Here is a 56079-nt window from a genome sequence, read left to right as displayed (position 1 = left end):
CGTGTAGACGATCATCATGCGCGCCCCGGCGCCGGACCGGCTGAGGCGGATCAGAAGCTGATCGCCCCCGCGCTCCATCTCGTCGGGGAAAACAGAGTCCGTCATAATGAACTCGCTGCCGTTGTAGCGCTTGTCGATGAACACGGCCGAGAGCAGATCAAAGCCGGAAAGAGCTTTTTCCTCGTCGGTTTTGGCGGAGCGGGGCTCATCGGAGGAAAAGGAGCGGATGGCAATGGTGATCTGATCCTCCGTCACCGTGATGTCACGCTCCGCGGATGGCGTGCGGTTGAAGGAAAATCCGATGGACTCGTCCACGGCGTTGACGGCGGTTTTGGAGCGGGGCTGGCGGAATTTCCGAAACTCCTTCTGGTGCAGCTCCCGGATGGTCTGGTAGGGGATTTTGAGGAAGTAGTACCGGACGCCGTCCACCTCCTCGTAGTCGGTGATGTAGTCCAGGTGGGTGGAGGGGGCGACAATGTAGACCCGGCTCCCGCCCATTCTGCCGCCTAAGTGGCTGCTGATGTTTTCCAAAAAGGCGTCGTCAATGTTGGAGTCGCTGTACTGGTTATAGTCAAAGATGACCACCGGGTCGCCGTCTTTTTTCCCGTCAAAGGCATATCCGCCGATCCGGTGCGGCTTTAAGTCGATGTTGAAAAGGCCCGATACAAACTCCTTGTACTTGCCGAACTCCATGTCCAGCGCCGCCTTCAGGTCATAGGCGCCTAAGGAGCAGGTGAGGAAGCTGCGGGCCGGATGCTTATAGGGCGGCGTAGTCTTGGCGTGACTGGTCAGGCTCCTGGACTTTCCAATCTCCAGAATCCGCCGCTGGCAGGTGAAGTGGGAGAGCTTGCCGATGTCGCACAGCACCCACCGGCGGTTCAGCTTTTCCGCCACGGCCGCCAAGGTGCCGGAGCCGGCAAAGCAGTCAAGCACAATGTCGCCCTCGTCAGAGGCGGCCAGCACGATGCGGCGCAGCAGCTCCTCCGGCTTCTGGGTGGGGTAGTCGATAAACTCCGAACTGCTCTGCTTGGTGGTGGAGCTCTGGCCGATGTCCCAAACGTCGTCGGCCTTCTTCTCCGAAAAGTCCTCGTAGATCAGCTTACCGGAATCGTCCCGGGCAGAGACCAGCTTTTTCTCTTCCGCGGACCAGATGCGCTTATCCCGCTTGGTAGTTTTGTCCAGGGGAATCATCACCTTGTTGGAGGTATAGCGGGAGGTTTTGGCGTACCAGAAGATCACGTTGTGGTTGTTGGCAAACCCCCGCACATTACCCTGGAAATTGTCGGGGTAATGCCAAACGATCTCGTTGACGAAGTTGGTCTCGCCGAACACCTCATCCAACACCACTTTGATGTAATGGGCCTTTTTCCAGTCCAGATGGACGAAGATACTGCCCTCATCCGAGAGAATCTCCCGCATCAAAATCAGCCGCTTACGGACGTATTCGATGAACTCAGACCCCTTTTTCTTGTCCGTATAGGCCTTGGCCCCATCCCGGCTCTGGAAGTCGTCGGAGGTGGCAAACGGCGGGTCGATGTAGATCAGCTTGACCTGGCCCTTGAGCCTGTCTTTGATGAGGGGGTCTTCATTTTTGTAGATGGTCTTCAGGAGCTGGAGATTATCGCCGAATACGATCAGATTGTTCCAGCCATCCCGGGGCGCGGGGTGGTCCGGGCCGTTGAAGACCTTCTCCACCTGCAAAGGCACAGGAAAGGAGCCGTCGTCATTTGCAAGCAGGTCCTCCTTGCGCATCTTGCCGGCATAGGCCAGCTCATACTCCTTTTGCTCCACCGGGAAAAGCTTGTAGCGGAAGTCCTCGGGAAGCTCCGCCCCGGATTCGATCAGGTCGATTACATAGTCTTTTTCCGCTTTGCTCAGCATGTACAATCCTCCATTGTTCTGTATCCGGACCCTCTGATAATTTTGCCTCAAAATAAAACCCGCCAAGTCTGCCCCGCCTGACCGGCGCTGTGACCGGCTTGTCCCGGCCGGGGAATGGCCGGTTGGAAAAACCGCGGGAATATTCTTCTTTACTATACTACAAAATCGGCCGGTCTTCAACTGAAACCTCGCCCGGATGGGATAGAGAAAAGACGCAAAGCGGCTCCGGGGGAGTGGCCCCGGAGCCGTTAATCACTGAAAAAAGCTCTGTTTCGGCTGACTTCTTTCCTGGGCGTGGGCATAGCGCTGCTCCGCCTTTTCCCAATCCAGACGGGAGAGATAAGCACGGACATACTGGGCGATGTCAAACTGGTGGACCGGAAGATAGGCGTGCTCCCAGAGATCCATCACAAAGATGGGGCTGATAAAATTGAGGTCCACGGTCTCGTTGTCCCGTGTGATGGCTATGTGCAGATTGCCGTTGGACTCGGTCACAAGCCACACCCACCCGGAGCCGGGGAGGCTCTGGGCCGCTTCGGTCAGCAGCCGTACGAAGTTCGGCACAGTGCCGTAGGAGGCGGAGAGCTGCTGGGTCAAAAACCCGGAGGGGGACGCAACGCTGGCACCGTTCAGACCATCAAAATAGAACTGGTGGTTATAAACAGAGCCGGCTGCGTCTCTCAGGCGGTTTGCGTGGGCGGTGGGCAGGTTGATATCCTGGGTGAGCAGCTCCTCCAAAGAGAGATGGGTCAGACGGTGCCGCTCCACCAGACGGTTGAGCCGGTAGACCTCATTGGCATAGAACTGGTCGTGGTGGAAGTAAAGGGTATTCGCGTCACAGCAAGGCATTATGGAGACATAACTGTAAGGAAGGGAGACTACTTCAAAGGGGTAGTACTGGTCCATTGTTCACCTCCTTTGGTACAAGGGCCATAGATACAGCATTCTATGCCAAAGGGGGTTGTTTGTGTGTGCTGGGGCTGGGGAGGCGGTACATGGCGCAAATGAGCCGCTTACCGCTTTTTCATCCGCAGAGCGATCAGAGCCTTGACATCCTCCAGAATCTCCGGCGTGGTGACGTCGATCATGAGCCAGCGCCCACCCTGAAAGAGCCTCGTTTTTTCATAGAGTGTCCGCACATAGTCCGTGCAGGCGCACAGCAGCGCCTCCGCCTCCACGGACTCCCTGCCCCCAATGGACACCAGGCAGGTGTAGCGGCCCTGGGCCGGATAAAGGGTGCAGAGGGCGCGGCCGCCTTTTTTATATTTGAGATTCCATCCCGGAGCGCCGGAGCAGACACTGTGCTCCAGCCTTGGGACGACTCCGTATGCGGTTTTCAGGTGGCCAAGCAGCTGCTCCCACAGAGGGCTGTCCACATAGGCGGAGAGCTCCGGGAGGGTGGGATGAGTATTTTTGGGGTAGAGCGTGTTCCAATCCATGCGCTTCTCCTGTTTGCCTGCCGGGGCCAGGCTACCTGCCCTGCCAGCGCTTCAGGGTCGGCAGAAACCGGCCCATCATCTGCCGGGCCTGCTGGCCGCTCATGCCGGGATTGCTTTCCACCATGGGCCGCACGCAGAGCTCGATCATCTCCTCCATACTGCCCTCAAAGGTAAAGCGGCCCCTCTCATAACAGTACTTGCAGTACTCTTTGCTCTTGGCGCCGTCAGCCTCCGTGCCATACAGCGCATTCTCCATGGGCATTCCGCAACTCTGACAAAATTTCTGATCCATAGCTGTCTCCTTTCGTTTGATGTTCCGATTCTATCACGCAAAAGCTGACAACTGTCTGTCATGTTCTGTGGTGTGCGGCAATTTTTTCCGCATAGTCGGCCAGCTGGTCCCTCAGCCATGCCGGCTCCAGGAGGTCCACGTCTGTTCCGAAAGAAAAGAGATAGCTCACGACCCAGCCGTCCAGGGGATAGCTGACGTCCACCAGCAAAGTGCCGTCGGGCTGAACTTCAATGCTTTCCCGGTCAAATTCGTCGTACACCCGAAAGGCGGCGCTCTGAGAAAAACGGAGCCTGAGGGGCACGGAAGAGACGGGCGGAGGCTCCAGTTCAACAGGCGGAAGCTCCGCTGTATAATCGTGGGAAAACACCTCGCCCACAGGCGCAAGATTGAGGATGCGCCCCACCTTGAACAGCCGGAAGCCGTCGGCACGGAGGCAGAAGGCCTGCAGATACCAGTGCTTGTCCTTGTAGATCAGCTTCAGGGGATGGACGCTGCGCCGGGTAATCTGACCGGAGGCGCCGCAGTAGGTCAAATCCAGCACCTGCCGGCCCAATATGGCATTTTTCAGCAGCTCAAACCGGGCGGTATCTTTCCGGCGCAGCCCCCAGCGCGAGAAGTCCACTTCAATCCAGTTCTGGCTGCTCTTTTGAAAGGCGGAGGCCAGCTTGTCCAGCAGCACATTCACAGTTTGGTCCGCCGCCTGCAGGCTCTGAACGGCAAACAGAAGCTGGTTCTGCTCCTCGTCGGAAAGAAGCCGCTTATCAAATGTATATCCGGGCAGCAGCGAGATGCCGCCGCCCTTGCCGGGGGAAGCGTACACCGGCACTCCCGCCATGGAGAGGGCCTCCACGTCCCGGTAAACCGTGCGCACGGAGACCTCCAGCGTGCGGGCAAGCTCCGGCGCGCTCAGCGTGCCCTGGTTCAGCAGCAGATATAAAATCTGGAAAAGCCGGTCGTTTTTCAGAAAAATCCCCCCAATGTCCTATATGAGTACAGTATACCACAGACCGCAGAAGAGGCGGGATTGAAAATAAAAAACGCTCCCTTCGGCAAGGGAGTGAAATAAAAAAATCCTGTCCCATGGACGGGATTTTTGAATGGGGACGGATTTTAACCCGATGCGGCGCTACTGGGTAAAATCGATATCCGCATCCCATGTCCCCATCGGGGCGGAGCCCAGCAGAGTGGGTCCGCCCCGAAAGCAAAGAAACACCCCGTTCGGCTAAGAAGCCTCGCCGGCAGGCGGGGATTCGTGCCAAAAGGGATGTTTCTGAGCTGGCGCAGCGGGTGGGATTCGAACCCACGTGGGATTGCTCCCAAACTGATTTCGAGTCAGCCCCGTTATGACCACTTCGATACCGCTGCATAATTTTTTCTCTTCACCCAGAATAGAGGCTGGTAAAAGGACAAAAGAGCTGTTACAATAAATCGTACATCTTTAAGCAGAGCCGACTCTGGTATTATGCCACATTTTTTCCCTTCTGGCAAGTTGAATTTGATACAGCAGAGGGCAAAATGGCCAGATTGGAGTTTGCAGAAAGGTGAAAGGGGGATGAGCGATATGGCGTCCATGCGCCAGACCAACCTGGAGATTGGTATGCCTTACGTGGACCAGGCCATGCGGAAGCTGACGCTGGAGATTCAGACAGCCAGGACCATCCATGCGCCGATTTTGAAGGTTATCCACGGCTACGGGTCCTCCGGAACCGGGGGAAAGATCCGGACGGCGGTCCGCCGGCGGCTGGAGGAGATGTACGGGAAAGGGGAAATCCGCGCCTACATCCCCGGTGAAACGTTCTCCATTTTTGATGCGGCCACGCGCGATGCCTTTCTCCGCTGCGCGGAGCTGCGGCAGGACCGGGACTTGGACCGTTACAACAATGGGGTGACCTTTATTGTATTATAGCGTCGTCGTGCGGCGCGTGTTTTCCCAATTTACCCCTGAAAAAATCGGATTTCTCCTTGACAGGAAAGCTGTTTCGTGGTATCCTTACAAAGCTGACGATTTCTTCGGAGGGCGCATGCAGGTGTAGCACAATGGTCAGGGCACCAGCCTTCCAAGCTGGGGATGCGAGTTCGATTCTCGTCACCTGCTCCAAATTCCATTTGCGCCAGTAGCTCAGTTGGATAGAGCAACTGCCTTCTAAGCAGTAGGCCAGGGGTTCGAATCCCTTCTGGCGTACCATTTCCTCTCTGGAATATAGATCAATCAGCCGCTTCCCGTGTGAAATTTCGTATATGTGGTGGGTGTAGCTCAGTTGGTTAGAGCACCGGATTGTGGTTCCGGGTGTCGAGGGTTCGAGTCCCTTTACCCACCCCAGACCGAGAATGGGGATCGGGAGAAATCCCGGTCCCCTGCTCACTCCTCATATTGGGGTGTAGCCAAGTGGTAAGGCAAGGGACTTTGACTCCCTCACTCGCTGGTTCGAATCCAGCCATCCCAGCCAATACCTTTTCAGGAAGCGTTTTCAGATGCGTCAAGAGATGACCCAGTAGCTCAGTTGGCAGAGCAATTGCCTTTTAAGCAATGGGTCCGGAGTTCGAGTCTCCGCTGGGTCACCATCGAAAAAGCCTCAGGTTGTCCAATGACAGCCTGAGGCTTTTTTTGTATGAATTGGAAGGTCCGATAAGTTGTTGCGCGAAAGCGTTCAACTCCTATCGGTTGCACGCCCCTTATGAGAACATTTTTAGGAGGGCGTGCGGATGAGCAGGGAGGCCACAGGCGAGAACGGAGCAATTTTGGGCAGCGGCGAATATTGGAGCCGCGTGAACCGAGACACATTCTTCGGCAGGCTGATGCGGCGGCCGTCGGAGACGACTTATTGGGAAACGCTGAAAGAAATTGGAGATCGGGCCGCCGGAGCGGCAGAAGAAATTTATGAGGACTTACGGAAAAATGAAAAGTGGATTCATAAAATCGAATCCAGCGCACGAAATGCACTTGCAAAGCAGGTGCGTGGCCTGTATGATGTCAGTAGAATGGCAGGCGTATCCTGCCCGCACAGCGGCGAGTGCGAATCCATACTGAACCTGTCCGGCTATCCTGTGTGGAGCAATCCCTTTGGCACAGAGCGCGCGGTGCGGGCGGCGGTCTGGAGAGTCAGGAACCACCCGGAGTTTTCTGCCGGCGAGTGCATAGACCTCATCAAACGGGCTGCGGAGTGGGGGAGCGGCTATGCCGCGGGCGGAAGCGGGAAAAACCGCGCGTTCTTAGAAGAGATATCCCAGGGAAAGGGAAAAGACTTCTTTGAAGAGGTTATCAAGGCGTATGAAAGCGGCTGGGAGCCAGAGGTGCGGGGCGGCTGCGGCCATGTCATAGGCGGGAACAAGTACCTGTCCCACATGGAGGGGGAGGTATTTCTAAGGGAGCTACCGGCGGACAACAGCGCCCGCTGGGGAGGAGCAGATTACGCCGGAGCGCTGAAGGAGTCTATAGAAGGGATCGCCCGCCAGATGGAGCGGGATTTGGAACGCGGCGAACGGGAGAACAGCTACATCACCGATGAGACCGAGCGGGCGCTGAAGCTTGCGGCGGTCGAGTTGGGGCGCTGCGGCGCGGGAATCGGCTCATTGGGCGGAAAAATTGAAAGGCTTGCGTGGTTCGTGGGCGGCGACCCGTCAAAAATCCGGCAGCTGCAAAGCAAGCTGAACCAGATAGGCGTGGGAGAGCACCTGACCGAGGACGGGGTCTACGGGAAGAAGACGCTGGCGATTCGATCTGCTTTTTTTGAGAATCTGATTCATGGCACAGTCCCTTCTTTAACGTGGATTGATCCACTGCAAAGTTCGTATACACAGATATATTCTGTGCCAATTCAGAAAAATAGCATTTCCATTTCATCTTTGCGCGACTTTTCTTCACGGAGTATCAATCTAAAAGGAACAACGGTTTTTCGAGCCGATACGCCGCATTCTGGATTTACTTATCATATCAATACAGTTGAAGGCCGCAGCATTAAAACAGGGCAATATGCAGCCTCAAAGCTGCAACTTCAAAATTTGAATAAACTAAATCATACGGAAATTTCTTATGACGCTTTCCAAGTGCTGAGGAACTTTGACGGTGTTGCAAAGAAAATACGTATAGCCGGGAAGGTACTGTTGGCAGCGGGAGTTGCGTTGGATGTATTGGAACTCTCTCGGACTATTGAGGATGATCTGCAAGATGCAGATCGAAAAATTGGGAAAGAGACGTATTCGGAAATTGCAAGCATTGGTGGCAGCTGGGCAATTGGTGCATTGGGAGCAGAAAGTGGCACTTTACTGGGAGCGAGCGTCGGAACAGCGATTTTTCCTGGAGTTGGAACGGTGATTGGCGGAGCGATTGGTGGGTTGGTTTTAGGACTTGCTGGTTCTTTTGCTGGAGATCGCCTTGGAAGCTTTGTGATAGATATTACAATGGTGGAGTGAGAATATGCTTTTTCGAAAAACGGACAAGAGGCTGCGTCAATCAATTAAAAACGATACACGAATACAGTTGGGGACAGGCGGGTTCTATGATCATGAGGTATCGGAAAATCCAATGTATTCGCTGTATTGCCTGAGGCCATTAGATGAGAGTGGAGATATGATGTTTCCAGCTCTCGCTTTGGAATGTGCTGCGCAACTGTTAAGCGGCTTCCCAAGGGTCGTAAACCGGCTGTCATGCGTGATAGATTCGTACCAGCTAAAAGAGGAACCATTTGTTCTAACTTATCAGAGTTTAGGCGGAAACCCAATATTTCTTGACAGCCGTACGTTGCAAACAACAACGGAAGGAATAGACCGCAAGTTGCTGAACTGTATTCCTGAAAAAGAATCTCAATGCTATGAGCTTACTTTTTATGGGTTTGAAACGATGCTAATGGATAATTTTTACAGTAAGGCATATCAGATGGAACTATTTTATCATGAGGATCATGATTATCTTCTTTTGGAGATGTTGGCCATGACGGATGAAGTGGTTGAAAAGATTCGGAAGATTTGCAAAAACCACGGAAGAGACTTAGAGATGTACGGATTTGGCAAAGGGGTATAAACAACGGAAATCCCAATCCCACATGATAATAAAAGAGACGACGAAAGGCAGCTCCCGATAAGAAAACATCGTGAGGAAAGAGAGAACGGTATAGCTTCGGCTGTACCGTTTTCTCATTTTTCCATTGATGCTGTGACTTTTGACATTTCCAAGGCTCCGATACCCTTGTAGTAAATGTCGATCTCCTGCGTCCGATTCTTGCCCTTCGGGTCGCTGGCCGCATGGACGATGATTTTCTCCACGAACTCATGGAGTATGCAGGGCGTGAGCTCCGGGATATCCGTGTACCTCTCCACAACGGAGAGAAAACGATCAACATCCGCCGATTTGCTTTCCTCCAGCTCCACTTCTTTCCGAAGGGAACTCGCCAGCACCTTGAGCTCCTGTTCTTCCTTCTCATAGTCCGCAGAGAGCTTCTGAAAGCGTTCATCGGAGAGCTTGCCCGAAATGTTGTCCTCATAGAGCCGCTTGAAGATAGCATCCAGCTCTGTGATCCGCTTCTCGGAATCGACAAGCTGCCGTTTCCGCTTTGCAAGATCCCGGTCACGCTGCCGCAGGTCACTGTCCATGACCAGCCTCACAAACTCGTCCTTACTGCGGGAGGCGAAGGAAACGATCTCCCGCAGGTTTTCCAGAATCAATTCCTCCAAGATCACCGTGCGGATGGAATGGGTCTGACCGCAGAAGTCACGGCTCTTTCGGTAGCCGGCGCACAGGTAGTATTCCTGCTCACGCCGGAAGTTGGTGGCTCTGCATTGATACATGACAGATCCGCAGTCCGCGCAGAACATCATGCCGGAGAACATCCCCATTTCTCCCATTTTTGTAGGACGACGGCGCGTCTGCCTTGCTGCTCTCGCAGCGTCCGCGATTGCCTCCGTCCAGATCGGGTCATGGGTGTTCTCAAAGATCATCCACTCACTTTCCGGATTATGGATGACCTTTTTGCTCTTGTAGGACTTCTTCCTCGTCTTGAAATTGACCGTGTGCCCCAGGTACTCCCGCCAGCGGTCCATGATATCCGCTACGGTGGAGGCATCCCATGCGTAAGGCAAGCCCCGCTTGATATTGCTTGCTTTCCGGCCCCTGCTGGCATAATAGGCGGCCGGGGTCAAGATCCTTCGCTCTGTCAGCTTCCTTGCAATCTGGGACGGTCCGAAACCGTCCATCACATATAGGCCGATCTCATAGACCACCGCTGCGGCTTCCTCGTCCCTGACCCACAGCTTTTTGTTGTCAGGAGACTTCATGTAGCCATAGGGCGGCAGGGTCGTCAGATGCTCGCCGGCGTTGCCTTTGACCTTCATCACGGCACGGATCTTCTTACTGGTGTCTTTCGCATACCACTCATTGATGATGTTCCGAAAAGGGGTGAACTCATTATCACCCTGGGTGCTGTCCACGCCATCGTTGACAGCAATAAAGTGAATGTCATGCTCCGGGAACATGATTTCGGTATACATGCCCACTTGCAGATAATCACGGCCCAGGCGTGACATATCCTTGATAATGACCCGATTGACAAGGCCGGCTTCGATATCCGCAATCATTTGCTGGAAGCCAGGTCGGTTAAATGTCGTACCAGAAATGCCGTCATCAATATAAAAGCGATAATTTTTGTAGCCGTGGTCAAGTGCATAGCGTTGAAGGATCTTTTTCTGGTTGATGATACTGTTGCTGTCGCCCTGCAATTCATCGTCACGCGACAAACGGCAGTACAAAGCGGTAACAGCTTCGACGCTCATAGCGCTGTAAGGGAATTGAAGCGCGGCAGCGGTGTTTGACTGATGATACATAGTAACCTCCCATCCGGCAGTCAAACACGGTTTTGAAGTCACCTTCATTATACCGCGTCTTTTTGTCCCTGTCTGCCTGTTTGGGAGAATTAAGTTGTAGCTTCTTTCTGAACGTCCGCTTTCATCAGACGTTCCAGCTTTACGGCAATACCCTCATCGCCCTTTTCCCGAAAGAAGGAATTGACGATAAAGGTTGTGTTGCCGATCTGTTTTTCGCTCCGCCTCGGCGGGGCGTATTTCTTTTCAGATGAAACGGTCGTTTGCATAGTTAGCCCCTTTCTAATCGTCTGAAAACAAATCATTTTTTGATAGCTTACGAAGAACAGCAGAAACGGACGGCTGAATGGCCTATCAGCTCCACGGGAATCCCACCCCCGCACGGTTCTCGCGCGGCCCTGCTCATTGCCTGCGACGCCTCACCGCCTGAATACGGCTGCACGCCCGGACTATGACTGCAAGGGAGTATCGCCCCGCCTGTGCATCGTGGCCCGCAGGCTGCCTTGCCCGCTTTGCGTCCCGGTGGATATCGCTCGCCCCGTTGGAGGGTCATGGCGCACCGGCCGTATGGCTCCGCACAGACGGGAATGTATCCGTCTGCTCTATGCTGCGCCGGGATTTGCCGGGCTTTCTTTGTCAAGGAGCAAAGGGCTCAGCCGCGCGGAAAGGGGGGCGCACGGTTAAGGCCTGCCTGGGTTCAGTTCAGGTCGAAACTCAGGATGGCGACGATCAGCTTCGTCTCAATTCGACGGCGGATCTCCTCGTCCACAGCAAAGCAGGGGTTTCCGTTCTGATTGCAGCCCCTACGCATGGACAGTGCCGCTATGTAGCCGGAATAGTGGTCCAGCACACGGTTTACGGCTTCCGGGTCGCCCCGCACGGCGGCGGCGATCACCGGGTAAGGGATCAGGCTGCTTCGCGCGGTTCTGCGCTTACTCATTCGCGTCACCTCCCATCAGCCTTTTCAGCAGCTCATAGGCCTGCTGCCTGCGGTTGTTGACCGTTCTCCGGGACAGGCTCAGCCTCTCGCCGATCTCCCGGTCTGCCAGCTCCAGGAACCAGTACATCAGAAGGATATCCCGGAATCTCTGAGGCAGGGCGGTCAGCGCGTCGGCCAGCCGGTCATCCTTAATGAGGATCACGTCGCCGCCCACGGGGAAGGATGTGTATTCCCAGGGATAGAGGTCATAGGTCGCAAGCGACTCGCTGCCCTCCTCCGGCAGATCGCTCAGGGACACGAAGCGGTCCTGCTGAACGCGGATCTGACGGAAAGCATTGGCAGACTCGTTTCGGATGGTCCTTTTGCAGAACGCATCGAAGGTGTGCTGCTTGTGCCGGTAATGGTGTTCAAGGTCCATTTTCTCACCTCCCTTCGCGCCGGAAGGCAGGTCGTTGTTTCCCCTTTCACCCCCTACTCGTCTTGCAAACACCCCTTTTGGCCATTTTTGCGGAAATTTCTCAAAAATATTTTTCTCGCGGCTCATGCTGCGCTCCTTTCGTTCTGTTCGGGTGGATGTTCCTTCCAGAACGAAGGGCGGCGGGGAGCGGCAGCCCACGGCGAAAAAGTGCCGGGAACGACAAAAAGCGCCCATACAGGCATAAAAGCCTGCATGGGCGCTTTGGTGCGGTTCAGTATGGAAATTGTCGGCGGCTGTCGGAGGGCATAGGTATCCTACGGTGTCCGGGTATCGCCCGGTTATGCTCCCGGTGCGGCTCGTCGCCGCAGCATTAGCGGCACCTCCTGTGCTCTCCTGTCATACGCATAGGTCCCTTTCATCTGAAAAATGTTGGGACAGCAAAAACGACGGCTGCCCCGTACAGAGCAGCCGCCGTTTTCCCTATACCATACGCTGCTTTTCAGTACCGCAAGGATGGGTGTCCTATTGTCGTCATATTCTGATTTCTTTCAGGGCATTTCCGGCTTCTTCACCAGCTTGACGGTGAACGCCTGTTCCGTGGCTCCCTCCGGCAGCAGCTTTGCCATGACCACAAGCCGCTGATTGCCGCTGTTGGTCTTGTCGTACTTCCGGCAGCAGGTGGAGAGGGTCAGGAAGGTATCCCCCTCGGAGAAGGTCACACCGTCAATATCCAGCCAGTTTTTCTTCTCCACGGTCTGGAAGAACTCGGTGAGCTTGCTCCCCATGGGATTGGGGTCAATATAGTCGAAGCCGACGTCCGTAATAAACAGGGCGGTGATCTGGAAGATCAGGTCGTCCCCGTCCACGGAAAGGTAGATGTAGGGGTTCTCCTTCACGAAGTCCGCGTCCATATAGCGGTGCAGCTTGGTAAACCGCACACCGTCCGGGTCGCAGTCGTTGGCAGAGTGGCCGTAGATGACGGTGTTGGTATCCAGCGCGTCCCGCCCGCTGAGATGGTTCCGGCAGTCGGCGTAGTAGCAGCCCCATGTGCTGTACTCCCGCAGCTCGTCCCGGTTGAGGTAAAAGCCGTTGTCCTCCGCCTGCATCACAGGGTCGTCCACCTCCGCGCCGGGGATATACAGCCACGCCACGGCGTCTGGGTTCCTGCTTTTGGCGTCGGCAAGCTCCGCCTGCCGGTTGACGGTGGGAATGGGGGTCGCCTCCACTTCGGAGGTGCCGGAGGGATCTTCAATGGGATCGGGGTCTTTCTGATAGCAGCCCATGACGCCCGTGGTCATGGCAAAGAGCAAAACCACCATGCAGAGCATGGGTCGGATGATCCGTCTGATTCTTTTCATAATGCGTTCTCCTGCCGCGCTGGAGCAGCGGCATGGCTCAAAGTGTTGTGTGTTCGGACAAAATGTTTCTTGTAGCGAAAAAGAAACAGCGCAGCTTCGGGGCGAGATGCCCGTCCGCTGCGCTGTCCAATGTTCGCTTATGGGTCTTTGCCAGCGGCCTTGCTATTCAGCCATTCGTATAGACTGGGAAACTCATCCGGCGGCTCTGGCGGCTTTTTGCGGCGCTCGCGCTCGATGCGCAGATCGCTCCGCACCAACAGAATACCGATGACCGTTACTATAAGGAATGGCACGAGCAGAATGCCTCCGATCAGCACCGTCACCAGCCACTCATCCAGAGAGGATAAAAGCCCGCTGTCGGTGAACTGATCAAACCAGCCCAAGTACGAAAGAGCAACTATCATGGCGGTGATCAGCAGCGTTCCAACGCCGCCAATGACCACAAATGAGATGTCAAGCCGCTTTATCTGCTGCCATTCCTTTTCCGTCATACGCGCTTACTCCGCAAGGGCGCGCCAGATGAAGGTGACGATCTGTGCGCGGGTGCAGTTGGCGTCAGGGCTGAACGTGGTGTTGGTGGTGCCCTTGGTGACATCCTCCTTGACAGCCCACAGCACCGCGTCAGCGTAGTAGGCGCTTGCCTTCACATCGGTGAAGGGATTGGCCGTGCCCGCTGCCGGGGACTTCTGAGAGCGCCACAGGAAGGTGACGATCTGCGCGCGGGAGCAGGTGGCGTCGGGGCTGAACATGGTGTCGCTGGTGCCCTTGGTGATGCCGTTCTCCACGGCCCACAGCACCGCGTCATAGTAGTAGCTGCCAACCTTCACATCGGCAAAGGGCATGACTGCGGACTTGGCTGCGGGGCTGCCTGCTGCGCGCCACAGGAAGGTGACGGCCTGCGCGCGGGTGCAGATGCCATCGGGGGAGAAGTGGGTCGCATCGGTGCCGGTGGTGATGCCCTTTTCCACGGCCCAGTTGACAGCTTCCTCATAGTAGCTGCCCTCCGGCACATCCACGAACACGCCGGTCTGGGGGTTGCCGCTGGCCTTCATAAAGACGACCTCGATGGTGTGGTTCTTCTTCACATTCTCGAAGGTGTAGGACTTCACCGCGCCCACGTTCTTGCTGTCGATCAGCACCTTGGCGACGGCGTAGCCCTTATTCGGGGTGATGGTGAAGGTCTGATCCCGGCCCTCGCGGACGCTGACATTGCCGGTGGGAGAGATGGAGCCGTTCACGCCTGCGGTGGCCTTGATGGTGTAGTAGGTGTAACCGCCGCCGCTGCTGCCGCTGCCGTTGTAGACCCAGTTGGCCTTGACGGTGACGTCCTTATCCGGCATGACGAAGCTGGCGTTCTTGCTGCTGGCGCTGAGGACGGTCACATCGTCGGAGGTCCAGCCGTTGAAGGTGTAGCCAGACTTGGTTCCGGCGTAGATATTGACCGTGGTTCCTGCGGCATGGCTGCCAGCGCCGGTAGCGCCGGTGCCCGCGCCGCTCAGGGTGACGTTGTGATACTTGGCAGCCTCCGCGTCGGCGACCTTGATGGTAAGCTCCTTCGTGTCAGAGCCGCCGCCATTGGTGGCCTTGACGGTGAACTTGAAATCGCCGGCCTTGGAGGGCGTACCCTTGATGGTGTCGCCCACCAGCGTCAGGCCGTCAGGCAGATTGCCAGTCTCGATGCTCCAAGCGATGGGGTTGGTGCCGGTGGCAGCCAAGGTCTGGCTGTACGCATCGCCCACCTTGCCGTCCGGCAGGGCAGCGGTAGTGATGGCGGGCTTGGTGGGAACATAGGTGCCCTCGGTGGCATCGAAGGTGTAGGTCAGGATGACAGAATCCGTATAGCCGGTAACGGCAGTCACGAGCTTGGCATCCTTGCCTTCGATCTTATTGTAGGTAGAATCTGCCGTGAACACGTTGCTGTTCTTGGCTTCCAGCGTGATCTTCACGGTGTAGGCCGTACCGGGCTTGAACGTTTCGCCGATGGCAAGAGTAGCGCCGTCCGCTGCCGTCCACTCGGTGTTCGCCACATAGTAGGTGTTGTCACCGGTGGTGGCCATTTCCGCGGCAGCGTCCTTGACGGGCTTGGCAACGGTCAACTTGGCAACATCGATCTTCACCAGCGCGGGGAACGTGCCGGTATTCATCGGCTTGCCGCAAACATCGCACTTGGTGTACCATGTGCCCTCTGTGCCGATACCAGCGGGGATATCGGTGATCTTGCTGCTCTCCACATGGTTGGCTTTGACCTTGTGATGGCAAACAGAGCACTCCTTAAAGTGCTTGGTGGCATCAGCCAGGTCGGGCGTCCAGTCGCCGAACTTGTGGGCTTCAAACTTCATTTCGCCGCATGTGCAGCTTTGGTAATGCTCGCTGTCGTTCCACCATGTCCATTCGCCGAAGGTATGCTCATGAGCTACATCCGTGCCGATGTTGTAGACTGCCTTGGGGTTGGAAAGGACGGTCTGTTCAACGGCAGTGCCGGTGCCGGTATAACGCAGCGCGCTCTTCGGCATTTCAACGCTGATGGCCGCGGCGGAGGTCGCCGTAGGCGTGCCGCTGATGGTGATGACCAAGGTCTTTGTATAGTTGGTTCGATCCTTGACCTTGGCGGTCAGACCTGCGGGCCGATTGGTAAACCAGCTGGAAACATCCGTGCCTGCCGTAAGATCTTCCGCGAATACGTCGCCACTCAGCGTAATGCTTACGTCGACAGGGGTGATTTCTTTATTTACCTTGCCGACTACGCTTGCATCGGCAATAGTGGCATAGGAAATGCGAGGGTATAAATATTCCTGCTTATCGCTATGCACCCAATATGTATAACCATCGGGATGCTCCATCTGGATACCGGTGACCGCGTCGAATCCGTGCATACCATAACTACCGCTAAGAGTGATGCTATCCTTCTCCGGTTCATATTCCTTCCACTGGTTGGTATCGCTGAGATCATTCACATCACCATTATTATAAGACACCATGATCTTTGCATTGACAATATCAGTGGACAGGGAGACGTTCAGGCTATCATAGAAGCTGGTGCCGGAAGGAGGGTCAGCAACAGGCGGCGTGAGTTCAACCTTAGTGAAGTCACAGGTTGCGATGTCGCCAAATTTCTCCATATTGCTGTAACCCTCAGAGTTATAAAGGCAAGCCTTGATGGTGGTGTCCTTGCTAATCTTTACTTGTGTACTATCGTTTGATACTGTGGCGGCTGGATTCTTTGTCCAGGTCGTTCCACTCTTGTCATACGGGTCAGAACCGTCCGTGGTATAGAGAATCTCCCAATAGGTATTCGGCGTTTCCAGGTTTACCTCAAGCGTCTCAGCGAACTTGCCGCCTGCGGGATATACCGTTACATCCGGTGCGCCCGGGACGTTATACCATTTCAAAGTAAACTCATTGCTTGTAAAGTTCTGACCATTGGCGGTAACGATAACCCGGCAGGTCATCTCTGTTTTATCAGGCTTTGGACCCAGAGTTGCCGCGACAAGAGCATTCGCACTTTCAGCGTCGCCGCTGGCAAGCGTTGTATCATCTTCATTCACCAGCTTCCAGCTTGTGATGGGCTGGCTGAATGCAAAGTAAACCTTGCTGTCATCAACCGAAGAAAGCCAGCTGCCGGTAGGCTGATTGGTGAACGAAACCCCATGGTAGCCGGGGCTCACTCTCACATCGCAGTCCGGCATGGTAAAGGTTGTTTCTCGCTGGGTCGCATTTGCGAAGGTCACGCCGGGGGTTTCCGTATACCACTGGGTAAACATCATGTTGTCGGCGGTGCGATCATTCGCCTTCACGGTAACGGTCTGCCCGGCCATTGCCGTGGAGGGGGTTGCCGTGCCGAAGCCGTTTATAATCTTGATGCTATGCGGCACTTCTTTTCTTGGGAAGTTTACGTAAACACGAAGCTTGTTTGTCGAGCCGCCAAAGTCATTAGCCTTCCAGAAATCGCCGCCGGAAACAGACACTTGAATCAACGCCTCATCAGTGAAGCTATAGTTGGATCTCGCTTCAAAAAAATACATTGCCGTATAATCCTGATGAGGGTCATACAAGTCATCTTTGTCTTTAATCACATTCGAATTCGAAGTCGTACTCAGGCCCTTATAAACCGTGCAGCCCTTAAACTCCATCTCACTGTCCGGGTTGTAACTAACAGGCTCCAAATCTGAGATCTTTGCACGCTCGCCTGTTGGCTTGATGGTCAGGCTGACCTCATCAATCTCACCTGCCGGGAAGTTTACGTAAACACGAAGCTTGTTTGTCGAGCCGCCAAAGTCATTAGCCTTCCAGAATTTGCCGCCGGAAACAGACACTTGGATCAACGCCTCATCAGCAAAGCTATAGTTGCCTCTCGTTTCAAAATAATACATTACTGTATAGTCCTGATGAGGGTCACGCAGGGTATCTTTGTTTTCAATCACATTCGAATTCGAAGTCGTACTCAGGCCCTTATAAACCGTGCAGCCCATTAACGTCATCTTGTTATACGGGGTATAACTAATGCGCTCAAAATCAGAGATGGTATTGAGCATACTGCCAGAGATGGTCAGGCTGACCGTATCGATCTCTTTACTGATATCATCAGTAATATTGACACTGTCTGTCAGCGAGGACGCGTCTGCGTTCAGCGGGGTATCATCTGACAGCTTATAGATTTTCTGGTTGGTGCCAAGATAATCTGAAATATGTTTTCTGCTACCTTTTTCCAGATAAATGCTATGTCCATCCGTTACGCCATCGGTCGTATGAATGATGCTATTTTCAATCGTCAAAGAGGCATCTTTTCCAACAAAGATTGTTCCGCTGTTGTTTCTCTTTATCGCATCTGCTCCCGGAGCAACGGAACTTTTCAGTGTAGCTTTTTTTATGTTCGTTGTACCACCGGTTGCATAAACTGCACCTCCATAAGAGGTGCCGGCGGTTTCTCCTGTCAGTGTAGCGTTGTCAATATTCACAGTGCCACCATAGTTATATACTGCCATGCCGTAAACAGCTGCATTGTAGGTGCCTGACAATGTAACACCACCGGACACATTCAACATTCCCTCGTCATTGACATCAACAACAGCGTTGCATGAAGCGTTGGTGTTTGCTTTGAATGTCAACGAACCGCTTCCTCTAATATCCAGGCGATTTCCAGGGCCATGGACGGAGAACATACTTCTTACGCCGGCCGCACCTACAGCGGCAATAACCGTAACGGTGCCATCTACAATGAGCGTCTTTTGTCTGCTAACGTTAAAGGCTGCATTGTAAAGGTCGAGCTTTAAAACCTTCTCAATATTGATTCCTTTGGGAACTTTGATGTACTGCATTCCCAATCCCACGGTATCCTTTTCCAGTTCGGCCTTTAACTCATCAAAGGTCGTAACTACAATAGGGTCGCTCGCTGTACCGCTGCCATCTGCTGCAAAGGCCATTGTGGGGAACAGACCCACCACCATGACGAGGCAGAGCAGGATGCTCAGTATCCGTTTTCTCATCGTTTTTCTTCCTCCTTTTGATCGGAAATTCGTTGCCCGCGTTTTGTGTCCCGGTGCGCGGTCACCGGGCAGAAGGTGTTATGCCGATTGATCCGCCCCACCTCCTATTAACCCCGGTGGGGATCGCTTTCCGTCGCCGTCGCTCTCCCGGTCCCGCGCCTGTGTGCGGGGGCGAAGGAAGGAAAATAGCTTCTTCATCCCGTGCCACCCCCTACCGTCAGAGCGCGAAAAGGCGCGCCCTGTCCGAAAACACTTCGGGCAGGCCGCGCCTGTTGATAATATATGAGGGCAGCAGAAAAGGACAGACTTACTCTGTCTGTCTGTCTGTCTGTCTGTCTGTCTGTCTGTCTGTCTGTCTGTCTGTCTAATTATGGGGGAAAATCTCATGCTGTCAACCCCTTTTTTGCAGATGTTTCAAGGGCTTTCCGGTTTTGCGCTTCCGTTCAGACGCCTCGAAAAAGCGGTCTTGCGCGGCGCTGTCCTCGCCCTTCCTTCCGGACGCTTCGCCGCCTCGCCACACCCCGAAGCCCGGACAATTCAGCGCCCCGGCAAACGGGTATAGTTAGATACAATAAGTTTACCATAGACCCCTCCGCAATTCAAGGCTTTTGTGTGAATCCCCTGTATCTTTTTCGGGAACGGGTTGAAAAAATCCGACTTTTTTCGCCGCGAACAAAACATTTCTCCGAAAATCTGGCCAAAACGCCCTGTTCGGATTGTAGTATGGGTAGAGGGGGAAATACGAGGGTACGAAGTAGTCAGCAAGCACAGCAAGCGAGTACCCGCTTGCGGATTTTGCGCTGTTCAGGTCCCTTGCCCGAACAGTCAAAATTGCTTGCTGGGATATCCCAGACCCTTATGAGAAACGGAGGCTGCCCATGGCGAACCGAAAGCGGAACATTCAGATGAAATTCTATGTGACGGAGGAGGAAAAACGGCTCATAGATGAAAAGATGGCGCAGCTCCCCACACGGCGGTACGGGGCGTATCTGCGGAAGATGGCGATAGACGGGTATATCATCCAGCTTGACACCACGGATATCAAGCGGATGAACGCCGCCCTGTCCGCTATCGGCCGGAACATCAATCAGATCGCCAAGCGTGTCAACGCCGGAGGCGGCGCGTACAAAGCGGATATGCGGGAGATACAGGAGAGGCTGGATGAGATATGGCAGTTACAAAGACGCATCATATCAAGTCAACGCTGAAAGCGGCCATTGACTATATCTGCAACCCGGAAAAGACGGACGGAAAGCTGCTTGTTTCTTCCTATGGCTGCGCCGCCGAGACCGCGGATATCGAATTTGCCTGGACCCGCCGCCATGCCATCGACAAGGGAACGAACCTGGGCCGTCACCTGATCCAAGCCTTTCAGCCTGGGGAGGTCACGCCGGAGCAGGCCCATGAGATCGGCATGGAGCTGGCAAGGGAGATCCTGGGCGGCAGGTATGAGTTTGTACTTACCACCCACATAGACCGGGATCACGTCCATAACCACCTGATCTTCAACGCCGTCAGCTTTGCGGATCATAAGCACTACCATTCCAACAAGCGCAGCTATCACTTCATCCGCCGCACCTCAGACCGGATCTGCAAGGAGCACGGCCTGTCCGTCATCGTCCCAGGCCAGGACAAAGGAAAAAGCTACATCGAGCATCAGGCGGAGCGCGCCGGCGTCAGCTATAAGGCGAAGCTGCGCACCGCCATCGACCGGCTGCTGCCCGGCTGCCATGATTTGGAGGAGCTGCTGGTGCGGTTGCAGCGGGAGGGCTACGAGCTCAAGCGGGGCAAGTACATTTCCGCCAGAGCGCCGGGACAGGAGCGGTTCACAAGGCTAAAGACCCTGGGCGCGGACTACGCCGAGGACGCCCTGACCGCACGGATGGCCGGACGCGCCAGACCCTCCCGCCAGCCGAAGCACCAGAGCGGAAAGATCAGCCTGCTCATTGATATTCAGAACAACATCAAGGCCCAGCAGAGCGCGGGCTACCGCCATTGGGCGACCATCGAGAATCTGAAACGCATCGCCGAGACCAGCAACTTCCTGACGGAACACGGCATCGGCAGCATGGAGGAGCTGACAGAGCGCTGCGAGGCGGCGTCCGCCTCCGCCGCCCGGCTGAAAGCGGAGCTGCGGGAGACCGGGGCGCGGATTGAGGAGCTGACGCTGAAAATGAAGCACGTCGCCGCCTACCGTCAGCTCAAGCCAATCTACGACCGCTATCAGGCGTCGAAGGACAAAGAGAAGTTCCTGCGGGGCTATGAGAGGGAGATCATTCTCTTTGAGGCCACCGCCAGAGAGTGCAAGCGCCTGGGCACCGTGCCCCTGCCGTCCGCGGAGCGGATGCAGGCGGAAATGGACGCGCTCACCGCCCGGAGGGCGGCGCTGACCGCCGAGCGTCAGAAGGCGCGGCGGGAGGAGCAGGACTACGCCGCCGTGCGCCGGAACGTGGAGGAGTTCCTGTCCCCGCCCCGGCAGGCGCCGGCACGGCAGAAGAATATGGAGCTGGAATGACCCATGAGACAAACTTTTTGCCGCGATCTGCGTTTTCCCCTGGGCTTTTGCCAAAACGTCAGATATAATGAAGATACAAACGATTTTGAAGGAGGCGAACCCCATGACAAGAGGCGAGGCCTTAAAAGACTTTTTCCGCAAGACCATCCTGCCGGTGGCGTCGGCCGCGCTGCTGTACTGCATCTTCCGCTCCGCCTGCGTAAAGAACGGGGAGCTGGACTATCTCTGGCTCTGGATCCTCTGCGGGCTGCCGTTTGGGATCTGGCGGCTGCGGCTCTGGATCATACCGGGCGGCGGCTCTCTGGGCGGCGGGATCGCCCTGTTCCTTCTGAACTTCGTCTTTGCCGGCCTTATCGGCGGCTGCGTCCTTGTCTGGCGGCTGCTGGTGGCTGCGTGGTATGTGCCGCTGACGCTGTACCGCCTGCTGACGGCGGGCTGTGCGTGTATCATCACCGAGGATTAGGCCCGCGCTATGGAACTATGGAAAACAGCCGCTTTGCCGATGGAAAAGCCATTCACCGCCTAATGGAAAAGGACAGGCCTTTCCCACAGGACGGCAAACCGCTTTCCCACAGCGCCGCCCGGCTTGGCCGTTTGCCCACAGTCCCACAGCGCCTACGACTGCTGCTGCCGCAAAAATCGCGTTTCCTGATAGAAAAAATCATCATTTCATGGTAGAATGGGGATAGCCCATCGAAGGAGGAAAAAGCCCATGGACGAAAACAATTCCATACAGCTTTTTGAAGATAGAAAGATCCGCACTGTCTGGGACGAGGAAAAGGAAGAATGGTACTTCTCCGTGGTGGATGTGGTGGCGGTGCTGTCGGACAGCGCCAATCCCACGGATTATCTCAAAAAAATGCGCAAGCGGGACGAACAGCTCGCAAGCTACCTGGGGACAAATTGTCCCCAGGTAGAAATGACCGGCTCCACAGGCAAAAAGCGAAAGGTGCTTGCCGCCAATACGGAACAGATCCTGCGCATCATCCAATCTATCCCCTCGCCGAAGGCAGAACCCTTCCGGCTCTGGCTCGCCGCCGTAGGCCGGGAGCGCATCGAGGAGACCATCGACCCGGAACAGGCCATCGACCGGGCGCTGGAGACCTACCAGAAGAAGGGCTATGATGCCGACTGGATCCACCAGCGCATCCTCTCTATCCGCGTCCGCAACGAGCTCACCGCCGAATGGCAGGCGCGGGGCGTGGAGCAGGGCCGGGAATACGCCATCCTCACCGACGAGATCACAAAGGCATGGTCCGGCATGACCACCCGGCAATACAAAAACCTGAAAGGTCTCAAAAAGGAAAACCTCCGGGACAACATGAGCACATTGGAGATCGTTCTGAACATGCTGGCCGAAACCACGACCACGGAGCTTTCCAAGGCCCACCAGCCGGAGGGCTTTGAGGAAAGCCGGATCGTCGCCCGGCGCGGCGGCAAGGTGGCGGGAGACGCGCGGCGTGCCATCGAAGCGGACACCGGGCGGCCCGCCGTCACAGCGGAGAACGCCGCCCAGCTCAACGCCGTGGTGACGGATGTGATCCAGGGCGTGGCGGAAGCGGACAAGCCCAACGAGGACGAGAAATAAGCAAAAAAAGAAGCGGGGACGCAGCCAACGGATATACCGAAGGCCGCGTCCCCGCTTTCGCTATGGGCGCGGATGGGAAAGTGTCGAAAACCGCTGCTTTTTCGCCGCAGGAGCGCGGAAAAAAGCACGGATGGGAAATCATAAGGGCATGGTCTGAAAACGCCGCCACGGGGGACTATTTTGCCCGTTTCCCACCCTTATCCATACCTTTTTTCACGCGCTGGGACTGGAAGTGAGGGCAGTCCAACACCACCGCCCGGAAGCTCTGCTTGCAGGGATGGACACAGCCCTTGCAGAGCCGGTTGTACTGCCGCCTGCCATTCTCCCCCAGGAAGAAGGCCCATTCCAGCCGCCACTTCACGCCCCGGCTCATCGTTCCCCCAGCTCCGGGGGCTTCTTCTCCGGGGCAGGCCTGGGCTGCTGCTTCGCGCACTCCTGCTTTGCCGCCGCCAGCCGTTCCCGGATGGAGGGCTTTTTCTCCGTCTGCGTCCGCTCCGCGTGCTCCCTGGCCTTCTCCAGCTCCTCGCCCCGCCGGCCGTTGTTGATAACGCCGTCGATCATGCCGTAGTCGTCCTCCAGCGTCATTTCCGCCGTGCGGAGGGGATTGTCCTTTTCCGGCTGCTCCGCCGCCACGGCAAAGGCCCGCGTGCCATTTCCCATGATAAGATACTTTCCATCATCGGAAATGTGGTGGACGCCGTAACCGGCCGCCTCCATCTGCTCCCGGCTCATGGCCGTCACACAAAAGCTGCCTCTGGGCGTGCTGATCCGCTCCTGCGTTGCCATCTGATCCGGCGTGGGGATCGTGACCTCCGCTGCCCGTTCCGGCTGCAAAAACTCCGGCACCTGAGAAAAGCCAAAGCGGTCGCAGTAATGGGCGGTGTCCTTCCCGTTCTGATGCAGCACCACGATATCCGACACGGACAGGGAGTGCCCCGTGAAGTCGGCCGGGCGATCCACATTGAACCGGGTATAAATGCTTTCCAGATCGTCCTTCGCCGTCAGCGGCGCTTCATAGACCAGCTCGTAATTTTCCGGCTTCACGGAAAGGCCGTTGCGGTGGATACTGTCCAGCGGCTCGAAACGATAGTCCAGCGTTTCGTTGCCACCCTTGAGCTGATAAATGGAAAAGCTGCTTTCCTCAGCCTGATCCTGAACGGCCTGTGCCTGCGCCACGATATCTGCCGGAGTCTGCACATAGGCGGCTGTCTTTGCCGCATACTCCCGTTCCGCTCTTTCCGCAGCGGCCAGCATTTCATCCACACGGGATTTAGCCGGGTCATCCAAAGCGGCCTTGACCTCCGCCGGGTCAAAATCAAGAAATTCCTCATAGCCCGTGGCGTCCTTGAACTTTTCAATCTCCGAAGGAAGATAGTCCTCCTGCGTCTGCCCCAGTGCTGCCAGCTTTTCATCCAAAGCGGAAATGCGTCCGGCCATCAGATTTTCATACAGTTCTTCCTTTGCGGCGTGTGCCTCCGGGTGCTCCGCCGCATACTGCGGATCGTTCTGACGGAAAAACTCGTCCATGTCAAAGGCGATATCCATAGCCCACTCGGATTTTTCTTCTTCGGGAAGATCGTCCTGGAAGGCCATCACCCGGTACTCGTCGGGGATGCTGCCGCGCTCGCCATCGTAATACTCGCAGAAGCGGTCCCCCGTATCCCGCACATAGCCCTGATCCGTAAAGCTGCCGTTTTCGTCCATCGCCACATCCCGGCCGTAGGCCTCATAGTCGATGTAGTTTTGCAGATGCTCCGGGATCTGCATGACCTCCAGCTCATCAATGTAATACCGGCCCAGATCGTCATAGTCCGCAATATGGGGATAGACCTCATAGCAGTCCAGATTTTCCGTCAGGTTGATGATCTCCTGCAGGCTGCCGCAATGGTCGCCCATTTCCATACCGGCCTGAAACTGCGCGTATTCGCTGTTGCTCATTTCATCCAGTTTCGACGCGAGATAGTTCAGCTCGTCCAGATTTTCGTATTCGCCCAGTTTGCTATAAAGGCCATCCACATAGCAGTCATAGTCCGTGATGAACCATTCCTCATAGGGCTGGCCGAAGTCATCCCTCTGGCCGATGCCGATACGCTTGAATACCTCCTTCATTTCCTCGGCGGTGGTGGGGAACTTCACCCACTCGCCCACAAGCTCGCCCTCGTTGTACTTGCCAAGATTGGTGATAAAGGCGGCAAAGGGATAATCCTTGTTGTAACTGTAATCCGGCATATACGCTCCTCCTTCAGCTTCGCTTATTTTTGGGAAATTCCAGCTTGAAATCGATGTATCTGCCGCCCGTGTCGCAGAGGATCACGGCGGCGTCATAGGTGGCTTGTTTCTTCTCAGACCACATCCCCTTGACGTTGGTCCGTCCCTTTTTCAGAAGATCCGTTGCCATCTTCTTTGTCAGCTCCTTCCTGCGGCTCGTCCAGAAGCGGTCATTTTTCCAGAGAACAAAGCCGCAGGACCGATCCGAACAGGCAAAGTTTTTCTTCCCCTCATAGACCGGCTGGCCGCAGCGGGGGCAGGCGCCGATCACTTCCTTCTCCGGGGCAAACAGCTTTTTGCCGTCCTCGGAAATACAGGAATAGGTAGACACGATCTCCCGGACCATATCCCGGATGCCATCCATAAAGGTGTCCGGGTCAGCGCTGCCCTTTGCGATCTCCGTCAATTTCTGTTCCCATTCCGCCGTCAGCATGGGAGAGGTCAGCGGCTCCGGCAGGACCGTGACAAGGTTGATACCGTCTTTTGTGGGGATCAGGCTTTTGCCCTTGCGCTCCACAAATCCGGCCGCCACCAGCTTTTCGATGATAGCTGCCCTGGTGGCGGGCGTGCCAAGTCCTTTTCGCTCGGCGTCCTCCGGCGCATCCTCCTTGCCCGCGTTCTCCATAGCGGACAGGAGGGTATCTTCGGTATAGGGCTTCGGCGGCTGGGTGAAATGCTCGGTGACGGAAACCTCCGCGTCGGCAAAAACTTGTCCTTCGGTGAAGTCTGGGAGCGTACCGCCGTCCCCGTCCGCAGGCTTTTCTTTTAGGGAGGCGCGGAAAATGCGGTCGATCTCCCGCCAGCCTTCGGAGAGGATGCGTTTGCCCTTTGCGGCGAAGGAATGGCTGCCGCAGTCAAAGGTGGCCGTGACCGCCTCATACTCATAGGGGCTTGCCGACGCGCACAGCAGACGGCAGCAGACCAGAAGAAGCAGCTCACGCTCGCCCAGAGACAGGGCGGGGATATCCGCTTTCTCGATCTCCAATGTGGGGATGATGGCGTGGTGGTCGGATACGTCCTTGTCGGAGACCATGGCCTCCACCAGCGGATAGAAATTGCTGATTTTATCAAAGGGCGGCAGCTTCGCCGCCAGATGGATCACGCAGGAGGCCGTTTCCGCCATATCGGAGGTCAGATACCGGCTGTCCGTGCGAGGGTAGGTCAGCAGCTTTTTTTCGTAGAGGCTCTGAGCATAGTCAAGGGTCTGCTTCGCCGTGTAGCCAAGCAGCCGGTTTGCCTCACGCTGCAAGGTGGTGAGGTCATAGAGCTTCGGCGGTTGTTCCTTCTTCTGCTCACAGGTGACGGAGGTGCAGGTGACGGCCGCGCCCTTGCACATGGCCGCCGCCTGCTCCGCCTCCGCCGGATCGGTGAACCTCTCCGACACCGCCTCCGCGCCGGCCAGCGTCAGGCGCACATGATGATACTTCTCCTTCTGGAACAGCGCGATTTTCGCGTCCCGCGCCGCCAGCAGGGACAAGGTGGGCGTTTGGACGCGGCCCACGTTCAGGGTACGGTGATAGAGAACGGAGAAAAGGCGGGTGGCGTTGATCCCCACCAGCCAGTCAGCCCTCTGGCGGCAGAGGGCTGACTGATACAGGGCTTCATACTCGGCGCCGGGGCGCAGCTCGGAAAAGCCATCCCGGATGGCGCTGTCCTCCATGGACGAGATCCAAAGCCGGAGGACCGGCTTGCGGCAGCCGGCCATTTCATACACCAGACGGAAGATCAGCTCGCCCTCACGCCCGGCGTCGCAGGCGTTGACGATCTCCGTTACGTCCTCCCGCGCCATGAGGCGCTTCACATTGTCCAAAGCCGCCTCCTTGCCGGGGATGGGGGCGTAGCGGAAGGGCTCCGGCAGGATGGGCAGATCCTCATACCGCCATTTTTTGAAGCGCTCGTCATAGCCGCCCGCGTCCAGCGGGGATACCAAGTGCCCCACGCACCAGGAAACGATCAGGCCGCTGCCCTCATAAAAGCCATCGGCCCTGGATGAAGCACCCAGGGCCGACGCGATGGATTTTGCCACGCTCGGTTTTTCCGCGATGATCAGCTTACTCATGCTCCGCCTCCGTTTCAGCCTCCGCAGGCTCGTCCTCGTTGATATACTCCTCGTCAGGGAAATCGTACTCGTCGGGATCGGCGCTGACCTTCACGCTGCTGCGGTTCGGCTTGATGAACTTCACATAGGCGAAGGCTCCGCCGCCTGCCAGCACCAGCAGCGCCACCACAGCCAACAGGCCGCTGCCGCTCTTTTTCTTCGGCTGCTCCGGTTCCGGCTCCGGCTCCCTGGCCTTCTCCCTGCCCGCGCACTCGGAGAGGTTGGTCTTGCAGACAGGACAGGATGTATCCACCGCGCCGGCCGCGCATTTTTCCTTACAGGTACACGCAGGGGCGGCGGGCGTCTCCTCGTCCATCAGGGCCAGCAGGTCGCGCTCGTCTACCTGGTTGAGAAAGTGGACGGTGTTCTCGCCGTCCTCCGCCCGGTCGATGATGATGTAGAAATAGTTGCCGCCTTTTGTGACCACGGTGATGAACTGCTTATCCCCGGCGCTCTCACCGGCGATATCGTCCACCAGGGTCATGTTGCCCTCCGGGGTCAGGGGCTGGGGCTCATAGCCGCCCGTGGTCTCCTCCCCTGTGTAGTAGGGCTCGCCGTCCCCGCCGCCTGCGAAGGCCACGGTGGAGGTGGCCGCCATGCAGAAAAGCGCCAGGAACACGGCGGCGAAACGGCGAAAAGCTCTGTTACGCTTCATCTTCCGCACCCTCGCTTTCCTCCGTCTCCATCAGCCCGTCCGGCAGGGAGATCATGCCGCTGGCGTAGGCGCGCAGGAAGGCGGTCAGCTCCCTGTTGTCCATGCGGACAGCCTTCACCATGCGGACGATCTCCAGGTTCTCCTCCTCCGTGAGCTGGGCTTCCAGCGCGCGGAGGCGCTTCTGCTGCTCGGCGATCTTCTCCCTCGTTTTCTCAATATCCTTGCGGATCTTCTCAGTCGTTGCCATGATTGCATTGCTCCTTTCCAAATCGTTCTTTCCATGAATAATTGCGCCCAAGCCCCCGAACGGTTTTCAGGTTGGCCCGTGCGTTATCCTCCAATGCCAGCGCGCGCCGGAACAGATCCGGGTAACGCTCCCGCAGGTCGATGATCTCCTCCGCCCGCATGCTGGGACAGAAAAAGCAGGAGGACTTTCCCGGCTGCGGCAGGCCCGCTGCCTCGATTGCCCGGACACACGCCTCCCGGTCCCAGCCCCATTCCATCAGGGGATACCATTTGCTGTACTTCGGGTCTGCCAGATCACGCAGAAGGACCTTATCGCTGCGGTAGTGCTCGCCAGCGTCATAGCCGATGAACTTGACCACCTTTTTCCCACTGTTCCAGACCTCACGGCACGGAGGATAGTTGTTGCAGAACTTTTCCTGCGGTCCGATTTTGTGTTTCAACGAACACCGCTTGAAGCCGTAGGCGATGGAGGGCAGCGTACCGCTTTTCAGACATTCCTCCTCCAAGGTCAGCCGCCTGCCGTCCTTCGTGGTCTTATAGACCCGCGTGATCTCCGGCATACCGTGATCCTTCAGCCAGCGATCCATGATATCCAGATAGGCATAGGTATGGGGATGCTCACCGCCCGTATCCGCAAACAGGATCAGGTCAACAGGGATACGGTGCTGGTGCAGCCCAACAAGAAGGGCGGTGCTGTTCGCACCGCCGCCATAGGAAACAATATTGATATGCTCACCTCATTTCAAAGCCTTTTCGTATCGGTATTTCATTTGTGCCGGATACAGCGGTTCGGGCGGGCGGCGGCTGCCGGTCCACTCCCGTCCGCCCGCCAGCCCCGCGCATCGCCAGCCGGAGGCACGGAGGCTGGTCCCGCTCTCCGTGTCCAGAATGTAGGTGACGATCCTATGGTAGCCCAGGACCTTCGCCGCCCGCGCCGCCGCGCCATAGAGGAAGCTGCAAGCGTTTTTTGTCCCGTCCGTGCAGAGGCGGTTGACTTCCAGGGTCAGCCCATCGTCCAGGTATCGGCTCACCGGCCGCCCCACGATGGCGACGCCCGCCAGATGACCGTTCGCCATGCAGCCCAGGGAAAACTTATGCCCTCGCACCGGCTTATGGTGGCGGTGGTGCTCTGCGACAAACCTGTTTGCGTCGGCAAGAGATATTGGTTTTACAGTCAGCATCGGCTCCGCCTCCATCAGTTGTACGGCGGTCTGCCGTAGGCATAAAGGTGGGACTGCCAGTAATTCGAGTTGAGACTGGTGTACTGGATGGGATCGCCGCAGTGCAGGAGCATCCCGTCCCCCACATAAAAGCCCACATGGCTGACCCCCGGTGTGTCGTAGGTGCCCACAAAGAACACCAGATCCCCCGGCCGCGGCTCGGATACCGGCGTGGAAATGTTGTAGAGGCCCTGCGCCCCCAGCCGCCCGGTATCGCACAGGCCGCTGCTGGTCAGGACATAGCTGACAAAGCCGCTGCAATCAAAGGAGGTGGACGGGCTGCTGCCGCCCCAGACATAGGGGAAGCCCAGATACTTCTCCGCCTCTGTAATCAGCGTGGCAAAGCGCTCGTCGGACAGGTACTCCGCCGGGATCTCATACTTGGCGGGCGGATTGGTCACATACTTGGGAACATAGCCGGAGGACGGGAACAGGTCGGGGCGGTTGCCCAGGGTGGACATATACACGGCGTACATGGAAAGCGTCTCCTGATCCATCATGTAGACCGGCAGATGGGAGAGGTCGAAGTTTTCCAGCTTCACGGTGCAGATATAATAATCGTAATAGACCCGGTAGCTCTCCGTATGGGTGTTGCCCTCCTCGTCCGTCCAGGTATCCGTCTCAATGTAGTACCGCCGTTCCACCTCCACCGTCTCGGTGAGGATGTATTGCCGGTCGAACAGCATTTGAAGGTCGCCCTGCACCTGGTCTATGGTGAAGCTCCCCTCATGGAGCGCCGACAGGATAGACAGCAGCACATAGGGATCGTGCTCGATCTCGTCCAGATCGTAGTGATACTCGTCATAGTCGTGGGTCTGCTCATAGGTATCCAGATACCGCCGCAGCTCGTCCTCTTTGGCGCAGTAGGCGGCCTCCGCCGCCAGCAGGTCAGCATCCTCGGAGAGATAGGAGGAGGCCACAATGTTGGACACGCCTCCGCCGAACATGGAGGAGCAGGATTGCAGCAGGCCCAACAGCAGCACCAGCACAAGGCCGATCCCGCCGATGATAAGGAACACCTTCTTGTGCCGGGCTATGAACTCGCCTGCCTTCTTCGCTGCCTCCGCGCCCTTCTTTGCGCTCTTGGCCGCTGTCTGCGCCGCCGCCTTTGCACCCTCCGCGCCGCGCGACGCCCGGTAGGCCGCCGCGTACTGCCGCTGCATCCGCTTCTTCTGCCAGATGCGGGAGATGGGGCTGCCGGATGCAAGCTGGGGGTCATCATGGAGCGCCTTTTGGTAAAGCGCCTCTGCGTTGGCCCTGACCGCCGCCTGCTCCGCCTTTGCCGCGTCCCGCCAGGGCTTCACCTGCCGCTCCGCCCGCCAGTTTTGCAGCTTGCGGTTCCCATAGCCCACGGCTTTTTCCATGCCGCGCTCGGTGAGATGGCCCGCCGCCACGCCGGAGTTCTCCTGCTCCACCTCCCGCACCTTGGCGTGGGCAGCGTGGGCGACCTCCTGCAAAGGCCGCGCCAGCGGGTTCGGCCCCGGCTGCCGGATCGAAGCCGGCTTATCCGTCTCATGGAATACCAGCCTTGTACGCCCGGCGCCGGAAGCCTCGTCAAAGACACGCTCCGTGCCCAGGACGCGCTTTTTCGGAACGGCGGCTCGTGCCGCGTCCAGCTTGTCCGCCGCCTTGTCGGACTTGCGGATCGCCTGTTGCAGTTCCGGCGCGGCGCGTTCCTCGTCTGAAAACTGCAGACGGGAGGATGGGCGGCTATTTGCCGCCGTACCCTCCCGGTAGGCTTTGCGGCGGTTCCGCCGCTTTTTCTTCTGAGACTTCCGGACGCGCCGGTCGTCCAGATGGTGGAGGGCAGTCCTCGCCAGCGCCGTGGAATCGCCGGAGGGGGAATAGTCCTGCTCCGGCGCACGGTCTGAAACATGGCTCGCCTCGCCTGTGACCATGTTGACGGAAATGGCTCCGTCGCGGGTCATCTTCTGCGCCTCCTTCTCGGATGCCTTCCATTCCTTCATGTGTCACCACCTGCCTTTCCGTAGGGGCAAACGCTCACGCACTCGCCCGTCTCGATCATGGAGATATACTTGAAAATGGGATATGCCTGGGGCGGGCAGACCGCGTTGCCCAGGGTTTTCAGCCGTAGGGCGCGGTCCGCGGTGTTTTCGGTGATACGGGGGACTCCCTCCGGCTCGGCGACCCAGAGGATACGTCCGTCCATTTCCGGGGGAAGCCCATGAGCCATTCCACCCAGTCCGGGTTCAGCGCCGCCGTCTCGGATACCGGCCGCTCCTGCCGGATCACCTGGGATGACAGGTTGGCAGACGGGGCGCTGTTGCGAAACGCCGCCGGTTTCAGCGTGGAGCGATAGCCCTCCGATGCTGCCGGGGTCAGATAGAATACCGCCGCCGACAGGCTCAGGCTCCAGATGGCCCCGTTCCGGTTCACCTTGCGGAAGATCCCGTTGTCGGAAAGGTACACATCCAGGTTGGCCGCGTCCCGGCAGGTGTTCTTGTCGGAGGCAAGGGGCGTGGGAAACATCAGCCGCGACGATAAAAGTTCGCTGGCGCTCATGCCATGCGCCGACGCCGCAAGCCGGAAATACGAATGGGAGAACAGCGTATCCCGCTTTTGCCAGGTCAAAGATCGTTTTGTCGAGGCCCAGATTGATGAAGCCAGCAACATTTTCCCCAAGCACCCAACGGGGCCGCAGCTCGGTAATAACGCGGCACATTTCCGGCCACAGGTAGCGTTCATCCGCAAAGCCCTTTCGCTGCCCCGCGGTGGAGAAGGGCTGGCAGGGAAAGCCGCCGGAGATAACGGTAACGGTTTCAAGTCCTGTTTTTTCAAAAAACGCCTCCTTTGTGAAAGTCGTGATATCCCGGAATCTCGGCACCTCCGGCCAGTGCTTTTCCAGAACGGAATAGGGGTAGTCCGCCCACTCGCATTGACAGACGGTGCGGAAGCCCGCCGCCTCCGCCGCCAGATCCAGCCCGCCGATGCCGGAAAACAGGCTCACATGGGTCAGCTCAGTCATAGTCGTCCTCGCAGGCATGATCTCCGCAGAGGGCGCAGCAGCGGCCGCAGCCGATGCCGTCCTCCGCCGCTTCCTCCGGGTCATAGGGCGTCAGGTGCCTGCGCCGCAGCGTTGCCTCCAGAATTTCATAGCAGGTGACGACCTGATCCTCCGCAAAGCCCCACCTGCGGTACATTCTTCGGATGCTCGGATTCTCGCCGGAGAGATTCTTTTGCAGCCGCGCAAGCCGTTTTTCTGTTTTCACTTCTACAACACGGTTGCGGAGAAAGCTGTACTGCGCCAGCAGGTCAAAGAGATCGCCCACCAGCATACGAAAGGCGCTGCCGGAGATGATGTAGGCGGGATCATCGGCGGTGGCGGCGCGCTGCTTTTCCCTGATTTTTGCGTCGTGCTCTTTCAGCACGGCGGTCAAGGGCGTGAGTTCCGCCGCCTTCAGCTCGGCAAGGTCCTTCCTGTCCCCAAACACCAGATAGCGGCCGGGGATACGCCAGGCGGCGAACTTTTCCTCCGCGATCTCGCCGTAGCGCTTTGCCGTCTCGGCCAGATTTTCCAGATCCTTCTCGTCCTTCGCCTTTTCGGCGAGGAAGGCGAGCTGATGGAGAAGTCCGTACAGATGTACCTCATCATTGATATGGTTTTCGTAGGTCTTACTGTCAATCACATATTTCATATCTTGTCCCATCCTTTCCTTATCCGCTTTTCCCATCGTGGGTGACCTCGCTGGGCTTTGTCGTGAGAAGCCGGTACAGCTCCGTATCCTTCGGGAACTCGTCCTTGAAGGGCAGGATCACATTCTGGAAGAACAGAAGACCGCTGCCGGGGTCCGCGTTGGTCACATAGGCAAGCTGCTCGGCGGAGATGTTCAGCCGCTCCGTCATCAGCTTGCGGTCGCCCGCGGAGAGGTTCAGCAGATAGATAAAATCGCTGTTTTCCAGAATGTTTTCGATCTCCGGCGAGGAAAGCAGGTCCTTCGGGTTCTGCGTCGCCCCGGTCGGGACACCGCCCCACTTTCTGAAACGCTTCCAGATCTCGGCGCTGTATGCCGCCGTCTGTTCCTCCTTCAAGAGCAAATGGAACTCGTCCACGAAATACCAGGTGGCCCGTCCAATGGAGCGGTTCACCGTGACGGTATTCCACACCGCGTCCTGGACAATGAGCATCCCCGGCTTTTTCAGATTCTTGCCGAGGCCCTTGATATCGAAGCAGACAAGGCGGTTTCGGATATCCACGGTGGTACGGTGGTTGAAGAAATTGAGAGAGCCGTTCACATACAGGTCAAGCGCCTGGGCCACACGGTCCGCCTCCGGGATATGCTGGGCGGTGAGGGCTGCCATGAGGTCGGAGAGGATCGGCATATTCTCCGACCGGGGGTCCGCGAAGTACGGCTGATAGATCTTCTGCACGGCCCGGTCGATGACGGTTTTCTCGATGGCCTCCAGTCCTGTCTTGCTGCCCATGATAAGCTCACAGAAGGACAGCACGAAATCGCTTTTCAGCGCCAGCGGGTTTTCTTCCTCGCTGTAATTGAGGTTGATATCCAGGGGATTCACATAGTCGCGGCTGTTGGGCGAGAGCCGGATCACCTGGCCGCCCAGCCGGTTCACCAGCGGGGAGTATTCATCCTCCGGGTCGCAGATGATGACATTATCCTTCGTGGTCAGCATGACATAGGTGATCTCCCGCTTACAGCTCATGGACTTGCCGCTGCCCGGCGTGCCGAACACAAGGCCGTTGGGGCATCGGGACTGCTTGCGGTCTAAGAGGATCATGTTGCCGGACAGGGCGTTGAGCCCGTAATACATGGCGTCGCCGCCCATGAAAAGCTCCTGGGTCACAAAGGGCACGAACACCGCCAGCGCCGATGTGGTGAGGCTGCGCTCGATCCTGATACGGTTGAGGCCCAGCGGCAGCGAGGACACAAGGCCGTCCTCCTGCTGGAAGTCCAGCCGGGTCAGGATGCAGTTGTGGGTCTGGGCGACGCTGGCCGACTGCGAAACGGCGATCTCCAGCTTTTGCTTCGTGGGCGCCAGATGCAGCATGAGGAAGGTCATATTGAACATTCGCTCGTTGCGGCTCTGCAAATCCTGCAAGAGATTTTTCGCCGCGCCGCCGTAGGTGGAGAGGTCAGAGGGGAGGATATCCAGATCGTAGCCGCTGCGTGCGGCCTTCTTCTGCTCCTGGATCTTCATGGCGTCCAGATCGGTGATCTTGCGCTTGACCATCTTGATGGCCTCATTCTGGTTGATGCCGCGGACGTGCATGGTGATAAGAAGGTTTCCCTCCACATCCATGAAGTCCGTGAGGATACGGTCCTGGATCTCCGGGGCCAATATCTGCAAGAAGGACACCGCGCCGTACATTTCGCCCATGCGGAAGCGCCGCGTCTCCCCAAACTCGAAGGAAGAAGGCGCGATAAAATCCTTCACGGACAGGCCGGAGGGCGCCAGCCAGTCCCATTCAAAGGCGAAAGGCTCCCCTCTGGGATGGAGGAGACCGTGCAGCAGTGCCAGCCGCTCCTTGCCGTCCAGCACTTTTGCCGCCGCGCCCATGACCTTGAAGCGGTTCAGGGTGTCCGCCTCGATGCGGGAAAACCTTGCCCGCGCCGCCTGGATGCTCTCCGCCTCGATGGTCAGCGTGACATACTTGCTTTTCACATAGCCGTTGCTGCCGCGCTCATACTGTGTTTGCAGGATGCCGGAGGCCTCGGCGCGGATCCCGTCCAGGTCGTCCCCCTGGGCCGCCATGCGGAACAGGTCCCCGCCGCCGGCCTTGTGGCTGCTGCTCAGGGTCATTTGCACGCCGATGGAGGGATCATAGCCGTTATAGAAGTCGCAGAGGCGTTCAAAGATATCCCGCTGATCGTCCGGCCCTGCCAGACGGTAGCTGACGTCGGCGTAGGCGATGGTTTTGGAAAAATGCCGGTCGTCCAGACGGCACAGGCCGTCCGGGTGCATATTGCGGAAGGGGAGGCTTGCCTGTACGGTGTGGTTCTTGCCGTCCCCCCTGGCCTGCCGGATGACGGCCTCGATCTGCTTTCGCTCCTGCCGGGTGAGCCTGCGCCGGCCCTTGCCTCTTTTCCCCGCGCCGGAGGCGATCCGCCCCACCGTCCGCTCCAGCTCCGCCTGCTTTTCCAAAGCGGAATAGGCGTTGTTTGTCTGATAGACACGCTTTTTCGGACGGGTGAATTTGCACTGGATCAGATTGCCCAGCAGCGCCTCCGGGGTCTGCCCGTTCTTCTCATACAGGGCGAACAGGAAAAATGGCAGCATCACAAGGATCATGCACAGCGCCGCCGGCGTCGTGCCCATACTGCCCTTGCTCAAAAAGAAAAGCGGCACTCCAACAAGCGCCGCCGATCCGAAACACACAAGCTGCCGCTTCGTCAGGCCGAACAGCATCTTGCTCTTGATTTTTGTCAGGTCCTTCGGGACCGTTACGTATGCCAATGGTTCACATCCTTTCCGCAAGCCGGATATCGCTTGCAACTTCATTTCCCCACACATCCCAGCCGGGCGGCGAGGCTCTTGCGAACAGCTCAATACGGGGCACGTCCCCCATGAGGGCTTCGATCCGCCGCCGCGCCTCCTCCGGCTTCTGGCTGTGCCGCTCCACATGGGAGAGGATGACCTGCTTCACATCCCGCGCCGCCCGCTTCGGGCGTCCGCGGGTCGCCAGCAGGCATATCTCCGCGTTGGCCCGCGTCCAGTAGCCCATACCGGTGAACAGGCCCTCCGACTTCCGGCACTGCTTGATCCAGACGAAGGCCACGGTCTTAAAGGTGAAGCCCCAGGCGTCCATGACGCCCCAGGCCTCCCGCAGCATGGGGAATGTGATCCAGAGGAACAGGGCGCAGTCCTTGTCCGCCAGCTCCCCCACTGGCAGGGACTTGATGGCCGCTATGTCCATGGTGGGGTAATGGCTCTCGGCGCTGCGTCCCGCGCCCTTCTTGCTCCAGACCTTATAGGCCCAGGGCGGATCCGCGTAGATGACCTTGTATTTTTTCATGGCCGCCTCCCGTCAATGCGCCCCGAACAGGCTCTTTGCGAGGCTGCCGGTGCGAAACAGCGTGTAGCACAGCAGCACCGTATAGCCCAGGCACTCCCAGATCGCCACGGTGATATCATCCCCCACGGCAATATTCTGGACCAGCACCGCGTAGATGCCGACGCAGACCATAATGAGAAACGCCTGAAAGCCCAGGGCCAGCAGGGACTTCAAATAGTTCTGCCCCGTCTGGCCCCACTCCCGGTTGGCCATGGTGGCAAAGGGGATCGGCCCCACGGATACGGTCAAATACACCTCGATCATTCTTCCATAGATCACAAGGAAGATGGCGATGGTGAGGATATGGGAGCAGAGGCCCACAAAAATGCTCTGAAACCACAGGCCCAGCAAAGAACCGATGCTCCAGTCCGCCAGGGTCGTTTCCAAATTGCCGACCACGCCGGAAATGTCGATCCCCGCGTCGGAGATGATGACGCCGGCGCTCTGATTGACCACGCTCTGCGCCATATCGAATACCGCCATGACGATGTTCCAGGTGTTGGTGACGATGAGCACCGCGCAGAAGGTCTTGAAGATCCACTTCCAGAAAAGCCAGGTGTCAAAATCGTGGAGATTGTTCTTTTCCACGATCAACTGGATCAGCTCGTAGCACATGACGAAGGTGAGGATGATGCCGGCGATAGGGACGATGACCGTTTCAGAGAGGCCGCGGATCATGTTGAAGATGCCGCCGTTCCAGCCGGCCGGCGTCATGCCCACCTCGCCGGCGATCTCGCCCACCTTCGTATTCACGGTATCAAAGGTCCCGGAGAGGTTGGAGATGATGCCGTCGATCAGCAGCTCCTTGAACCACTCCTGGATCATTTCAATTATCACGGGTGGTCACACCTCCTTTCGGGGGCTCCCGCCGTGAAACGGGAGCCTCCGGCTGGGATGGTCCTGCCGCCGCTCAGCCAAGCAGGCCGGACAGCAGGGGGATCAGGGTCACGCCGATCAGGGCGACGCCGCCGCCCGCGACAAGCTGCTTGACGCCCTGCGATTTGGCCGCGGGGTTGTCCTGGCCGTAGCCTTCCAGAAGGTTGATGCCGCCCCACACGCAAAGGCCGCCGCCCAGGGCGATGACCAGGGTCTGCAATACGTCGATGGCACTGTTGAAGAATTCCATAAATCATGTTTCCTTTCGTTTTGTAGAATTGTTGTCGGGTTCGTCTGTCAGTTCTTTTGCGCTCAATTCGTACATATCGAAAGGCTCGTCCGGCTTCACGATGGCCGGTCTGCGCTTCATGTACCGTTCTACGTCAAAGACGTTCTTCTTGTCGGCGTCGGACAGGTATTTGTAGCGGGGGTGCTTTGTCAGGTCGTACTTGTCGCTGAAAAACGGGCGCACGCCCCGAAGCTGCAAGATACACTTGCCGCCGTCCATGACCGCGATCTCGTCCTGGGTCATCAACTCCTTTCCCAATTTCTGATAACTGAGGCCGTGAGAGGTCTGCGCGCCGCGATTTTCAGACTGGCTCAGGCTGTCGATAGTCTCCTTGCCCAGCAGCTCCGAGATCTCTTTCAGCGTTGACTTCTCCTTGCCTCCCAAAAACAAGGTGACGTCGCAGTTGCCGACAATGGTATCCGCGGCGTCCTTGTAGATGGTCTTTAACTGGCTTTGCGACTGCAAAATAATAGAAGCCGATATCTCACGGCTTCGGATGGTGGCGATCAGCTTGTCGAAGTTTGGTATCTGGCCGATGTTGGCAAATTCGTCCAGAAGGCACCGCACATGGACAGGCAGCCGCCCGTTATAGAAATCGTCCGCCTTGTCACAGAGCAGGTTGAAAAGCTGGCTTTGCAGCATGGCGATGACGAAATTGAAGGTGGTATCGGTATCGCTCATAATGAGGAACAGCGCCGTTTTCCGGTCGCCCATCGTGTCAAGCTCCAATTCGTCCTCCGTCATAATGTCTCGCAGCTCCTTGATATCGAAGGGAGACAGGCGGGCGCCGCAGCTCACCAAAATACTTTTGAGAGTTTTGCCGGCCGCCATTTTGAACTTGACATATTGCTTGACGGCGAAGTGCTCCGGCTGCGCCTGCGCCAGCTCGTCAAAGAGGATATCCACGGGGCTTTTATAGGTCTCGTCGTCCTCTCTGGCCTCGCAGGCGTTGATAAGCTCCAGCAGGGTGATGAAGTTTTTCTCCTCCGGCTCCGCCTCATACCAGATGTAGCCGATCAGGGCGCAGTATAAAAGGCGCTCGGCCTTGATCCAAAAATCTTCGGAGGATTTTTCACCGTCGCCCTTCGTGTTGGCGATGATGACATTGACCAGCTTGAGGATATCCTTCTCGGAGCGCACATAGGCCAGCGGGTTATATTTCATGCTCTTGGAAAAGTTGATGGTGTTGAGGACCTTGATGCGGTACGGCTCATAGATGACCTTCCCGCGGGCATCCCGCACCGGCTTTCCGTTCTCGTCCCGCTTCGGCCCGCCGTGCGCCAGGAGTTTTCCCGTCTCCCGAAGGAGCTGTCCTTTGGGATCAGTGACCACATAGGAGCTGTGCATTTGGAGCAGGGACGGCTTGACAAAAAACCTTGTCTTGCCGCTGCCGGAGCCGCCGATGACCAGGATATTTTTATTTCTTGCCGTTTTTGGATCCTTCGGGCGGCTGGTCATGGTGAGGCTTTCCGTCCGGGTCAGAGGGATGTTCCAATCGGGAACGGGGTCTATGTAGGGCGCGATATCCTCCGGCCGGCCCCATCTCGCGCTGCCGTACTCCACGCCACGGCGATATTTCTTCGCGTTTTTTGCTTTCAGATACACCGCCAGCCGGACAAGCGCCGCCCCGGCCACGCCCAGCAGCAGGTCCAGAGGATGCAGGCTGAGCCAGAGGGAGGCAAAGGCCCCGGTGAAGCCCTGGGCGATACGAAGCAGCTTTTCCGAAGCGTTGAGCCCCGGCGCCAGCCGCACCGCCTGGCAGAGCTTGTCAAAGAGCCAGGCAAACAGCAGATACGGAAGGTTCGGCAGCAGGACCTTTTTCAGCTTTCCCGTCATCGTTCCAGCCCCCGGTCCCTGTTTTTGACCTTCTCGCCCCGCTCCAGCTCCTGCCGCTTCGCCTGATCCTTGGCCTTGGTCAGCCGCCTGCGGATGGAGGGCTTTTTCTCCTTCGCCAGATTCTTTGCGGAGAACTCGCGGAAGGCCGCCGTCACCGCGTCGGCGTCCCTGCCCTTGAAGAACACCAGGTAGCGGGGGATCTCCCCGGTGGTATCTTTTTTCAGGGCAAAGTCAATGCCGTACTTCTTCGCCGTGGCGGAGAACGCCTTGATATTCTGGTCTGTGATCTCGATATTGGACACGCCGGCCCCATGCTTCATAAGCTGCCGGATGGTCTGCTTGCCGTGATGGAGCTGGGGATCATTCTTGTGCTTTTCCATATCCGCCAGCACCTTCTTCATGGCCTGCTGCAAAAGCTGGGCGGTCATTTTACCGGTCTGCACACAAAGCGCAAGGGTTTTCTGCGTGATTTCTTCCTGCAAGGCGCTCACCTCCGATCTCCGCTGCCGTACAGGTCATGGCTGACGAGGGATGTGTAATAGCTGTCCATCGTGACCGGCGCGTTATACAGCGCCGCCAGCAGATATTTCTTGATGTTGCGGACATAGGTGGTGTTCTCCCGCATCCGTTCCAGCACATACTCGATGTGGGAGCTGTCGATCTTCAAGAACCGGGACTTCACCACCTCGGCGGGGTAGTCGTCCCCGGCGATACGGATCATCTCCCGGTTGGAGCAGACGGTATCCACCATGAGCTCCACCAGTTCGTCCAGACGGTCCCTGTCCAGCTTTTCATCCTGGGTAAGGATATCGTAGTCGATGTTCTCCAAAATGATCTCCCGGTAGCTCTCGCGCTCCCGCATCCTGTCCTGTCCGATCCTGCTTTTTTCTCTGGGGGTAGGGGGACTTGATGGGATAGGACTTGATCCTTGCGTAATTGATAATTCTTTATTTTGTTCTTTAGTATTTAATTGGGCGGGGTTCTCCTGAATAGGGGCATCCAACATTGGCTTCACCTGTATTGGATTTTCCCGTATAGGTTTTTCCCGGATAGGCGCGGGCGTCTGTGCCGGTTCCTTCGGCTGCTCCAGGATGGTGTACTCGATGGAGCCAAGCTGCCCGTTCTCGTTGCGGACGCGCGCCCGGACGAGATAGCCGTGCGCCTCCAGCTCCCGTATCCCACCGCTGATGCTGTCGATGCCGTCCTTGCAGATGCGGGCAAGCCCCTTCATGGTGTAGTCCCAGTCCTCCGGCAGCGACAGCATGAGGGACAGCAGCCCCTTCGCTTTCAGGGACAGCGACCTGTCCCGCAGGTGGTAGTTGGACATGACCGTGTAATCTCTGGTCTTTTCGATGCGGAAAACTGCCATATCCGGCGCCTCCTTTCTCTGGTTTTGAAAAGTGTTGATTTTGGCGCAAAAAAGCCCCTGTCCTGCCTCCCGGACGCTTCCCATGGGAAAACACCCACGCCGCCTTTCAAGCGGCGCTCTGAGAGGAAAAAACAGAGGTTTTCGCACCCTAATTGATACATTTTTCAGGTGAGTATAGGTACGGATATGAAAAAACGCCATAGGGCGGCTGCCTATGGCGTGGGGACAGGAAAAGGGCGCTGATGTGAAAATCAGCGCCCTTCGTGCCTGTCAGTATGAGATTTTTTGACTTCGTACCGTGTTCCCTGCCTTTGAAAACATTGATTTTACTGACTTTTTCATGTTTTCTTATTAGGAGGCGGGGAAAGTCGTCTCTTTTATTATATCCGATGCGGTGCGGTAATTATGCGGAAGTATTTATTTTATGACTCTTTCGTGCAAATTACACAGGGGCGTTCGGATTCATAAAATCGAATCCAGCGCACGAAATGCACTTGCAAAGCAGGTGCGTGGCCTGTATGATGTCAGTAGAATGGCAGGCGTATCCTGCCCGCACAGCGGCGAGTGCGAATCTATACTGAACCTGTCCGGCTATCTTGTGTGGAGCAATCCCTTTGGCACGGAGCGCGCGGTGCGGGCGGCGGTCTGGAGAGTCAGGAACCACCCGGAGTTTTCCGCCGGCGAGTGCATAGACCTCATCAAACGGGCTGCGGAGTGGGGGAGCGGCTATGCCGCGGGCGGAAGCGGGAAAAACCGCGCGTTCTTAGAAGAGATATCCCAGGGAAAGGGAAAAGACTTCTTTGAAGAGGTTATCAAGGCGTATGAAAACGGCTGGGAGCCAGAGGTGCGGGGCGGCTGCGGCCATGTCATAGGCGGGAACAAGTACCTGTCCCACATGGAGGGGGAGGTATTTCTAAGGGAGCTACCGGCAGACAACAGCGCCCGCTGGGGAGGAGCGGATTACGCCGGAGCGCTGAAGGAGTCTGTAGAAGGGATCGCCCGCCAGATGGAGCGGGATTTGGAGCGCGGCGAACGGGAGAACAGCTACATCACCGATGAGACCGAGCGGGCGCTGAAGCTTGCGGCGGTCGAGTTGGGGCGCTGCGGCGCGGGAATCGGCTCATTGGGCGGAAAAATTGAAAGGCTTGCGTGGTTCGTGGGCGGCGACCCGTCAAAAATCCGGCAGCTTCAAAGCAAGCTGAACCAGATAGGCGTGGGAGAGCACCTGACCGAGGACGGGGTCTACGGGAAGAAGACGCTGGAGGCATGGGAAAGGTTCTTGAGGAATCTGGAGCACGGAGCGGTACCGACCCTGGCCTGGATTGACCCGCTGAAAAACCATTTCATAACGCTGGAGATTGAAAACAGCTTCAGTGGCGTCAACAATACAATTCGAAATGCGGAGACTCATTTTCACTATTTTCGAGTTGATCCGCCTCATATAAAGTCCAATGGCTCAATTAAAGACGTTTTTTATCGTGGTGTTAAACGCCCAATGAATTATAACCATGTCAACGTTGATTTTGGTAAAAATGCCACTAATTTTCATATTTGGCTTCAGAAGCAATACAACCACTACCCCTTGAGCGATACAGCCTACGATATGTTGAAGGACTTGAAGGCAACCGGTAAAAAGGTCCGCATTGCGGGAAAGGTGCTGCTGGTCGGCGGGATTGCGTTGGACGCGCTGGAACTTGGGACTGCGATTGACGCGGATTTAAAGGATGCGGATCGAAAGATAGGCAAAAAGACACTGTCCGTGGCGGCCAGTGCCGGACGGCTATACGGAAAATGAATGGCCGCCGGACGGGAGCCTGCACTTTTATAATTGTGGAGTGGATTCTGGCAGAGCAGTTCCGAATACGCATGCCCAATACGAGTTTAGCTCTAATGTGGGTGAGGACGACTATCGGATCGTAAAGCTTAGTATGGAGATTATGAAGCGCTTCTGCGGTTCCAGACAGGTTCTTACAAAATTTATCTCCGATAAAAATTTTTCTGAAAAGGAAAAATTCCAACCGGAATATTTTGCGGTGCAATACCGCCGTTTTTTGAAAAACTTAGGATTTCCTTCCAACTTAATGTACGCAAAGGAAGAGAAGGAGCTGCTGATTCTGACGCAGGGCTTTGATGCCACCGCATTTTGGGCTAACCACGAAATCCGCACGTGGGATTACTGCTACTTCCATTTCTATCTGCTGCCAGACGCATTGATGATTCATAATGCGAAGGGCGCCGCGGAAGCGGTTGATGCCGGGAAGTACGATGTGTGGTTCGAGTTGGTTGAATATGGACCCTGCGCGCTAAATGTGATATTGAATGCAGAGACGGTTGATGCAAAATCGCTGCAGGCGGTGATTGAGAAAGTATGTAAGGAGAATGATATCCTGTTTTTAAATCCGCCGGGCGCAGAGGTTTGAGTGAGGAATATCGCACTTTCATCCCACATGATAGCAAAAGAGACGACGAAAGTCGTCTCTTTTGCTATGTCTGGTAAGGTGCGGTAATTATGCGGAAGCCCGGGTTAACCCTATGCAAATTTCGGGGAACCTTTACATTTACTTCATCGGGGTTGGGTCGGCGAAACATGCTTGCAAAGTGGGTGGACGGGCTGTAAGATGTCAGTAGAATGGCAGGCGTATCCTGCCCGCACAGCGGCGAGTGCGAATCCATACTGAACCTGTCCGGCTATCCTGTGTGGAGCAATCCCTTTGGCACGGAGCGCGCGGTGCGGGCGGCGGTCTGGAGAGTCAGGAACCACCCGGAGTTTTCCGCCGGCGAGTGCATAGACCTCATCAAACGGGCTGCGGAGTGGGGGATCGGCTATGCCGCGGGCGGAAGCGGGAAAAAACGCGCGTTCTTAGAAGAGATATCCCAGGGAAAGGGAAAAGACTTCTTTGAAGAGGTTATCAAGGCGTATGAAAGCGGCTGGGAGCCAGAGGTGCGGGGCGGCTGCGGCCATGTCATAGGCGGGAACAAGTACCTGTCCCACATGGAGGGGGAGGTATTTCTAAGGGAGCTACCGGCGGACAACAGCGCCCGCTGGGGAGGAGCAGATTACGCCGGAGCGCTGAAGGAGTCTATAGAAGGGATCGCCCGCCAGATGGAGCGGGATTTGGAGCGCGGCGAACGGGAGAACAGCTACATCACCGATGAGACCGAGCGGGCGCTGAAGCTTGCGGCGGTCGAGTTGGGGCGCTGCGGCGCGGGAATCGGCTCGTTGGGCGGAAAAATTGAAAGGCTTGCGTGGTTCGTGGGCGGCGACCCGTCAAAAATCCGGCAGCTGCAAAGCAAGCTGAACCAGATAGGCGTGGGAGAGCACCTGACCGAGGACGGGGTCTACGGGAAGAAGACTGCCGCCAATGCTTCAAGTTTCTTCAATCGTTTTTTAGAAGGGGCTATCCCATCACTTAATTGGATTGATCCTTTGCAAACTGATTCTACTGGTATTTCTGTAGGCAGTAGCAGAGGACAATGGAATAACGTACTACAAGGAGCGGACGGCTTTCAATATTTTAGAGTTGACCCACCGCATTTAACAAAGGCAGGAGGTTGGGAAAATGCCTATTTTCGTGGACAACGCCGCCCAATCAACTATAGTCATATCAACGTAAATTTTCCAAGCCCCATAAGTGGACGTGAGCGTTCTCAAAAATGGCGTTACAATCATTATCCATTGTCCGATGAGGCATACGAACTGCTTAACAATATGAGCCATTCCGCAAAGATGGTTAAAATTGCAGGAAAAGCTTTTCTGATAACAGGCATTGTCTCAGATGTCATGGAATTGGTACCTACGATTGAAGCAGATCTGCACGATGCGGATAGAAAACTGGGATCGGCAACGGATCATGCTGTTGCAATGATAGAAGGGCGTTGGGCGGGTTCCCTGCTTGGTGGGAGTATCGGCGCAAAATATGGTGCGCTTCTTGGAACCGCAGTATTTCCAGGAATTGGGACAGCAATTGGTGGATTTGCTGGTGGACTTATTTTAGGTATTGTGGGTTCTTACGGCGGTGAGTGGTTCGCTCAAAAAGTAATCGATATAACGGAAGTGATTCAATAATGTTCAAGAAAAGAGAACATGAAGGCCAAGCTAAAGACAGTGAGCGTGTTGCATGGGAAACGGACAAGAATGTTCTTTCACAAAATAAAAGCGAAGACGGCAAAATCTCAATTGGCTACGCCACACACTCCATAGAAGATTATCAGGAATTGGTTCCAATGGTTTTGGATGTAATGGATGAACTGCTAAAAGATTGTACCGTTTTCACGTGGATGCGGACACCGACTTATAAAGCTCCGCATAATGGGTGGCGCTGGTTTCACCGGAAAGCGCTGCGGGGTGCACCGAAAAATTTTGCCAAGCAATACGCAAGAGAAGCCTCTTCGGAGATTTTTTTTGATGGAGATGCTGAAATCCTCGTAAAAACACAAGGAGCTAACCGCGCTCTTATGGAACGCTTTTATCAAATTCCGGATTGCGCCACTGCCTATCAGCACACAGTTTACGGATTTTATAAATCGCCGCAGATTCGTCCGCAAAGCACATATGAGGAAGTACATTACAGTATAGTACATCCCTTAGCGGACTATATGATTTCCTATCTCAATTTTCATGTGGAGTTAGTTGTTACAGTAAATCTGTCGTCGGTTTCAGAAGCCGACGTACTGAATTCGATCCAAAAGATTTGTCTAAAGCATGGAAAAAAGTGATATAAACGTTTTATAAAAAATAGCCTGTTAAAAATAGTCTAAAACGTAGTCGGGCGGTTATTTACTGCGGCCAGTATAGGCGGGAGCTGGGCGGGCGCGGCGCTGTGGGCAAAGATTGGCGCGATTGCCGGTGGAATGACCGGCCCCGCCGCGCCTGTGGCGGTTCCGGTTCTCAGTCTGTTAGGCGGTATGATAGGGTCTGTGGCCGGAGACTGGCTTGCGCGGGAAATCGTGGACATTACGTATGTGGAGGAGGGAATATGGGGTTATTAAGGGTACTGTTTGAGCTGATTTTTTTACCACCGCGTCGTGAATTTACACCAGTACCGGATGAATGGCCTCCGGACGGAAGCCTGCACTTTATCAAATGTACGGAAGAAGCACAGAAATCCATTCCAGGTACACATATTCAATACGAGTTTGGTTCTAATGTGGGTGAAGACGACTATCGGATCGTAAAGCTTAGTTTGGAGATTATGAAACGCTTCTGCGGATACAAACGGGTCTTAACGAAAATCAGTTCCGTTACGGAATTTCCTAAAAAGGAGAAGTGGGTTCCGGAGCGTTTTACAATTCGCTACAACCGCTTTCTGGAGAATTCAGATTCTTCCATTCCCATATATCTGAGGGATGAAAACACGCTGTTTTTACTGACACAAAGCTTTGATGGGAAGGCTTTTTGGGCAAACAAGGAGGTCAGTACCGCAGATTACTGCTACTTCCATTTCTATCTGCTGCCAGACGCATTGATGATTCATAATGCAAAGGACGCCGCGGAAGCGGTTGATGCCGGGAAGTACGATGTGTGGTTCGAGTTGGTTGAATATGGACCCTGCGCGCTAAATGTGATATTGAATGCAGAGACGGTTGATGCAAAATCGCTGCAGGCGGTGATTGAGAAAGTATGTAAGGAGAATGATATCCTGTTTTTAAATCCGCCGGGCGCAGAGGTTTGAGTGAGGAATATCGAAACCCCAACCCCGCGCCATATAAGAAAAATGACATTTATTGCCCCTATACGCCAAGGGAAGCATTCATGTTAAAGTCCTGAGTCCGGCCAATAAGCAAGAGGTTCAATCCAGACGCACCAGGGTGTAGTCCCGGCTGCCCAGCCCCAGTTGAGCGGCGGTCTCCACGGTGTGGATGCCGTTGCGGCTCTCCATCCGTTCGATCAGGGCCGCTTTGCCCGGGTCCGGGGAATGGTAGACGGCATCCACGCATGCCTGATCCAGGGCCACCGGGTCCAGGGAGGCAAAGATTCCAAGGTCCGCCATCTCCGGGTCATGGGGATGGGCGTCACAGTCGCAGTCCACGCTGAGCTTGTTGGCTACGCTGACATAGACGATGTTCTCTCTGCCCAAATAGTCCATCACGGCGCTGTCCGCCTCAGCCATGGACTCAAGGAAGGAGTCGTGGTCTGCGGCAAACATGTCCTCGAACTGTTTAAAGGGGCCGCCGGAACAGTGGATATGGCCCTTGCCCCGGGAGGAGGCGACGCCGATGGACATGTTTTTCAGCGCGCCGCCGAAGCCGCCCATGGCGTGACCCTTGAAATGGGAGAGGATCAGCATGGAGTCGTAGTTGGCCAGATGGGCGCCCACATAGTTTTCCTTCAGATGATGTCCACCACGGACCGGGATGGCCATGTCGCCCTCCTCGTCCATGATGTCGCAGGGGGCGATGTCCCGGAAGCCGTGCTCCTCTATGGTCTGCCAGTGGGCCTGGGTGGTATCCCGCCGCCCGGGGTAGGCGGTGTTGCACTCCACGATGGTGCCGTGCAGCCGGGATACCAGATCGCGGATCAGCTCCGGGGACAGAAAGTTGTGGCCGCCGGGTTCCCCGGTGGAGAGCTTGACAGCCACCCTTCCCTTGAGCGTAACGCCCAAGGCATCGTAAGCCCTGGAGAGGCCCGCTGAGCTGATGTCGCTGGTAAAATAAACGGTTGATCGATCCATAGTGATCCTCCTTACTGTTCAGTAAACGCATCAGGCCATGAGTCAGCCTGACTGTTTTTTCCACGTAACTTTATCACTTGGAGTAAACTCCATGTCAAGAGGAAAATGAAAAACCTTTCGGCAGAAAGGCCCGGACGATGGAAAACATCCGCCCTGGCCACGATCTGACACCAAATCCCGCAACAAAGAGCCACGAAACGGAATTTCCGTTTCGTGGCTCTTTGTTTATTTTTTGCGGCGCAGGAGCACTGCCGCCTGGGGACAGAGCTCGTGGCAGCAGTAGCATCGGATACAGCGGGAGCGGTCGATTGCGGCTTTGCCGCCGGTAAGGGAGATGGCGCCCTGAGGGCAGGCCCTCTCGCAGATGCCGCAGCCCACACACCGCCCTTGGTCGACTCGCGGCGCACTGCTCAGGGCGGAGGCCAGCAGCCGCTGCACCGGGACACCCAAGCCCGTGGCTTTGCCCAACATCCCCTCCCGCCGGCAGGGCAGGAGGAAATCGGGGACAAGGAGTTCATCCATGGATGCGCCAACTATCTCCACCTCCGAAGGATCGAACCCCCAGAATACTTCCGCGGCGCGGAGCACAGGGCTATCCTCCTGACCGATCATCCGGCAGGCCACATAGTCCAGCGCCACGGCGTCTTCCGAGGCCAGCAGCCAGCCCACGGGACGCGGCCGGCCGGATTCCCCGGGCCCGTCGCCTTCCATGGCCACGACGGCGTCCATGACATGCAGCCGGGCCGAGACAAAGCCGCACAGATCCAGCAGCATCCGGGCAAACAACTCCCGGTCCCGGAGCTTGGCGTGGAACCCCACTTTGCCCAGGCCGGGGATGATGCCGAAATGGTTTTTGACCGCACCGGTCATTCCCATGAAGACGTGGGTCTTCAGCTTGCAGACGTTGATGACCCCCTGGGCGTCCAAAACCGGGGAGATCACCTCCACCCGGCGGATCAGCCGGCCCTGGGGAAGCGAGACTTCCCTGGAGGAGAGGTCAAAGTTCAGCGAGGCGCCGGAGCGCTCCGCCGCCTCCTCCATACCGCACTGACGGTAGAGACTGCGCAGCGTGGGCTCCGTATAGGGATAGCCGGAGCCGGGGCTGTCGCACAGGATCGCCCTGGCGCCCTGCGCGGCTGTCAGGGAGGATACGGCGGCGGCCACCGCCGGGTGGGTGCTGATGGCTTTCTCCGGCGGCGCCGGGCGCAGAAGATTGACCTTCAGCACAATTTTTTCACCGGGCCGGACGAAGCGCTCCGCCCCGCCGCACAGGGAGAGCAGCCGCTCCATCTGCTGGTGAGCCTGGTCATAGGAGGGGCAGCGCACGGCAAAGACCTGTCTCATTCCGCTTCTCCTTTCGACCCACTGCGGGCATAGTAGAACAGATACTGCTGGATGACGCCGGCAAAGCCGTCGTAGCGCGCAAGAGGGAAGTTCCCGCCGTAGTACCGGTCAATGACCCGGTTGATCCACACATCCCGGGGAAAGGCGGCAATGCGGTGAAATCCGAACAGCATGATGCAGTTGGCCACCTTTGGCCCCACGCCGGAAAGCGCTGTGAGACGGCTGAAAAGCTCCTGGTCAGGCAGGCCGGACCATTGGCTGAGCTCACCCGCCGAACGGGCGGCATCATAGAGATACGGGGCGCGGTAGCCCAAAGCACAGGACCTGAGCTCCTCCAAGGAGCATAAGGACAGGGCCTCCGGCCCGGGAAACGCATATTCACCGGTATCTCCGATGGGGGTGCCGTAGCGCCGGGACAGCGTCTCCACGCAGGAGCGGATAGCGGGAATCTGCTTTTGCTGGGAGATGAGGAAGGTGATCAGCATCTCCCAGGGGTCCTGGCGCAGAATACGGACGCCTTCACCGAACCGGGCCGCCCGGGTCAAAAAGACATCGTCCGACGGGATGCTGCGCAGAAAGGCCCCGTAGTCGGTGCACAGGTCAAAGTAGGGAACCCATACCGTTTGGAACTCCTCCTCCGTGCAGTGAAAGGAGACACGGCTCCCCTTCTGGACGAGGTCCAGCACCCGGCCGGCCGCTACGAGGCGAAAGCGGCCGGGGCCGCGCCGGAGCAGGCGAAAGCACTGCCCACTGTCGGCGATTTGGGCAAGACTCAATTGTGTCAGCGTGCGTTCGATCATGGCGCTCCTCAAAGTAAGTCCGGAAGGACTTGCGTACGGGTCAAAAAAATGGTATATATTGAGAAAAAAGGAAGGAGAGATACTATGCTGTTTCTTTGGTATCCCAAATGCACCACCTGCCAGCGTGCCAAGGCGTGGCTGGATGAGCGGGGCGTTTCCTATGAGCTGCGTGATATTCGGGAGGAGCGGCCCTCCCAGGAGGAGCTGCGCGCTTGGTATGCGCGCAGCGGCATGCCGCTCAAACGCTTTTTTAACACCAGCGGCTTGGTGTACAGGGCCAGGAACCTGAAGGACACTCTGCCGGACATGAGCGAGGAAGAGCAGCTGGAGCTGCTGTCCCAGGATGGTATGCTGGTCAAACGCCCCCTGCTGGTGGGGGACAGCTTTGTGTTGGCGGGTTTTCGTCCCAAGGAATGGGAGAGTGTGATCTGAGCTGACGGAAGAACGACTGCGCCGGTTCCGCACAACGCGGAACCGGCGCGCTTTTTAGCCTTCGATGGCGCTCAGCGCCGCGGCCTGGGCCTGTTCCAGGTCTGAGATCACCTGGGGAAGAGCGGCGTAGTCCTGGGCGCGGAGCAGTTCCATGGCATGGGCGGAGAGGCGGAACACCGTTTGGATGCTCAGATTGCCGCTGGTGCCCTTCAGGTTGTGCACCACCATTTTCAGCTGCTCATAGTCCGCGGCCTCCCAGAGGGAGCGGATGGTCTCCGGCGAGGCGACGCAGCTTCCATATTGGGACAACAGGCTTTCATACAGCGATTCACTGCCGCAGCGCGCCGCTCCGGAGTCGTAATCGATTCCCCCGGCGGCCAATCTCGTTCGATCCATGAGCCCCTCCCTGATGCGATAGGAATGACCGCTTTTCACGGCCCTTTTCCATGAGAGTATACCACCTCCCTCCCATTTTGGCAAGCGGCGGAGCCGTGCGCCCTTGCCCACGGCGGTTGCGCAAGCTGGCCGGGTGTGATATCATTTGATTACTCAGCGATAAAATGATATGCCGGTATTCCGCCTCCGGCTGAAATCCAGGCCCGCGCCCGGCGGCATGATCGTGGAAAAATCAGGATTGGAGGTGAGCCGTGGATGAAGCGCAAAACATGCAGGTCTATTTTTACTTGGGCTATTGTGATGGCTGTCTTTTTGCTGCAGGTCAAAAGAGGCCTTACCCCAATGGCGGAACCCTTTGTTGCCGTGGTTTCTGGCGTGATGGCGTCCTTTTGTGCCTGGGCGGTTTTGCAGCTGCTCTTTTTTGCTTGCGGCAGGTTCAGGGGCAAGTAAAGCGTATACCATCGGATTTTTGCAAGAGGGCAGACGGCGGCCGAATCAGGCAGGCGGTGAATGCGGGATGGGCGGGTGGCGGGAACGTTGCTTTTTCCCGGGAAAAGTGTTAAGGTAAATGGGGATTTGAAATTTCGTTTGAGAGAGGAACTGCCATGTCTCAAATTACCAGGCGTGCCATCATCCAGTCGTTTTTGAAGCTGCTGAACCAGTCTCCTCTGGACAAGATTACGGTCCGGGATATTGTGGATGACTGCGGCGTCACAAGAAGCACCTTCTACTATTATTTTGAGGATATTTACGCCCTGCTGGAAGAGGTGTTCCGCCAGGAGACGGACAAACGGCTGAACAGCGGTAAAGCCTATACCAGCTGGGAGGAGGGCTTTTTGGACACGGTGTCTTTCGCCCTTGAGAACCGGCGGGCCATTTTCCACGTCTACCATTCCCTGAGCCGGGAGCAGCTGGAGCAGTATCTCTACGACATCACCGGGGACCTGATGGACAGGATCGTCCGGGGCCTCACGGCGGACCTGCCGGTTCAGGAGGAGGACGTATGCATGGTGGTGGACCTCTACAAATACGCGCTGGTGGGGATGATCCTGAACTGGCTCCAGCGGGGCATGAAGGAGGATCCCACAGAGAAAATCCGGCGGCTGGGGAAGCTCCTGGACGGAAACATCCGCGCCGTTCTTTCCAAAACGGTGGAGAGACGATAAAGTTCAAACAAAAGGGATGGGATGTGCAAACTTTGCACATCCCATCCCTTTTGTCCATGGAAAAGAAGAGGCCGGGGGCGTAAGCTGTGAATCGGAAAAGGAGGCGATACGATGCAATCCGTAAAACGGATCAAGCGGGTCTATATGTTCTACTCCATTGCCCTGATTCTGCTGGGCGCGGCGCTTTTGTTTGCGCCGGAGCTCTCCGCGGTGACGATGTGCTCCCTGGCCGGAGCGGTAACGGTGGTCTGCGGTGTGGTAAAGCTGTGCGGCTACTTTGTCAATGACACCTATGGGCTGGCGTTCCAGTTTGACTTTGCCCTGGGGATTTTCGCCGTGGCGGTGGGGATCATCCTGCTGATGCGGCCTGAGCGGCTGCTGGCGTTTGTCAATGTGATCTTCGGACTTTTCCTGCTGGCGGAGTCCACCTTCAAGCTTCAGACGGCCAAGGAGGCCAGGCAGTTCGGCTTGGAGCGCTGGTGGGCAATTCTGATCCTGGGCACCGTGACGGCGGTCCTGGGGATTCTTCTGATCTGCAACCCGGCCGGTGGAGCCGTGGCGCTGACGGCCCTTCTGGGCCTGGCCCTGATGGCCGACGGGCTTCAAAACCTGCTGGTGGCAATGTACACCATCCGTCTGGTCAAGCGGTTCTCTCCCGTCAACGACGAGGATCAGGAGGGGTATCATCTGTTCTGAGCCTGTACTTTTTATGATGTGTTTCGGAAATTGACAAAATCCATGGCTGAAAGAGGAGAATTTCCGGCGGCGCGCAGAGAAGAGACGGTTGCAAGTTGAACGGGAATTCGCTATACTAAGTGCAGCTGAAAAACATAGAAAAACCGGCGCGGCGCCGGGTAAGAAAGGGAGTTTTTCTGTGACTGCATACAAAACGATGAGTAAGGAAGAGCTGAAGAGGGAATATGAGGCGGTCAGCTCCGAATTTTCCGCCCTGTGCGAAAAGGACCTGAAGCTGAATATGGCCCGGGGCAAGCCAAGCAAGGCCCAGTTGGATATGGTCAGCGATATTTTCAACGTGCTGACCAAGCCCGAGGACTTCATCAGCGACGGCGTGGACGCCCGCAACTATGGAAACCTGGAGGGCCTGAGTGCCGCCCGCCGCTACTGGGCGGATATGCTGAACGTGCGGGCGGAGCAGACCTTTGTGGGCGGCAGCGCCAGCCTGCAGCTGATGTACGACCTCATTTCCAAGGCGTACACCCACGGCTTACTGCATTCCCCGCGTCCCTGGTGCCGGGAGGAGAAGATCAAGTGGCTGTGCCCCGTGCCCGGCTATGACCGCCACTTCAAGGTCACCGAGTCCTTCGGCTTTGAGATGATCTCCGTACCCATGACCGACGAAGGCCCCGACATGGACCTGGTGGAGGAGATGGTGAAGGATCCGGCCGTCAAGGGCATGTGGAACGTGCCCAAGTACTCCAACCCCGACGGCGTCATCTACTCCGACGCCACCATCCGCCGCATTGCCGCCCTGAAGTGCGCGGCTCCCGACTTCCTGGTGATGTGGGACAACGCCTACTGCGTCCATGAGTTTTTTGGGGAGTTCGTTCCCTTCCTGAACATTTTGGAGGAGTGCGAGAAGGCGGGCAACGCCGACATGGTGTTCGAGTTTGCCTCCACCTCCAAGATCACTCTGCCCGGAGCGGGCATGTCCGTCATGGCGTCCAGCGAGGCCAACATCAGCTATCTCTCCAAGCTGATCGGTGTTCAGATCATCAGCTATGACAAGGTGAACCAGCTGCGCCACGTGAAGTATCTCAAGGACAAGGAGCACACCCTGGAGCTGATGAAGCGCCACGCCGCCATCATGGGCCCCAAGTTCCAGACCGTGCTGGATACGCTGGATGAGAAGATCGCCCCGCTGGAGATCGCCCGGTGGAAGCGCCCGAAGGGCGGCTACTTTGTCAGCTTCTACGCCATGCCCGGTACCGCCCGGCGGACGCTGGAGCTTTGTAAGCAGGCGGGAGTCACCATGACCGGTGCCGGCGCCACCTACCCCTACGGCAAGGACCCGGAGGACAGCAACATCCGCATTGCGCCCTCCCTGCCCCCGGTTTCCGAGCTGGAGCAGGCCCTTGAGGTGTTCTGTGTGTGCCTGCGCATGGCCACGCTGGAAAAGCTGATGGCATAGGCATGCGCTATTACGGTAAAGTTTTCCGGCCGCCCTCCGAGGCCTACAGCCTCATCGTCCAGGTCACCTATGGATGCAGCCACAACACCTGCGCCTTCTGCGACATGTACCGGGAAAAGCGCTTTGCCCTGCGGCCTTTAAAGGAGGTCCTGGAGGACTTCGACATGGCCCGCAGCTCCTACCGGGAGGTCAAGCGGATTTTTCTGGCCGACGGAGACGCGCTGGTGCGCCGGGCCGCGGACATGGAGGCTATTTTGGACCGGATCGCGGAGCTCTTTCCGGAGTGCGAACGGGTCACCTGCTACGCCTCTCCCTCCAGCATTCAAATCCGCACGGAGGAGGAGCTGGCCACGCTGCGCCGGAAGGGGCTGGCCATGGTCTATATGGGACTGGAATCCGGCAGCGACCAGGTGCTGACCAGGATGTGCAAGGGCCATACCGCCGCGGAGATCATCGAGGCGGGGAAGAAGGTGCGCCGCTGCGGCATTGCGCTCTCGGTGACGGCCATCTCTGGCCTGGGCGGCCCGGAGCTTTTGGAGTCTCACGCGGTGGAGACGGCAAAGGCGCTCAGCGCCATGAATCCGGAGTATATCGGCCTTTTGACGCTTATGGTGGAGGAGGGGACTCCTCTTCAGCAGTGGGTAAATGAAGGCAGCTTCCATCTGCTGACCACGGAGCAGGTCCTTAAGGAGACGAAGCTGCTGGTGGAACATCTGGACAGTCCAGGCAGTGTGTTCCGGATGAACCACGCCTCCAATTATCTGATGCTGCGGGGAACGCTGAATCAGGATAAAGAGGCCATGCTGACGGAAATCCGCCGGGCTATGTCGGATGCATCCAGGCTGCGCCCCGAGTGGTTCCGCGCCCTGTGAGAAGAAAAGAGAACGCCTGCGGCTTATGCCGCAGGCGTTTTTTCTTCATTGGTCTTCGACAGGACCAGAATCATGGCGATGATGCAGGCAAAGCCCATGAGGTCCGTGGCGGAAAACCGGGTTCTCAGAAAGAGGAAGGAAAAGAGGGTGGCGCTGACCGGCTCGGTGGTGGCCAGCATAGCCGAGCGGACGGGCCCGATGTCCCCGATCCCCTGCATGAACAGGGAGAAGGACAAGATGGTGCCCACCACGATCACGGCGGCCACGGCCAGCTAACCCTGAATGGGAATGGGGACATAGAGCCGCCAGGGCCGGGCAAGAAGGCACAGCACCGCGCCGCCGATGAGCATGCCGTAGCCGGAGATCACCTCTTTGCCCCACTTGGGCAGGATCCGGGAGGGAATCAGGGTGTAGGCCGCCACCGAGGCGGCGGTGAGCAGGCCCCAGATGAGCCCCTGGCGGGAGAGCACCATGTGCCGGGGGTCGCCGCCGGTGGCCACCAGATAGGTTCCAGCCCCGGCCAGAGTTAGGGCCAGCACCTGCCGGCGGTCCGGCCGGCGCCGCGACTGCAGGCAGGAGAGCACCATGATGATCACCAGGCTCAGGTTCTGGAGCACCGTGGTGGTGGCGGCGTTGGAATAGGAGATGGAGGTCATGTAGGCGTATTGGCAGAGCATGAGGCCAAAGACGCCGTAGACGATCAGCTGTAGCACGTCCCTGCGGTCGCGCCAGATGCCGGTGAGCGCCGGCCGGTTCCGCTTCAGGGTCAGCAGCAAAAAGCACAGGCCCGAGATCAGCAGGCGCACGGTGGTAAACCACTGGGAGGACACGTGGTAGGTGGAAAAAAGGTACTGCCCGCAGGTGCCGGATATACCCCAGCACACGCCGCCAAGGGTGGTGCAGAGGATGCCGCGGGCGACCCGGTCAAGTTTGTTCAAGGGATCCCGTCTTCTTTCTCTATCAGGTTGGCCTGCCGTCAAATCTTGCGGGGCTTTTCCGCGTCGCAGTACGCGCAGCGGTAGGTCCGCTTGTCCGGATCGTTGAGGAGGAAAATGGCGTCTAACTGGGGCTCCGCCATGGTGATGCAGCGGGGATTTTTGCAGTGGATCACATTGACCAACTTCTGAGGCAGGGCCAGATGCTTTTTCTCCACCCGCACGCCGTTGCGGATGATGTTGACGGTGATGTCCGGGTCAATGTAGCCCAATACGTCCAGATCCACCTCCATGGGGGAGTCGATCTTGATGATGTCCTTTTTCCCCATCCGGGCGCTGCGTACGTTCTTGATGATGGCCACGGAGCAATCCAGCTCATTCAAGTGCAGATATTTGTAGATGTCCATGCTTTTGCCGGCCTTGATGTGGTCCAGCACAACGCCGTTTTGGATGCTGTCGATATTCATTTGCTTGCTCCCTTCCTTACGCCTTCAGGTCCAACAGCTTCATGATGAGGGCCATGCGGATGTACTTGCCGTTTTTCACCTGCTTCCAGTAGCAGGCCCGGGGATCGTCGTCCACGGAGACGGTGATCTCATTGACCCGGGGCAGGGGGTGCAGGATGCACAGGTCCTCTTTGGCGGGGACCAACTTCTCCGGGTCCAGGACATAGGTGTCCTTCAAACGGATGTAGTCCGCCTCG

56 protein-coding genes and 6 tRNA genes (2 of these 62 running past the window's edge) are annotated in these 56079 nt (G+C 57.0%); 24 read left to right on the top strand and 38 right to left on the bottom strand.

From position 1 onward, the window contains the following. The 6 genes from KQI82_RS13045 to KQI82_RS13020 all read right to left on the bottom strand — a co-directional run. A protein-coding gene (locus KQI82_RS13045) for a site-specific DNA-methyltransferase (protein ID WP_216633155.1) crosses the window boundary here: on the bottom strand, positions 1 to 1881 show its 5' portion. It extends 42 nt beyond the left edge of the window; the window shows 1881 of its 1923 coding nt (coding positions 1–1881); the start codon lies at positions 1879 to 1881; its stop codon lies off the left edge, out of view. 252 nt (positions 1882 to 2133) lie between these two features. Continuing rightward, positions 2134 to 2787, bottom strand: coding sequence for a superoxide dismutase (locus tag KQI82_RS13040; protein WP_216633154.1), 654 nt, complete (start codon positions 2785 to 2787; stop codon positions 2134 to 2136). A 107-nt stretch (positions 2788 to 2894) separates the two neighbouring features. Next, a complete protein-coding gene (locus KQI82_RS13035; RefSeq protein ID WP_216633153.1) occupies positions 2895 to 3320 on the bottom strand; it encodes a DUF3788 domain-containing protein in 426 nt (141 codons plus the stop codon). A gap of 31 nt (positions 3321 to 3351) precedes the next feature. Beyond that, entirely contained in the window at positions 3352 to 3612 is a 261-nt protein-coding gene (locus tag KQI82_RS13030) for a zinc ribbon domain-containing protein (protein ID WP_216633152.1), read from the bottom strand. A gap of 58 nt (positions 3613 to 3670) precedes the next feature. Then, entirely contained in the window at positions 3671 to 4522 is an 852-nt protein-coding gene (locus KQI82_RS13025) for a helix-turn-helix transcriptional regulator (protein WP_241426870.1), read from the bottom strand. A 366-nt stretch (positions 4523 to 4888) separates the two neighbouring features. Then, a tRNA-Ser gene (locus tag KQI82_RS13020) sits at positions 4889 to 4977 on the bottom strand. A gap of 166 nt (positions 4978 to 5143) precedes the next feature. On the opposite strand from KQI82_RS13020, the gene KQI82_RS13015 reads away from it, so the two are divergent. The 8 genes from KQI82_RS13015 to KQI82_RS12980 all read left to right on the top strand — a co-directional run bounded on the left by KQI82_RS13015 (position 5144) and on the right by KQI82_RS12980 (position 8629). Then, a complete protein-coding gene (locus KQI82_RS13015; protein WP_216633151.1) occupies positions 5144 to 5518 on the top strand; it encodes a Smr/MutS family protein in 375 nt (124 codons plus the stop codon). 117 nt (positions 5519 to 5635) lie between these two features. After that, positions 5636 to 5710 (top strand) — tRNA-Gly (locus tag KQI82_RS13010). Positions 5711 to 5720: 10 nt separating this feature from the next. Further along, a tRNA-Arg gene (locus KQI82_RS13005) sits at positions 5721 to 5797 on the top strand. A 58-nt stretch (positions 5798 to 5855) separates the two neighbouring features. Then, positions 5856 to 5932, top strand: a tRNA-His gene (locus KQI82_RS13000). A 52-nt stretch (positions 5933 to 5984) separates the two neighbouring features. Continuing rightward, a tRNA-Gln gene (locus tag KQI82_RS12995) sits at positions 5985 to 6059 on the top strand. Positions 6060 to 6098: 39 nt separating this feature from the next. After that, positions 6099 to 6174: transfer RNA gene (locus tag KQI82_RS12990), tRNA-Lys, on the top strand. A gap of 141 nt (positions 6175 to 6315) precedes the next feature. Then, entirely contained in the window at positions 6316 to 8022 is a 1707-nt protein-coding gene (locus KQI82_RS12985; RefSeq protein WP_241426712.1) for a complement resistance protein TraT, read from the top strand. 4 nt (positions 8023 to 8026) lie between these two features. Further along, the gene (locus KQI82_RS12980) at positions 8027 to 8629 is read left to right on the top strand and encodes a hypothetical protein (protein ID WP_216633150.1); all 603 of its coding nucleotides are present in this window, start codon (positions 8027 to 8029) and stop codon (positions 8627 to 8629) included. A 113-nt stretch (positions 8630 to 8742) separates the two neighbouring features. On the opposite strand, the gene KQI82_RS12975 is transcribed toward KQI82_RS12980, so the two are convergent. From KQI82_RS12975 to KQI82_RS12945, 7 genes are all read right to left on the bottom strand, one after another. Beyond that, on the bottom strand, positions 8743 to 10425 hold the full coding sequence (locus KQI82_RS12975; RefSeq protein WP_216633149.1) for a recombinase family protein: 1683 nt from the start codon (positions 10423 to 10425) through the stop codon (positions 8743 to 8745). 89 nt (positions 10426 to 10514) lie between these two features. Next, positions 10515 to 10691 (bottom strand): transposon-encoded TnpW family protein, encoded by a 177-nt coding sequence (locus tag KQI82_RS12970; protein WP_207215975.1) that lies wholly within the window; start codon positions 10689 to 10691, stop codon positions 10515 to 10517. A gap of 428 nt (positions 10692 to 11119) precedes the next feature. Further along, positions 11120 to 11362, bottom strand: coding sequence for a helix-turn-helix domain-containing protein (locus tag KQI82_RS12965; RefSeq protein ID WP_116722154.1), 243 nt, complete (start codon positions 11360 to 11362; stop codon positions 11120 to 11122). Continuing rightward, on the bottom strand, positions 11355 to 11780 hold the full coding sequence (locus KQI82_RS12960) for an RNA polymerase sigma factor (protein ID WP_216633148.1): 426 nt from the start codon (positions 11778 to 11780) through the stop codon (positions 11355 to 11357). The genes KQI82_RS12965 and KQI82_RS12960 overlap by 8 nt, the downstream gene beginning before the upstream one ends. Before the next feature lie 548 nt (positions 11781 to 12328). Further along, positions 12329 to 13138, bottom strand: a complete 810-nt coding sequence (locus KQI82_RS12955) for a class B sortase (protein ID WP_216633147.1) — start codon at positions 13136 to 13138, stop codon at positions 12329 to 12331. Positions 13139 to 13275: 137 nt separating this feature from the next. Continuing rightward, positions 13276 to 13629, bottom strand: a complete 354-nt coding sequence (locus tag KQI82_RS12950) for a hypothetical protein (protein ID WP_216633146.1) — start codon at positions 13627 to 13629, stop codon at positions 13276 to 13278. A gap of 6 nt (positions 13630 to 13635) precedes the next feature. Continuing rightward, positions 13636 to 17508, bottom strand: coding sequence for an S-layer homology domain-containing protein (locus KQI82_RS12945; RefSeq protein ID WP_216633145.1), 3873 nt, complete (start codon positions 17506 to 17508; stop codon positions 13636 to 13638). A gap of 1991 nt (positions 17509 to 19499) precedes the next feature. Between KQI82_RS12945 and KQI82_RS12940 the strand changes: the two genes are divergently transcribed. From KQI82_RS12940 to KQI82_RS12920, 5 genes are all read left to right on the top strand, one after another. Further along, positions 19500 to 19829: a plasmid mobilization protein gene (locus KQI82_RS12940; protein ID WP_216633144.1), complete on the top strand. Its 330-nt coding sequence runs from the start codon at positions 19500 to 19502 to the stop codon at positions 19827 to 19829. Next, positions 19790 to 21136: a relaxase/mobilization nuclease domain-containing protein gene (locus KQI82_RS12935; protein ID WP_216633143.1), complete on the top strand. Its 1347-nt coding sequence runs from the start codon at positions 19790 to 19792 to the stop codon at positions 21134 to 21136. The genes KQI82_RS12940 and KQI82_RS12935 overlap by 40 nt, the downstream gene beginning before the upstream one ends. 103 nt (positions 21137 to 21239) lie before the next feature. Continuing rightward, a complete protein-coding gene (locus KQI82_RS12930; protein WP_097800447.1) occupies positions 21240 to 21599 on the top strand; it encodes a DUF6050 family protein in 360 nt (119 codons plus the stop codon). 17 nt (positions 21600 to 21616) lie between these two features. Next, positions 21617 to 21814, top strand: coding sequence for a hypothetical protein (locus KQI82_RS12925; protein ID WP_216633142.1), 198 nt, complete (start codon positions 21617 to 21619; stop codon positions 21812 to 21814). Positions 21815 to 21848: 34 nt separating this feature from the next. After that, complete coding sequence (locus KQI82_RS12920) at positions 21849 to 22724, top strand: BRO-N domain-containing protein (protein ID WP_216633141.1); 876 nt, start codon at positions 21849 to 21851, stop codon at positions 22722 to 22724. A 175-nt stretch (positions 22725 to 22899) separates the two neighbouring features. Here the strand turns inward: KQI82_RS12920 and KQI82_RS12915 are convergent, their stop codons facing one another. The 17 genes from KQI82_RS12915 to KQI82_RS12835 all read right to left on the bottom strand — a co-directional run bounded on the left by KQI82_RS12915 (position 22900) and on the right by KQI82_RS12835 (position 40611). Beyond that, positions 22900 to 23097, bottom strand: a complete 198-nt coding sequence (locus KQI82_RS12915) for a hypothetical protein (protein WP_075704717.1) — start codon at positions 23095 to 23097, stop codon at positions 22900 to 22902. Beyond that, the gene (locus tag KQI82_RS12910; protein WP_216633140.1) at positions 23094 to 24953 is read right to left on the bottom strand and encodes an antirestriction protein ArdA; all 1860 of its coding nucleotides are present in this window, start codon (positions 24951 to 24953) and stop codon (positions 23094 to 23096) included. Before KQI82_RS12910 ends, KQI82_RS12915 begins: the two co-directional genes overlap by 4 nt. A gap of 13 nt (positions 24954 to 24966) precedes the next feature. Beyond that, on the bottom strand, positions 24967 to 27051 hold the full coding sequence (locus KQI82_RS12905) for a type IA DNA topoisomerase (RefSeq protein ID WP_216633139.1): 2085 nt from the start codon (positions 27049 to 27051) through the stop codon (positions 24967 to 24969). After that, the gene (locus tag KQI82_RS12900) at positions 27044 to 27745 is read right to left on the bottom strand and encodes a DUF4366 domain-containing protein (RefSeq protein ID WP_216633138.1); all 702 of its coding nucleotides are present in this window, start codon (positions 27743 to 27745) and stop codon (positions 27044 to 27046) included. Before KQI82_RS12900 ends, KQI82_RS12905 begins: the two co-directional genes overlap by 8 nt. After that, positions 27735 to 27992, bottom strand: coding sequence for a DUF4315 family protein (locus KQI82_RS12895; RefSeq protein WP_006058365.1), 258 nt, complete (start codon positions 27990 to 27992; stop codon positions 27735 to 27737). The genes KQI82_RS12900 and KQI82_RS12895 overlap by 11 nt, the downstream gene beginning before the upstream one ends. Further along, complete coding sequence (locus tag KQI82_RS12890) at positions 27979 to 28578, bottom strand: phosphoadenosine phosphosulfate reductase (protein WP_478213752.1); 600 nt, start codon at positions 28576 to 28578, stop codon at positions 27979 to 27981. The genes KQI82_RS12895 and KQI82_RS12890 overlap by 14 nt, the downstream gene beginning before the upstream one ends. 150 nt (positions 28579 to 28728) lie before the next feature. Further along, entirely contained in the window at positions 28729 to 29172 is a 444-nt protein-coding gene (locus KQI82_RS12885) for an XF1762 family protein (RefSeq protein WP_216633137.1), read from the bottom strand. A gap of 14 nt (positions 29173 to 29186) precedes the next feature. Then, the gene (locus KQI82_RS12880) at positions 29187 to 31178 is read right to left on the bottom strand and encodes a C40 family peptidase (protein ID WP_216633136.1); all 1992 of its coding nucleotides are present in this window, start codon (positions 31176 to 31178) and stop codon (positions 29187 to 29189) included. Then, complete coding sequence (locus KQI82_RS12875; protein WP_216633135.1) at positions 31175 to 32197, bottom strand: DNA cytosine methyltransferase; 1023 nt, start codon at positions 32195 to 32197, stop codon at positions 31175 to 31177. The genes KQI82_RS12880 and KQI82_RS12875 overlap by 4 nt, the downstream gene beginning before the upstream one ends. Further along, complete coding sequence (locus KQI82_RS12870; protein ID WP_216633134.1) at positions 32190 to 32867, bottom strand: hypothetical protein; 678 nt, start codon at positions 32865 to 32867, stop codon at positions 32190 to 32192. The genes KQI82_RS12875 and KQI82_RS12870 overlap by 8 nt, the downstream gene beginning before the upstream one ends. A gap of 19 nt (positions 32868 to 32886) precedes the next feature. Next, on the bottom strand, positions 32887 to 35643 hold the full coding sequence (locus tag KQI82_RS12865) for a VirB4-like conjugal transfer ATPase, CD1110 family (RefSeq protein ID WP_216633133.1): 2757 nt from the start codon (positions 35641 to 35643) through the stop codon (positions 32887 to 32889). A 4-nt stretch (positions 35644 to 35647) separates the two neighbouring features. After that, positions 35648 to 36202 carry an MT-A70 family methyltransferase gene (locus KQI82_RS12860; RefSeq protein WP_216633132.1) on the bottom strand — a complete coding sequence of 185 codons (555 nt, stop codon included), beginning with the start codon at positions 36200 to 36202 and terminating at the stop codon, positions 35648 to 35650. Positions 36203 to 36214: 12 nt separating this feature from the next. After that, positions 36215 to 37078, bottom strand: coding sequence for a VirB6/TrbL-like conjugal transfer protein, CD1112 family (locus KQI82_RS12855; protein ID WP_242975341.1), 864 nt, complete (start codon positions 37076 to 37078; stop codon positions 36215 to 36217). A 73-nt stretch (positions 37079 to 37151) separates the two neighbouring features. After that, entirely contained in the window at positions 37152 to 37367 is a 216-nt protein-coding gene (locus tag KQI82_RS12850; RefSeq protein WP_116722137.1) for a Maff2 family mobile element protein, read from the bottom strand. Between the two features lie 3 nt (positions 37368 to 37370). Then, a complete protein-coding gene (locus tag KQI82_RS12845) occupies positions 37371 to 39242 on the bottom strand; it encodes a VirD4-like conjugal transfer protein, CD1115 family (RefSeq protein WP_216633131.1) in 1872 nt (623 codons plus the stop codon). After that, the gene (locus KQI82_RS12840; RefSeq protein WP_216633130.1) at positions 39239 to 39724 is read right to left on the bottom strand and encodes a PcfB family protein; all 486 of its coding nucleotides are present in this window, start codon (positions 39722 to 39724) and stop codon (positions 39239 to 39241) included. The genes KQI82_RS12845 and KQI82_RS12840 overlap by 4 nt, the downstream gene beginning before the upstream one ends. Before the next feature lie 5 nt (positions 39725 to 39729). After that, complete coding sequence (locus KQI82_RS12835; protein WP_216633129.1) at positions 39730 to 40611, bottom strand: DUF6017 domain-containing protein; 882 nt, start codon at positions 40609 to 40611, stop codon at positions 39730 to 39732. A gap of 532 nt (positions 40612 to 41143) precedes the next feature. On the opposite strand from KQI82_RS12835, the gene KQI82_RS12830 reads away from it, so the two are divergent. The 5 genes from KQI82_RS12830 (at position 41144) to KQI82_RS12810 (ending at position 46283) form a co-directional block, all read left to right on the top strand. Further along, positions 41144 to 42406 (top strand): peptidoglycan-binding domain-containing protein, encoded by a 1263-nt coding sequence (locus tag KQI82_RS12830; protein WP_216633128.1) that lies wholly within the window; start codon positions 41144 to 41146, stop codon positions 42404 to 42406. Further along, a complete protein-coding gene (locus KQI82_RS12825) occupies positions 42381 to 43031 on the top strand; it encodes a hypothetical protein (protein ID WP_216633127.1) in 651 nt (216 codons plus the stop codon). Before KQI82_RS12830 ends, KQI82_RS12825 begins: the two co-directional genes overlap by 26 nt. 209 nt (positions 43032 to 43240) lie before the next feature. Further along, positions 43241 to 44677, top strand: coding sequence for an MFS transporter (locus tag KQI82_RS12820; RefSeq protein WP_241426711.1), 1437 nt, complete (start codon positions 43241 to 43243; stop codon positions 44675 to 44677). Continuing rightward, positions 44677 to 45327 (top strand): hypothetical protein, encoded by a 651-nt coding sequence (locus KQI82_RS12815; RefSeq protein ID WP_216633126.1) that lies wholly within the window; start codon positions 44677 to 44679, stop codon positions 45325 to 45327. The genes KQI82_RS12820 and KQI82_RS12815 overlap by 1 nt, the downstream gene beginning before the upstream one ends. 260 nt (positions 45328 to 45587) lie before the next feature. Further along, a complete protein-coding gene (locus tag KQI82_RS12810) occupies positions 45588 to 46283 on the top strand; it encodes a hypothetical protein (RefSeq protein ID WP_216633125.1) in 696 nt (231 codons plus the stop codon). Positions 46284 to 46400: 117 nt separating this feature from the next. Here KQI82_RS12810 and KQI82_RS12805 read toward each other — a convergent pair whose 3' ends face one another. The 3 genes from KQI82_RS12805 to KQI82_RS12795 form a co-directional block, all read right to left on the bottom strand. Continuing rightward, positions 46401 to 47282 (bottom strand): DUF362 domain-containing protein, encoded by an 882-nt coding sequence (locus tag KQI82_RS12805; protein ID WP_216633124.1) that lies wholly within the window; start codon positions 47280 to 47282, stop codon positions 46401 to 46403. Positions 47283 to 47507: 225 nt separating this feature from the next. Beyond that, positions 47508 to 48626: a DUF362 domain-containing protein gene (locus KQI82_RS12800; RefSeq protein ID WP_216633123.1), complete on the bottom strand. Its 1119-nt coding sequence runs from the start codon at positions 48624 to 48626 to the stop codon at positions 47508 to 47510. Beyond that, positions 48623 to 49426, bottom strand: a complete 804-nt coding sequence (locus tag KQI82_RS12795) for a DNA-3-methyladenine glycosylase family protein (RefSeq protein ID WP_216633122.1) — start codon at positions 49424 to 49426, stop codon at positions 48623 to 48625. The genes KQI82_RS12800 and KQI82_RS12795 overlap by 4 nt, the downstream gene beginning before the upstream one ends. A gap of 84 nt (positions 49427 to 49510) precedes the next feature. Between KQI82_RS12795 and KQI82_RS12790 the strand changes: the two genes are divergently transcribed. Beyond that, entirely contained in the window at positions 49511 to 49858 is a 348-nt protein-coding gene (locus tag KQI82_RS12790; protein ID WP_216633121.1) for an arsenate reductase family protein, read from the top strand. Positions 49859 to 49912: 54 nt separating this feature from the next. Here the strand turns inward: KQI82_RS12790 and KQI82_RS12785 are convergent, their stop codons facing one another. Further along, complete coding sequence (locus KQI82_RS12785) at positions 49913 to 50254, bottom strand: Hpt domain-containing protein (RefSeq protein WP_216633120.1); 342 nt, start codon at positions 50252 to 50254, stop codon at positions 49913 to 49915. 255 nt (positions 50255 to 50509) lie between these two features. Here KQI82_RS12785 and KQI82_RS12780 point away from each other — a divergent pair, with 255 nt between their 5' ends. The 5 genes from KQI82_RS12780 to KQI82_RS12760 all read left to right on the top strand — a co-directional run bounded on the left by KQI82_RS12780 (position 50510) and on the right by KQI82_RS12760 (position 54441). Then, positions 50510 to 50704, top strand: coding sequence for a hypothetical protein (locus KQI82_RS12780; RefSeq protein WP_216633119.1), 195 nt, complete (start codon positions 50510 to 50512; stop codon positions 50702 to 50704). 155 nt (positions 50705 to 50859) lie between these two features. Continuing rightward, a complete protein-coding gene (locus KQI82_RS12775) occupies positions 50860 to 51420 on the top strand; it encodes a TetR/AcrR family transcriptional regulator (RefSeq protein ID WP_216633118.1) in 561 nt (186 codons plus the stop codon). Between the two features lie 111 nt (positions 51421 to 51531). Beyond that, positions 51532 to 52116, top strand: coding sequence for an HdeD family acid-resistance protein (locus KQI82_RS12770; protein WP_216633117.1), 585 nt, complete (start codon positions 51532 to 51534; stop codon positions 52114 to 52116). A gap of 196 nt (positions 52117 to 52312) precedes the next feature. After that, a complete protein-coding gene (locus KQI82_RS12765; RefSeq protein ID WP_241426710.1) occupies positions 52313 to 53569 on the top strand; it encodes an aspartate aminotransferase type Ic in 1257 nt (418 codons plus the stop codon). Positions 53570 to 53571: 2 nt separating this feature from the next. After that, positions 53572 to 54441: a radical SAM protein gene (locus KQI82_RS12760; RefSeq protein ID WP_216633115.1), complete on the top strand. Its 870-nt coding sequence runs from the start codon at positions 53572 to 53574 to the stop codon at positions 54439 to 54441. A 23-nt stretch (positions 54442 to 54464) separates the two neighbouring features. Here KQI82_RS12760 and KQI82_RS12755 read toward each other — a convergent pair whose 3' ends face one another. The 4 genes in view from KQI82_RS12755 to pyrB are tightly spaced (at most 38 nt apart) and all read right to left on the bottom strand, a layout consistent with a single transcriptional unit that may run on beyond the window. Next, positions 54465 to 54707 carry an EamA family transporter gene (locus KQI82_RS12755; protein WP_216633114.1) on the bottom strand — a complete coding sequence of 81 codons (243 nt, stop codon included), beginning with the start codon at positions 54705 to 54707 and terminating at the stop codon, positions 54465 to 54467. 6 nt (positions 54708 to 54713) lie between these two features. After that, the gene (locus KQI82_RS12750; RefSeq protein WP_216633113.1) at positions 54714 to 55379 is read right to left on the bottom strand and encodes a DMT family transporter; all 666 of its coding nucleotides are present in this window, start codon (positions 55377 to 55379) and stop codon (positions 54714 to 54716) included. Positions 55380 to 55417: 38 nt separating this feature from the next. Then, entirely contained in the window at positions 55418 to 55843 is a 426-nt protein-coding gene (locus tag KQI82_RS12745; protein WP_216633112.1) for an aspartate carbamoyltransferase regulatory subunit, read from the bottom strand. Positions 55844 to 55859: 16 nt separating this feature from the next. Further along, positions 55860 to 56079 carry the 3' end of an aspartate carbamoyltransferase gene (gene pyrB, locus KQI82_RS12740; RefSeq protein WP_216633111.1) on the bottom strand. The gene runs 698 nt beyond the window's last position, so the window shows 220 of its 918 coding nt (coding positions 699–918); its start codon lies off the right edge, out of view; its stop codon occupies positions 55860 to 55862.

It is taken from the genome of Dysosmobacter acutus, from assembly GCF_018919205.1.
Lineage (GTDB): Bacteria > Bacillota > Clostridia > Oscillospirales > Oscillospiraceae > Oscillibacter > Oscillibacter acutus.
This window is presented reverse-complemented; position numbering and strand designations above follow the sequence as displayed.

Excerpts from the sequence above, each read along its gene's own strand:
- KQI82_RS12925 (WP_216633142.1), top strand. The coding sequence starts at position 21,617 with ATGGAAAACAGCCGCTTTGCCGATGGAAAAGCCATTCACCGCCTAATG.
- KQI82_RS12880 (WP_216633136.1), bottom strand. The coding sequence starts at position 31,178 with ATGAAGGAATGGAAGGCATCCGAGAAGGAGGCGCAGAAGATGACCCGC.
- KQI82_RS12960 (WP_216633148.1), bottom strand. The coding sequence starts at position 11,780 with ATGGACCTTGAACACCATTACCGGCACAAGCAGCACACCTTCGATGCG.
- KQI82_RS12835 (WP_216633129.1), bottom strand. The coding sequence starts at position 40,611 with ATGGCAGTTTTCCGCATCGAAAAGACCAGAGATTACACGGTCATGTCC.
- KQI82_RS12955 (WP_216633147.1), bottom strand. The coding sequence starts at position 13,138 with ATGAAAAGAATCAGACGGATCATCCGACCCATGCTCTGCATGGTGGTT.
- KQI82_RS12950 (WP_216633146.1), bottom strand. The coding sequence starts at position 13,629 with ATGACGGAAAAGGAATGGCAGCAGATAAAGCGGCTTGACATCTCATTT.
- KQI82_RS12965 (WP_116722154.1), bottom strand. The coding sequence starts at position 11,362 with ATGAGTAAGCGCAGAACCGCGCGAAGCAGCCTGATCCCTTACCCGGTG.
- KQI82_RS12810 (WP_216633125.1), top strand. The coding sequence starts at position 45,588 with ATGGGGTTATTAAGGGTACTGTTTGAGCTGATTTTTTTACCACCGCGT.
- KQI82_RS12895 (WP_006058365.1), bottom strand. The coding sequence starts at position 27,992 with ATGGCAACGACTGAGAAGATCCGCAAGGATATTGAGAAAACGAGGGAG.
- KQI82_RS12915 (WP_075704717.1), bottom strand. The coding sequence starts at position 23,097 with ATGAGCCGGGGCGTGAAGTGGCGGCTGGAATGGGCCTTCTTCCTGGGG.
- KQI82_RS12785 (WP_216633120.1), bottom strand. The coding sequence starts at position 50,254 with ATGGATCGAACGAGATTGGCCGCCGGGGGAATCGATTACGACTCCGGA.
- KQI82_RS13035 (WP_216633153.1), bottom strand. The coding sequence starts at position 3,320 with ATGGATTGGAACACGCTCTACCCCAAAAATACTCATCCCACCCTCCCG.
- KQI82_RS12745 (WP_216633112.1), bottom strand. The coding sequence starts at position 55,843 with ATGAATATCGACAGCATCCAAAACGGCGTTGTGCTGGACCACATCAAG.
- KQI82_RS12870 (WP_216633134.1), bottom strand. The coding sequence starts at position 32,867 with ATGAAATATGTGATTGACAGTAAGACCTACGAAAACCATATCAATGAT.
- KQI82_RS12935 (WP_216633143.1), top strand. The coding sequence starts at position 19,790 with ATGGCAGTTACAAAGACGCATCATATCAAGTCAACGCTGAAAGCGGCC.
- KQI82_RS12770 (WP_216633117.1), top strand. The coding sequence starts at position 51,532 with ATGCAATCCGTAAAACGGATCAAGCGGGTCTATATGTTCTACTCCATT.
- KQI82_RS12920 (WP_216633141.1), top strand. The coding sequence starts at position 21,849 with ATGGACGAAAACAATTCCATACAGCTTTTTGAAGATAGAAAGATCCGC.
- KQI82_RS12830 (WP_216633128.1), top strand. The coding sequence starts at position 41,144 with ATGGCAGGCGTATCCTGCCCGCACAGCGGCGAGTGCGAATCTATACTG.
- KQI82_RS12760 (WP_216633115.1), top strand. The coding sequence starts at position 53,572 with ATGCGCTATTACGGTAAAGTTTTCCGGCCGCCCTCCGAGGCCTACAGC.
- KQI82_RS12800 (WP_216633123.1), bottom strand. The coding sequence starts at position 48,626 with ATGAGACAGGTCTTTGCCGTGCGCTGCCCCTCCTATGACCAGGCTCAC.
- KQI82_RS12795 (WP_216633122.1), bottom strand. The coding sequence starts at position 49,426 with ATGATCGAACGCACGCTGACACAATTGAGTCTTGCCCAAATCGCCGAC.
- KQI82_RS12970 (WP_207215975.1), bottom strand. The coding sequence starts at position 10,691 with ATGCAAACGACCGTTTCATCTGAAAAGAAATACGCCCCGCCGAGGCGG.
- KQI82_RS12815 (WP_216633126.1), top strand. The coding sequence starts at position 44,677 with ATGTTCAAGAAAAGAGAACATGAAGGCCAAGCTAAAGACAGTGAGCGT.
- KQI82_RS12900 (WP_216633138.1), bottom strand. The coding sequence starts at position 27,745 with ATGAAGCGTAACAGAGCTTTTCGCCGTTTCGCCGCCGTGTTCCTGGCG.
- KQI82_RS12850 (WP_116722137.1), bottom strand. The coding sequence starts at position 37,367 with ATGGAATTCTTCAACAGTGCCATCGACGTATTGCAGACCCTGGTCATC.
- KQI82_RS12940 (WP_216633144.1), top strand. The coding sequence starts at position 19,500 with ATGGCGAACCGAAAGCGGAACATTCAGATGAAATTCTATGTGACGGAG.
- KQI82_RS12910 (WP_216633140.1), bottom strand. The coding sequence starts at position 24,953 with ATGCCGGATTACAGTTACAACAAGGATTATCCCTTTGCCGCCTTTATC.
- KQI82_RS13040 (WP_216633154.1), bottom strand. The coding sequence starts at position 2,787 with ATGGACCAGTACTACCCCTTTGAAGTAGTCTCCCTTCCTTACAGTTAT.
- KQI82_RS12820 (WP_241426711.1), top strand. The coding sequence starts at position 43,241 with ATGGCAGGCGTATCCTGCCCGCACAGCGGCGAGTGCGAATCCATACTG.
- KQI82_RS12765 (WP_241426710.1), top strand. The coding sequence starts at position 52,313 with ATGAGTAAGGAAGAGCTGAAGAGGGAATATGAGGCGGTCAGCTCCGAA.
- KQI82_RS12945 (WP_216633145.1), bottom strand. The coding sequence starts at position 17,508 with ATGTATTATTTTGAAACGAGAGGCAACTATAGCTTTGCTGATGAGGCG.
- KQI82_RS12980 (WP_216633150.1), top strand. The coding sequence starts at position 8,027 with ATGCTTTTTCGAAAAACGGACAAGAGGCTGCGTCAATCAATTAAAAAC.
- KQI82_RS12790 (WP_216633121.1), top strand. The coding sequence starts at position 49,511 with ATGCTGTTTCTTTGGTATCCCAAATGCACCACCTGCCAGCGTGCCAAG.
- KQI82_RS12890 (WP_478213752.1), bottom strand. The coding sequence starts at position 28,578 with ATGGATCGCTGGCTGAAGGATCACGGTATGCCGGAGATCACGCGGGTC.
- KQI82_RS12860 (WP_216633132.1), bottom strand. The coding sequence starts at position 36,202 with ATGAAAAAATACAAGGTCATCTACGCGGATCCGCCCTGGGCCTATAAG.
- KQI82_RS12780 (WP_216633119.1), top strand. The coding sequence starts at position 50,510 with ATGAAGCGCAAAACATGCAGGTCTATTTTTACTTGGGCTATTGTGATG.
- KQI82_RS12775 (WP_216633118.1), top strand. The coding sequence starts at position 50,860 with ATGTCTCAAATTACCAGGCGTGCCATCATCCAGTCGTTTTTGAAGCTG.
- KQI82_RS12885 (WP_216633137.1), bottom strand. The coding sequence starts at position 29,172 with ATGCTGACTGTAAAACCAATATCTCTTGCCGACGCAAACAGGTTTGTC.
- KQI82_RS12975 (WP_216633149.1), bottom strand. The coding sequence starts at position 10,425 with ATGTATCATCAGTCAAACACCGCTGCCGCGCTTCAATTCCCTTACAGC.
- KQI82_RS12805 (WP_216633124.1), bottom strand. The coding sequence starts at position 47,282 with ATGGATCGATCAACCGTTTATTTTACCAGCGACATCAGCTCAGCGGGC.
- KQI82_RS12905 (WP_216633139.1), bottom strand. The coding sequence starts at position 27,051 with ATGAGTAAGCTGATCATCGCGGAAAAACCGAGCGTGGCAAAATCCATC.
- KQI82_RS12985 (WP_241426712.1), top strand. The coding sequence starts at position 6,316 with ATGAGCAGGGAGGCCACAGGCGAGAACGGAGCAATTTTGGGCAGCGGC.
- KQI82_RS12875 (WP_216633135.1), bottom strand. The coding sequence starts at position 32,197 with ATGACTGAGCTGACCCATGTGAGCCTGTTTTCCGGCATCGGCGGGCTG.
- KQI82_RS13030 (WP_216633152.1), bottom strand. The coding sequence starts at position 3,612 with ATGGATCAGAAATTTTGTCAGAGTTGCGGAATGCCCATGGAGAATGCG.
- KQI82_RS12930 (WP_097800447.1), top strand. The coding sequence starts at position 21,240 with ATGACAAGAGGCGAGGCCTTAAAAGACTTTTTCCGCAAGACCATCCTG.
- KQI82_RS12845 (WP_216633131.1), bottom strand. The coding sequence starts at position 39,242 with ATGACGGGAAAGCTGAAAAAGGTCCTGCTGCCGAACCTTCCGTATCTG.